Here is a 56,204-nt window from a genome sequence, read left to right on the forward strand (position 1 = left end):
GTTTCTTCATCATGTTGAGGCCTCTTTGTGATTGAGTTTCCTCTTATTTCACTGTCCTGGCAAATTAGACCACTACACCCTTTTTAGCGAAGCAAAAAGGGATGTAGCCGCCGGTCTACCACCGGCCTGCAATCGTAAAATTACATGTGCCAGTTTTAAAGAAGCCAGATTGGCTAAGAATCTGAAATTAATGAACTTCGCAACATGCTACGAACGTCTCTAGATTCCTGCCAAAAACACGCAGGAATGACGTAACTACGGTTGCTGTATTGTTGACGCGAAGGAATTCTGCAAGAGTCCGTACTATTTCCTCAACTTCAACACCCACCTCGGTAAAAGATTGAGCAGCGCAATCAGCCACTTCATCTGCCACGGAAACACCAGCCTGTCACGCCGCGCAGAAATAGCATCCGCAATCAAAGCTACCGCGCTCTGCTCAGGCATGATAAAAGGCTTATGACTGGCATCACCCTCATTCAAAGCGCGCAGCTTCGCGGTATCAATATAGCCCGGCACTATCGCAGTCACGGCAATGGAAAAAGGCTTGAGCGCAATACGGTAGGTATCAGACAAACTCAATACACTGCGCTTGGTCGCGCTATAGACAGAGGCACCAGGATAATCATGCAGCAAACCAGCGACGGATGAGATGGCAACCAGTTGCCCCGATTTTTGCAGCAGCATTTTTTCAGCTGCCAATTCAAACGCGTGGCTCAGGCCGCTGACATTGGTCCGCAGCATGTGCAGAGTAGCCGCTTCATCCAGCAAGTGGCTGCGGGTATTGAAATAAATGCCAGCTGTGACGATCAGCATGTCCAGGCCTTGTGCAGCAAAATCATCGAAGGCTTGCGACAAGGCGGCACGGTCTGCGATATCAAACTGGTAGCTGACTAAACTGGCAAGGCTATCCAAGTCAGCAGGCAGGCGCTGCAAGTCACGGCCACAGACTGCTACTCTGTCACCGCGCTGCAAATAGTGACGGGCAAGCGCCAGGCCTATGCCACTGGTGCCGCCTATCACCATGATGTTCATCATGCTCAGGCCACGCCCCTGCTGTATTTGTCGCTGCTGCGTATCATGATGGCTTCATCATAGGCGGCCTGTCTGGTAAAGGCTTCCATGCCACGCGCATAACCATACTGCCATTGCGCTTCCATATAGGCGACATAAGTGGCGTGGGTTTCTGGCATGCTCAGGCGTATGCGGTTATTGCGCCAGTCCAGTTTCTTTTGTACCGACTCCTTGGCCAATACCGTCGCCACGTCAGAAGTATCGATACGCACATCGACTGACTGACCATTTGCATAACGCAGGCGAGCATTGCCGTCCAGGCCCAATACGGTACGCCAGGCCGGGATGGAAAAAGCCTGGTCAAAGCTTTGCTTGAATTCCATCATGACTTCATCGGCCAGGCGTTTTGCTATTTCAATTGGGAACAAGTCCAGTACGCCACCAAAATAATTGCCATCGGTGTGGGTATGGCAGCGGAAATAAAACATGTCTGTGATAGAAATACGTGCTGCCAGACTGGTTGGCGTTTGTACGTCACACAATAGCTGCTCTGAAATGGCATGCTCACCCCAACGCGGGTCTGCTAATGGCGAAGACATACCGTCCAGCAGCGCTGCTGCTCTTGGATCACAAAACACGGTTTCTGCAAATAATTTGCGCTGGCCGCGCAGTTGCCCGACTTCACTTTCATTAAACAGCAGTTTGCCACCTATGATGGCGGTGGCGACAGACTGTGCACTTGCTGCGACAGGTGGTAAAGGCAGTTCAGCCGGGATTTCAAACAGATATTCATTGAACAAGTCAGGTATGGTGTTGGCAGAGTCACGCCCAAAACCGCGCTTGGCAGCCAACGCCAAAGCGCGGACTATGCCCGCCCTCGAGGACGATTTCAAACCACTCCAGTAGTGATACATCTCTTCAGAACTGAGCCATGCCTTGCGCTGTGCATCATCTGGAAACGCGGCGATAATACTTGCCGCAATGGCACCACCACAGCTTGCCAGCAGAATATCAGGCGCACGGCCAGCCTCGCAGGCAGCTGCGTACATTCCCAGATAAATACCAAAACGAAACCCACCGCCTGCCAATACCATGCAGCGTTTATATTTTTTAACTTGATTCATACTGCTAAAATATCACACTGTTAAGGCTAAACATACACCAAATGCCGTCCACTCCTGCAACTGTGCAACACCGCTTGCGTCACTGGTTGCTGAATGCCTTGACGTTTGCCCTGTGCTATCTGACCGCGAATATGCTGGCACAACAGCAAGGGATAGCACGGCACGCTGCTTTTTCATTTGAGGCTGGTATCCCGTTTTTACAATGGATGATCGTTCCCTATCTCAGCTCTGGCCTGTTTTTTTGTCTGGCTTTCATCATGATGAGCAACCGGGATCAATTGCGCGTACTCAGCCAGCGTCTCTTGCTGGCAACCGTAGTCGCATCCTTCATTTTTGTACTATACCCCTTGCAATTCAGTTGGCCCAGACCAGCCATCTCTTCTGCATGGTGCGCATATCTTTATGATTATCTGGCATTAATAGACAAACCATATAATCAATTACCATCACTACATGTCGCTTATTGCGTTTTATTTTGGTTTGGTTTGCGTGAACACGTCAGGTCTGCTCTGCTACGCATGGCTTTGGCAATGTGGTTGATACTGACGGCTGTCTCGACCCTGTTCACTTATCAGCATCACGTGCTGGATGTCATAAGCGGCGCATTGCTGGCCTGGCTCTGCATGATCTTTGTCAAACCGAAAAAGACTGAGCCACAGGTGGCATTTTATTATTTGATCTTTGCCAGCCTGTTTCTCATCATAGGAGTGATCGCCCTCCACAGCCTGTTGGCCTTGTATATCGCGTGCAGTCTTTTGCTGGTCAGCCTGGCATATTATCGCCGTGATCGTCATTTCTTGCATAAGAAAAAAGGAGGCTATCCTTGGTGGATATGGCTCTTGTATGCGCCCTATCTGCTTGGTTACCACTTGACCTGGCATGCTGTGGCCTGGCGTGAACGGCACAAACCTCTCATTATCAAACTGACAGAACAACTCTGGGTAGGACGCCGCCTCAGCAATGCAGAAGCAGCACAATTGCCAACCGCTTGCAGCATCATTGATCTGGCAAATGAGCTCAGCGAAAGTCCCGTCTTGCGCACACCAGCCAACCGGCACGTCCCTCTGCTGGATTTGTTGACACCGCCACCAGAAGCAGTCAGCGAAATACTGCAATATCTGCATGAAGAAATAGTTGCTGGCAAAACTGTTTACCTGCATTGCGCCATGGGTTATAGCCGATGTATATTGCTGGCCAAACTGTATATGTCACAAGGGGCACAAAGCAAGTCATGAGTTTTTCTATCTACCAACTGAAGCCACGCTTTCAGCAACTGCTGCAACCGCTACTGGCTGGTCTGGCAAAACGGCATATCACACCAAATCAGGTGACCTTGCTGGCAATGTGTTTGTCCATCATCTATGGCATCGCACTGGCTTGTTATCCGCAAAATAAAAGCCTGTGGCTGGGCCTGCCTGTCTTCATGTTTGGGCGCATGGCATTAAATGCGATTGATGGCATGCTGGCGAATTTTACCGGGCAAAAAACAGCTTTTGGTGCCATCTTCAATGAAATTGGCGATCAGGTTTCAGATGCGGCCCTGGTTTTGCCTTTTGCTTTGGTAGTGGGCATACAACTGCCCTTGCTGATTGCAGTGGCCATGCTGGGCTTGCTGACAGAATTTGCTGGCGTGGCAGCCTTGCTGGCAGGTTCAAAACGCCGCTTTGATGGCCCCATGGGCAAAAGCGACCGCGCTTTTGCCTTTGGTTTGCTGGCTTTGCTGGTAGCGTTTCAGTTACCAGCTATCTGGCTGAACGCCGTACTGATCATCGTCCTGCTACTCTTGCTCTGGACTTTGTTCAATCGGATAAAACGGGCGTTGCCGCATCACGCTGTGCCACCGACACCGTAAATATCCCGGCTATGCCAAGCTGGGTCGCAATCTTTTTGCAACCTATGCTGGCGACCAGGGCATCCATTTCTGCCTGTGGTCGCGGGCGCATTTGCCATGACTGACCCCGATGACTATTCAGTGTTTTGGCGATCATCAATAATTGTGGATGCCATGGCTGACCGGTGTAGACCAGGTGCCCGCCAATTTTCAATTGCTGCTGTATGCCGCGCAGGGATGCCAGTACCAGCACATTGTCGCTGAATAATTCATACAAGCCCGAGACGATGACGATGTCATAGGCATCTTCCTCGGCGGGGTAACTGGTTGCAGCAAAGGCATCGCGGCATTGATAGCTGATCTTGTTTTTCAACTGCAAACGTTCAGCCAGCAACCTAGCCTGATCCAGATTAGCCTGGTCAAAGTCACGCAGGCTGATTTCTATATTGCGGTTCTGGAAGCGCTTGATGGTTTCCAGCACATAGCGGCCACCACCAGCAGCAATATCGAGTATGCGTACTGTCTGGTCTGCCGGGCATCGCTGTATCAGATCAGACAAGGTCTGCTGCATCTGCGCCTTGCGCTGGCGTATGCCGCGCCAGCCTATGGCATCCAGATAACCACGGTCTATCATGCCACCGATGAGCAAACGACCACCCGCCTGATTGCGATAAACATAATCGAGTGAAGCACCGGAATCAAAGCCATGTTGCAGGCCAATAGTCATGCCATTGCTGAGTCTACCCAAATATCTCAACATAAACTTTTGCATGCCGTAAAAAGCGTTTTCCAGCGCACCACCCAACTTACCCTGTTGCAGTGCCTGGTATTGGCGCGCACTCTGGCTTAAGGTATCTGCCTTGAAATAATGCGGCAAAGGCAATAAGTCTTTACCATAACATTCGATGATGAAATCCTTCGCTGCCTGTATGGCTTGCTGCACCTGGTTTTCACTTTCATAAAAAATCGCGTGATGGCAGTTTTCTATGAGGACATAGCGTTTCAACGTAGATGAGATACTTTCAAAAAATTGCTTTTGCGGTGCCTGCTTGACGACATAATCCTTGTCGGCAACCAGCATCAGCACTGGTGCATCTATCGCCTGGGCGTCCTGCACTACCCGCCTGGCTGTATCAGCCAGGTCCAGCAACACCTTGGCAGAAATATTCTTGGTAATCAGCGGGTCTGCATCATAAGCCTTGGCCTGCTCGGCAGAATGCGTGAGCATCGCTGAGCGTATATAGCTGGTAACAAACAAGTCAGGCTTGAAGCAAGTGGCAAAACGCAACGCCGGCTTAGCCAGCGGCACATACAGATTGATATCAAATGCGGCAGCAGCCATCACTACACCACGCACCCGCGGCGCATAATCGTGCAGCCAGGTAGCTGCAATCACAGCACCCACACTGTTTGCCACGATAAGCATGTTTTCTTTGGCGATGCCGTAGCTTTGCTGGATATGATTGATGAAGCTGTCAAAATCATGCACCATGGTTTGGAAATCAGGCGCATCACCACGCTCACCTGGCGAATTACCGTGGCCGCGCGCATCCCAGGCAAAGGCCCAGTCCTGGGTAAAACCAAATTGTTCTACCAATGGGCCTATGCGGCCAGAGTGTTCATGACCACGGTGTAAGAATATCAGGGCTTTTTGTGGCTGATATGCTGGAATAGCCAGCGGTTGCCAGACGCGATAAAACAAACGGGTACTGTCATGGCTGTCAAAGCCGGATTCACTGCATAGCCATTTCGTTTGCAATTCTGTTGTCATGCATAGTCCTTATTAAATTCTTTTCTTCAAAATAACAATCCCAGATACAGTAGGGGTGCGGTCAGGACCAGGCTATCTACCCTGTCCAGTATGCCGCCATGCCCAGGTATCAGTTCAGAGAAATCTTTGATCTTCAAATAGCGTTTGGCTGCAGAAAAAATCAGGTCACCGGCAAAACCACCGAACGACAGCAAGACGCCCATCAACAGCAAGTAAGCAGGGCTGGCCAGATGCAGGTAGGTACCCAGGCCAAGTGATACGAGCATGGAAATCACCACGCCTCCCATCAGGCCCTGCACGGTTTTATTCGGGCTGATAGTGGGGGCGATAGTTTGCCTGCCAAAAATTTTTCCACTGACGAACTGGGCTATATCGTTGAGGGCAGTAACGACAAACAGATAAAAAAACCAGGCCAGCCTGACTTCGTTTGAAAACGGCAGCGTCAATAAATCCAGCATGAAACTCAAGCCATAACAGAGCAGTACAAACAGCATGAGGAGTAATTGATTGCGCTGGCGCCAGATGAAAAACTGCAGCGCTTGCAGACACAGTATGGCGGGTAAAATCAGGCTGGGATCAAAACTGTCCACATATTGCAAGCTTATCTGCAGCGCCACCAATATGAAGCACGGCAACAAAAAACGCCAACGCGGACCAGTATAGTGCAGGGACAATTCACGCACTGCCAGTAGCACGATGAGCAAAGCCATCAGGAGTGGCCCCAGAGGATACAAAAACAGGCTCAGGCTGACGATGGGAAAAATAAACCACCAGGCATTCACCTGTTTGCGCAACTGGCTTTCGGGCGAGCTATGCCTGCCTACTCCAACACTCGCAAAAGCCAGAAGCAGGTAAAGCATCAACATGGCAGCCAGAGTTGAATTGCCGAGAAGAAATTTTGAAAACACTAAGCAACCTGAACAGCAATAAAGATACTCCAGTGTACACTGAACTTTGTCTGCACTTGCTTTTTCAATATGTAAGCATAAGAAACAATGCCTCTATCAAAGTTGAGCCGCAAACAAAACAGGCCGCCATGGGCTCGGCCCCCTATGGCAGCCTGTGTTTTACTTGCTGCTCAGTAGATTAGAGCAGGTCAGGCCAGGCTGATACGGTTGCGCCCTTCCTGCTTCGACACATACATGGCAGCATCGGCAATATCGAATAAATCATCAGCATCCAGCGTAGATTCAAGATCGGCCACACCTCCAGAAAAACTGACGGAGAAATGCCCGCCTTCGCAATGCTGCTGTATCTTGGTGAATGCCAGCCTGACCTGATCCAGTACCCGGCGTGCCGTGGTGGCCGAGGTATCCGGGAAAATCACAGCAAACTCTTCGCCACCATAACGTCCAACGATATCACTGCGGCGCAGTCGTTGCCTTAAGAGCCTGGCCAGCGTACGCAAGACCTGGTCACCAGCGGGATGTCCGTAGGTGTCGTTGACATACTTAAAGTTATCAAGATCTATCATCGCCAGTGCCAAAGGCGAACCGGTACGGCCAGCTTGCGAAATCTCGGATGCGAGTTGCTCCTTGATGGCAGTGTGATTAAACAAACCGGTCAAACCATCGCGCATGATCAGGGCGCGCAAAGAGCGGTAGCGCTCAGCCCTTGAGGCGATGGAAGATTTCAGATATTCCGGCGCCACCGGCTTGGTGATGAAATCATCCGCCCCTGCCCTGACGGCATCGAGCTGCTTGCTGAGGTCTGCCTCACTGGACAGGAATACGATAGGCACATCAACATAGGAATTATCTTGCCTGATCAGACGCGATAGTTCGACACCACTGCAGACTGGCATGTAAATGTCCATGAGCAGCAGTTCTGGGCGAAAATCTGTCATCACCGTCAATATCTGCGTTGGGTCATTGAGCAGGTAGACATTCATGCCTGCATCACGCAGGATTGCGCCGTAAAACTTGGAAGTCACGGCATCATCATCAATGATGAGCACGCGATAACTCTTGTTTTCACCAAGTTGCAGCAGGGATTCTATGCGCTCAGTCAGGGCGACAACATCGACAGGCTTGGTGAAATAGCCGTCACCGCTGGCGCGTACTGCCAATAAACGTGAATCAAAGCTGCTGGAGCGCGATACAAATACCGTAGGGATACGGAAGCGTTCTATCTGTTTGATGCGTGAGATTTCTTCAGCCCCTGCGACTTTGCCTTCCGGGAAGCTCAGCTCTATGACGATCACATGCGGTCTGCGAGTAGCCACTGCTTTTGCCAAGGCACCGAGATGGTTCATGCGCACCACCTCATAACCGAAATGCTCAAGCTGTGTGGTGATTTCCTGATTTTGCGCTTCGTCCTCGTCCACCAGATAAATCAGATGGGGGTCACTTGATTCACGCTCTTCTTCCTGCACGCTCTCGGCCACACCATTAACAGGCTTATTGTCATGCTTTAAGGCGTATTCAAAATAGCGATTAACTTCATCTGAGTAAGCCTTTAGCTCAACCGGGTCCCAGGCTTTCCCCTCAAGATGAGGTTTTAGTGTGGATTCAAATACCCTGGCCTGCGTACCTATGTCAGCGAAGCCAAAAGTACCGGCTGAACCTGCCATGGTATGCAAGTGCCGGTGCAGGACAACCATGGAGTCTTTGTCGTCTGGACGTTCAACTACCTTTTGCAAGGTACTGGTAATCTCTTCGAACTTGGACGGCAGCTTCTGCATAAAAATTGCTTCGAGAGCAAGCAATTTTTCTTGCAGGCTATCATTTTTATCAGACATTTAAGCCTTCTCCTGCCATAAACCTCGCACCTGAGTTGACAGTTCCATAGGATCAAAAGGTTTTGCAATAACGCCTATGGCGCCCAGCGACTTATAAAAATCCATTTCTGAAGACTGCACCTTGGCAGTCATGAAGATGACTGGCGTAGACTCGGTACCAGGCAGTTTGCGCAACTCGGCCAGAGTGGTCGGGCCATCCATATTCGGCATCATGACGTCAAGCAGCAGCAAGTCAGGAACAAAGCCAGCATTGACTTCTGCAATGGCCTGCGCCCCGGAACTACAAGTTTTCAAACTAAAACCACCGACAACTTCCAAAGCAATTTGAGCCACGGTTTGTATATCAGCATCGTCTTCAACATACAAAATGCTGGCGAGCGTTGCAGAAGTCATTGCTACTCCTTATTGCGATAGATAAAACAGATGGCCTCAGGATAAATCAAGATTACTCGTAAAACAACAATAAATCCTGTTCATTATCAGAATAATCATCATTCGCAGAGCCCTCGACAACAAAGTCAGGACCTAAATCCCCTTTTTGTTCCCACTAAAAATGTATTTTTGAAATAATTATTCACTTATCCGTCAGACAATCAAGATTACTCTTACTATAAGGCAAATAATTAAGGGAAAACACCGCCGTTTCCAAGTATGTTGACCTGACATAGTTCATCAATATGGTAGCGTCCCTGTGAGACCTACATATCTTGTACTGCAACGATAATGGCTATTATCCTGCTTCTGTGAACCGTTGATATCTATTGGCAAATAAAAAACACCGACTTTGTAATATGATCTGGCGGCAAATCAAATCAATTTATAGGAATACTGATGCGCCTCGTGTTAACCGTCATATCCAGCATAGTTTTAAATTTTGCGCTGTCCCATCATGCTACACAGGCGCAGCAAGTGCAAGAAGCTCCCTTGCGTGCGCATCTGGCATTTTTATCTGACGACTTGTTGGAAGGACGTGGTACCGGACAACGCGGCGGCGATCTTGCAGTGCGCTACCTGGAAACGCAAGCGGCAGCAATGGGTTTGGTGCAGCTACCGGGCGCAAATGGCTACAGGCAAACTGTGACACTGGTTGGTAGTCAAACGCTCAGCAGTAGCCAACTGCGTTTTGAAACTAACAAAGCTACCCTCTCGCCAGCCCTGGGGACTGAGATTGTGTATGGTTCTTCCAACGGCAAAGCTGATAATGATTTCAATGCTCCGCTGGTATTTGTCGGTTACGGTGTACGCGCACCAGAAGAGCGTTGGGATGATTTCAAAGGCGTCGATCTCAAAGGCAAATTGCTGATCATGATGGTTAATGATCCTCAGCCAACCCTGGCGGAACCAAATCGTTTTGCGGGAAAAGCGCTCACCTATCATGGCCGCTGGACATACAAGTTTGAAGAAGCAGCACGGCAAGGTGCCGCGGGTGTGCTATTGATACACACTTTACCCTCAGCCAGTTACGCCTGGAACGTGCCACAAACATCTTTTAGCCATGAACGCTTTAGTCTTGGCAGCGACGGCAATAACGGCAATGCACTGGAAGGCTGGCTACAGGAAGATATTGCCAAGGCGCTGTTCGCTGCAGCAGGGCAAGACCTGGATGCGCTGCGTGCACTCGCCGAAACCCGTGAATTCAGGCCGGTCGCAATCGATGCAAGGGTTCATGTGACATTACGCAGTAGCGTGCGTAAAGTGGAGCAGCAAAACATCATTGGCATGGTCCCTGGCAAGGATGCAAAACTTAAACATGAGGCAGTACTGTATTCCGCGCACTGGGATCATCTGGGCATAGTACAAGAACCCGGCAAACCTGCACAAATCTGGAATGGCGCCGTGGACAATGCTTCCGGTGCGGCCGCATTGCTGGTCATGGCGCAAGCTGCAGTGGCACATCCGACGAAACGCACACAAATTTTCTTATGGCCTGCGGCGGAAGAACAAGGCCTGCTTGGCAGTGCATTTTACGTTCAACACCCATTATGGCCACTGGCAAAAACTGCAGCTGATCTCAACTTGGACAGCATGAATTTTGTCGGCAAAACCCAGGACATCGGCGTAGCAGGCAGTGAGCACAGCAGCCTGTTTAACAGCGCCACGTCCGTTGCCAAAAAAATGGGCTTGCGCATTGCACCACCCGTTCCCGATTTAGGAGGTGCCTTCTTTCGCGCCGATCATTTCAATTTTGTGCGGGCGGGTGTTCCGGCGTTTAATGTCGGTTCCGCTGTGTTTTCTGGTGATGGATCATTTGCCTTTGATCACGATGCAGAGCAAGAAGCAGCACAAATGAAAGCGTTTAAAAAAGACTACCATACCCCGCGCGATCGTTATAACCCGGCATGGGATTTAAGCGGCATGCTACAGCAGGCGCAATTTACTTTAAATCTGGGTTATGCACTTGGCAACGACACCGCGATGCCTGTCTGGAAAAAAGATGCGAGGTACAGGCGTGTAGCGCAGTAATAGGATTGTGGCAGGGACAACGAATACTCCAGTACAGATCCCTGCTTACCGTGCTGCTTCATTGCAAGACTAAATCGCTTCCGCCTTGTTCAGCCTATTTCAGCAAGAAATCCACCCGGTTCGGACTGCCCTTATCCTTGATGCCATCGGCACTGAGTCTGGGGGCAATCAGGAATAAGCGCTCACGTTCAACACCAGAAACATCTTCCAGATAATCACGCACGGCGTCAGCGCGTTTTTGTGCCAGAGAGCGCAAGGCTTCGGGGGTAACCTGGGTATTGGCGAGTATCATTTTTTCGGCCTCTGCCGTTGGCAGAGTCTTGGCGAGGCCAATGGCATTGCGTGGCTTGGTGAATTTTTCTGCCTGATAGACTTCTTCCACATACTTGGCTTTTTCAGCATCCGTAATGACGATGTCTTCTTTTTTGATCGTACGGTCTTTTTGATGCACGTCTTTCCATTTCAGTTCACGCATTTTTTGCAGCAGCAATATCTGGCGTATGCCGTCAGCATCACTCGCTGGCTCTACCCGACCTATGATGTCCAGTTTCAGGGCACTACGATTTTTAAGCGCCTTGGCGAGACTATCAAGCTTGGCAGCCGCAGCAGGCGTCAGACTGGTCTGGCCTGGCAAAAATTCGATATAAGCCAGCTCTTCCCCACCACCAAACATAGAACCTAACAGAGCGAATGGTGAAGTCACAGCCTTGGTAATCACGTTCATGAAGACTTTGAAGATAATGCCACCCACTGAAAATTGCGGATCAGACAGGGAACCGGTAATAGGCAAGTTAATGGCAATACGGCCCTGGTTATCTCGTAACAAGGCAACTGCCAGCATCACGGGCAATTTGGTTGCCGTCGGGCTGTCCACTCTTTCACCGAAAGTCAGTTGATCAAGGCGCACATCATTTTCTGCCTGTAATTGCTGATTCTCTATGCGGTAAGATACTTGCATGGACAGCTTGCCTTTTTCTATGACGTAACCAGCGTACTTGGCTGCATAGGGCGTCAGCCGTGTCAATTCCAGGCCATTGGCGCTGGCCTTGACATCCATGAACATGGGGCTGGCCAGAGGGTTCAGGCTGCCCGAGATCACCAGAGGCGCATCATCATCAACCTTGCCAGTCAGTTCTATGGTCGCTGGTTGCGGATTGTCGGACGCGATCGCACCTATGGTGCCTGTTACACCCGTCAGGTTGGCTGTGTAATTTGGCTTGACGAAATTGTCGGTAAAATTGATATTGCCACCCTTCAATGTGGTCTGGGCTATGCGTATCACGACCGGATTGGTTTTTTCTGGCTTGGCTGGCAAGGGCACGGTAACGATATTCGTCGTCGCCGTTTTGCTGGTGACGGCTTTTACCGCAGCATCGTCTGTCTGCGCTACTGGCGATGCTGCAGTTGCGGTTGCTTCTGCTTCTTCCGCATCAGCTTTCTTGGTACTGAGGATAGTCTGTATATTCAGCTTACCCTTGGCAGACAAAATGGCGCGCGCATAAAAATCATTGAGTGCCAGTTTTTTGAGGGTAACCAACTGCTTGTCGCCACCGATCTGTGCACTGATGCCATCCATGGCGATGTTTTTCCATTCCAGGAAATCTTCTTCAGCACCATTTTCCAGCAGGTGGAAGTCATTCAGTGCCAGCATGCCTTCGTAATTAATTTGCCTGTTACTGTCGAGTACATTGTTCAGGTTTAATTTGCCTTTGATATCTGCCCTGCCACGTGTCAATGCGGCATTCACATAAGGCGACACATACGGAAATAATGCCGACACAGGCAAACCCTGCCCATCCAGATTCATGCTGATGCTTTTTAGCTGGCTGGATGCTGTTGCGTCTAAAGCCAGTTTGGATTTTTTTCCTATATTGGTCTGCAAAGTCATTTTCACTGGCTGTGACATATCGCTGCTGAGTTTTTCCACATGCAAATTGAAGGCATCCAGCTTCAGCTTCACTTCTGGCGACATGGATTTATCATTGAAGCTGACAGCACTGTCCTTGAAATCCAGACTGGCAAGATTGACTTTCCATGTTGCCGTAGCGGCAGCGCCAGGCGTGCTAGTGGCGGCACTATTTACTGCGGCAGGCGCAGCCGGGCTGGTGCCTGCATTGGCACTTGAGCTGGATTTCAGCCATTTCTTCAGGTTTAATACCGCTTGTTCATCGCGCCGCACATCCGTCACCAGGCCATCAAACAGCACGCTACCTATATTGACTTGCCTGCTCTCCATGTTCAGGGTCAGCTTATCTACCGTCAATGCTTTCAGGTTGAAACTGCCATCATCAGCAGACTTGGGCTTGATGGCGAACTGACTGAGTTTCATGCCCAGATCATCAACTTGCACCAGACCTTTTTGCACTTGCAATTGCGCATTCACATCAAACTTACCACTGACACTGGCGAGCAGATAATTACTCAGCAAAGGCTGGTAAGTAGCCAGAGACCAGGAGCTTAAAGCCAGTTGCGCCTTGGCCGTACCATTCAGTGGCTGCATCTCGCCTTCCAGTTTCAAGCTCTCATCGTTTTCACCACTGAGTGCAAACTTGAACGCAGCCGCTTTGGCATCTGCTGCAGAAGACAAGCCACGCGCGGTCAGACTGATATCTTTGAGGTTGACGGTTTGTGCAGGGTTAGCGTGCTTGGCATCACGGAAATGCAAAACCCCTTTTGACAGCTGCAATTCTGCCAATTGCTGCAAGGCAGCGACCGGTTTTGCCACGCTCACTGCCACGGATGATGCGGCAGAAGCGGTGCTAGCCGTTACAGGCACTACCGTATTCTTAGTGTTCGTTTTGCTATCTTTGGACGGAGTAGCGGGCGCAGGTGGAGTGGCCAGGCTAGCCCAGTTCAATTGCCCCTGCTGATTGATATCCAGCCAGATTTCTGGTGAAGACAATTCCAGCTTGCTGATGCTGGCTGCGGCTGTCATGACATTCACTTGCTTGATTTGTGCATGCAAACTGCCCAGCTTCAACAAGGGTGTACCCGCCTTATCGTTGACATGCACGTCATCCAGATTGACATCACCCGCCAGCAACAATTCGGCATGGGCATTCTTGCGGCTGAAAATCAAATCCAGTTTGGTCGACAATTTTGCGTTCTGGATTTTCACAGGCAAGGCTACGGGCACATAGGGCAGATATTGTGTCAGGTCCAGTTTGTCAAGATCAATTGCGAGAGAAGTGTCCAGGCTATTCGTGAATGGCTTCGCCCTACCCTTGAGCACAAAGTTTGAACCATTGACCTTGGCCGACAGCATGGGTTCGACAAAACTCTCTACCTGATTAGGGAAGTTGGACACAAAGGGCACGCCGATTTGCAGTGCTTCTATCTTGAATTGCTCATTGACGACCTTGTCATCTATCTCTATGCGTCCACCTGCGAGCTGCAGGTTTGCCAGCGAAAAGCGTGCCGTCGATTCGCTCTTGGGCATGGCTGCAATTTTCTCCAGTATATCGCTGAAGTTGTAGCGACCGTAGCCCTCACCCGGAGTACGGACAATATGTACATAAGGTTCGGTGAGCCTGACTTCATCGACGATCAGGGCCTGACGAAACAGCGATGCCAGCGACAGATTCAGTACCAGCTCCCTGACCTTGACTGCCGGTGTACGCTGGTCAGCCTCATACAAATTCAAACCTTCTATCGTCAGCGCCAGTTTGAAGGGTGAAAAGCGGATATCCGTCATATCCAGCTTGCGGCCTATCTGTTGCTGCACTTGCTCAGCTGCGACACGCTTGACTATACCCGGCAGAAAAGCCCAACTCAGCGCTGCCAGCAAAAATACCAAGCCAACCAGGCCTGCGGCCCAGCGCCCCAAGTGCCAGCGTTGGTTTGCATTGGTGATTTTCTGTTTTATTGTCGTCATGTCAAGGCCTGATGGTTCTGTTGCGTTTGTTTATAGCTAAGCAAGATTATAGTCGTCAACGACAGCGATCAAAAGAAAACCCCGTCTAAGCGGGGTTAAAGAATGTCAATCAGCAAAGATTCCGAACTCTCTAGGCCAGCAACTTCCCAGCAAACACCTTGGCCTGCGAAGGATTACCTGCAATGTGATAAGCCAGGTCTGCCGGTCTGGCGATGTCCCACAGCGCAAAATCAGCAGTCTTGCCAACTTCCAGACTGCCAGTTTCGACACTCAGGCCCAAAGCTTGCGCCGCATGGCAAGTCGCGCCCTGCAATGCTTCCAATGGCGTCATGCGGAACAGGGTGCATGCCATGTTCATGGTCAATAACAGCGAAGTCATGGGTGAAGTACCCGGATTGCAATCCGTTGCCAGAGCAATCGGCACACCAGCCGCACGCATGGCTGTCAATGGCGGGTATTTGGTTTCTCGTAAAAAATAGAATGCACCTGGCAAGAGCACTGCCACCGTGCCGCTGGCCGCCATGGCTGCTATGCCTTCATCCGACAAATATTCCAGATGATCTGCAGACAGGCCTTTATATTGTGCCGTCAATGCTGCGCCGCCCTGATCAGATAATTGTTCAGCATGCAGTTTCACTGGCAAGCCATGCGCTTGTGCAGCCTGGAATACCAGTTCAGTTTGCGCTGGAGTAAAGCCTATTTTTTCACAGAATACATCGACGGCATCAACCAAACCTTCAGCCACCAAAGCTGGCAGCATCTGTTCGCAAACCAGTTTGATGTAATCGTCTGCCCGCCCTGCATATTCTGGCGGCAAGGCATGTGCACCTAAAAACGTCGTTTTGACGCGCACGGGAAATTCACGTCCTATGCGTCTGGCCACGCGCAGTATGCGCGCCTCGGTTTCCAGGTCCAGGCCATAGCCGGACTTGATTTCCAATGTGGTTACACCTTCCGCGAGCATGGCGTGCAAGCGCGGCAGCGTTGCAGCCAGCAATTCATCTTCACTCGCTGCGCGGGTGGCACGCACAGTGGCATTGATGCCGCCACCCTGCCTGGCAATTTCTTCATAAGCGACGCCATTCAAACGCGCTTCAAATTCGTTGCTGCGGTTACCTGCATACACCAGGTGGGTGTGGCAATCGATGAAGCCGGGTGTCAGCCAGCAGCCCTTGCCATCATGTGTTTTGGCAGCGACATACTCTGCTGGCAATTCGCCTTGCTTGCCCAGCCAGGCGATCTTGCCATCTTTGACGGCGATGGCAGCATCTTTGATTTCGCCATAACCGTCCGTCATGCGAGCCAGGTGGACATTGATCCACAGGCTGTCCCAGTTTAAAGCTGTTGAAGTCATCAGCTGTCACCCATGCTTAAAAACTGTATGCGTATCAGATACAGTACCGCGTCTTCATCAGCGTGCAGGTTCAGTCGTATGCCCTGATGCTCATGTTCCTCTTCAAACAGGCAGCAATCATAGTCTTGCAAAGTCTCACCTGTGGCCAGACGGGCACTGCCTTTGGCGCAGAACAACAAAAGCTGCTGGGCATCATTGGCTTCGATGAAATGCTTGCCTGCTTCCAGCCTTTGCATGTGATGGGTGCAGACATCGCGCCGCGTCATCATGTTCAGGTCCAGCACTGTGCCATGCAAGAGTTCGGCATTGATAGGCGTTTCACCTTTGAACTGATGCGGCAAGCTATCCTGTTTGAGGAAAACACTCTGACCATGAACCTGCTCGCTATCGCTATGCAGTATCAAGCCTTCGCCCGATAAAATCGCCAGCGTCCTGTCTATCTGGGCAAAATGCGAAAACGGGCCATTGCTGCTGACTTCAGCTGTACTCAAACGCCAGACGAAATGATCGAGGCTGGCATCTGTAGGAAATATCGCCAGCTCAGTCGTGCTGCCGCCGCCATTTTTCCATGGCATGGTTTGATAGTCTAGTCTTGTCCACTTACGCATGGTAATCAAAAGCTTTCAACAAAATACAAAAATGGCCCTCCCAGATGAGAGAGCCATTATCTTAATACAAACTGCTTAATTCAAACTGCTAAGGTTCAAGCAGAATCAAGCCAAATACAGATTTTGATACAACTGCTGGCATTGTGCGCTCAAATGGCCTTCGACGACCAGCGCTTTTGCTGCTTCTATATCAGGGGCGAAGAACCTGTCTTTGTCATAGAAAGCCACTTTTTCGCGCAAAAGCGTGTGGACTTGCTTCAACATCGCTGATGTTTGCAAAGGCGCATGGAAATCCACACCCTGTGCCGCCGCCAGCAATTCTATGCCAACGATGGTCGCTGTATTGTGGGCCATTTCATGCAAACGGCGTGCGCCATAGGTCGCCATGCTAACATGGTCTTCCTGGTTGGCAGAAGTCGGAATGCTATCGACACTGGATGGATGGGCATGTGATTTGTTTTCAGAAGCCAGCGCCGCGGCCGTCACATGGGCGATCATGAAACCAGAATTCAAACCGGATGAAGGCACAAGGAAAGGTGGCAGGCCAGAAATCGATGAATCGATCAACAAGGCGATGCGACGCTCAGAGATGGAGCCTATCTCGGCAATTGCCAGTGCCAGGGTATCTGCCGCAAAAGCCACAGGCTCTGCATGGAAGTTACCGCCAGAGATAACTTCACCGGTTTCCACGAACACCAGTGGGTTATCCGTCACTGCATTTGCTTCGATCAACAAGGTACGTGCCGCATTATTGATAATGTCGAGGCAAGCACCCATGACCTGTGGCTGGCAGCGCAGGCAATATGGATCTTGTACGCGCTCATCGTTGACGAGATGAGACTGGCGAATTTCACTACCAGCCAGCAGGTTGCGATAAATCTGTGCTGTCGCGATCTGACCAGGTTGGCCACGGCTGCTATGGATACGCGCATCAAACGGGGCATCGCTGCCCTTGGCGGCATCGACTGACAAGGAACCGGTAATGGTCGCGGCTTCCAGCAGACGCTCTGCCAGGAACAGACCATTCAAAGCAAGTGCCGCGGATACCTGTGTACCATTGATGAGAGCCAGGCCTTCCTTGGCAGCCAATACGACAGGCTTGATACCGGCAGCAGCCAGTGCTTCTTTGGCAGGCACAAGCTTGCCATTAACACGCGCATCACCCTCGCCCAGCATAGCCAGCGTCATATGCGACAACGGAGCCAGATCACCGGATGCACCCACCGAACCCTTGACCGGGATAGTCGGCATGATGTCTGCGTTATACATGGCGATCATGCTATCGATCACAGAAGCACGGATACCGGAAAAACCACGCGCCAGGCTGGCGATCTTCATCGCCAGGATCAGGCGTACGACTTCATCCGAAATCAATTCACCAGAACCGACGGAATGCGAAAGGATGAGATTACGCTGCAAGAGTTCCAACTGGTCATCAGGGATACGGGTCTTCGCCAGTTTGCCGAAACCGGTATTGATGCCGTAAGCCGCATCACCTTTTGCCACGATTTTATCTATCGTGGCGGAAGCGGCATTGATGGCGGCATAGGCGGACTCTGCCAGCTTCAACGGCTGGGATTTGGTCCAGATAGCACGCAGGTCGCTCAGCGTGAATTGACCGGGTTGAATTTCAAAATGATTACTCATGTTTTTTCCTGAATACTTTAAATATCGTTTTAATTCCCTCCTCTTCAAGGGGAGGGAGTAAAGCGGTGCTTGATTACTTTGCTTTGGCAATCATAGGTAAATTCAAGCCCTCACGTTCTGCACATGCAACGGCCTGCTCATATCCCGCATCCGCATGACGCATGACGCCAGAACCACAGTCATTGACCAGTACACGCGCCAGACGTTTAGCGGCAGCTTCGGTACCATCAGCAACAATGACCATGCCAGAATGCTGAGAATAACCCATGCCCACACCACCACCATGATGCAGTGATACCCAGCTGGCGCCGCCAGCAGTATTGAGCAAAGCGTTAAGCAATGGCCAATCGGACACTGCATCCGTACCATCGCGCATGCCTTCGGTTTCACGGTTGGGGCTGGCGACTGAGCCTGTGTCCAGATGGTCACGGCCAATGACGATCGGTGCTTTCAATTCGCCATTTTTGACCATTTCATTGAAGGCCAAACCTGCGATATGACGCTCCCCCAGGCCCAGCCAGCAAATACGTGCAGGCAAACCCTGGAAGGCAATACGTTCACCGGCCATTTCCAGCCATTTGTGCACACCTTTATTTTCAGGGAACAGTTCCTTGATCTTGGCATCGGTCTTGCGGATATCTTCCGGGTCACCCGACAGAGCTACCCAGCGGAATGGGCCTTTGCCATCACAGAACAGCGGGCGGATATATGCAGGTACAAAGCCAGGGAAGTCAAAGGCATTCTTGACACCGGTGTCAAAAGCCACCTGACGGATGTTATTGCCGTAATCAACTGTCGGTATACCCATGGCGTGGAAATCCAGCATGGCTTGCACATGTACGGCGCAGGCCTGTGAGGCATCAGCAGTCAGTTTGGCATGCTGGGCAGCGTCTTGTTGCGCAGCCTTCCATTCAGCCACTGTCCAGCCTATAGGCAGGTAACCATTAATGAGGTCATGGGCAGAAGTTTGATCTGTTACCAGATCAGGTTTCATGCCGCCCGCTTTTGCGCGCTTGACCAGTTCTGGCAAGATTTCTGCGGCATTGCCGAGCAAGGCAATCGACACCGCTTCTTTACGGTCGCAATGATGCTTGATGAGTGCCAGCGCATCGTCAAGATCTTTGGCCTGCTTGTCGACATAACGGGTGCGCAGGCGGAAGTCTATGCTTGATTGCTGACATTCGATGTTAAGAGATACGGCACCGGCAAAGCTGGCAGCCAAAGGTTGTGCGCCACCCATGCCACCGAGACCAGCTGTCAATATCCAGCGGCCACCCCAATCACCATTGAAATGCTGGCGACCTGCTTCTGCAAATGTTTCATACGTACCCTGGACAATGCCTTGTGTGCCTATATATATCCAGCTACCGGCAGTCATCTGGCCATACATGAACAGGCCCTTGCGGTCGAGTTCATTGAAATGTTCCCAGTTGGCCCATTTGGGTACCAGATTGGAATTGGCGATCAGCACGCGGGGTGCGTCTTCATGCGTCTTGAATACGCCTACCGGTTTGCCGGACTGTATCAGCAAGGTTTCATCTTCATTGAGTTCTTTGAGCGATGCCAGGATCTGGTCATAGCATTCCCAGTTACGGGCTGCGCGACCTATGCCACCATAAACGACCAGATGCTTGGGGTTTTCTGCCACCGCCGGGTCAAGATTATTCTGGATCATGCGATAGGCCGCCTCGGCCACCCAGGTCTTGCAGGTTTTTTCAGCACCGCGTGGTGCGTGGATTACGCGAGTGGCATCCCAGCGTGGATCGTTGTTCATAGTCTCTCTCCATCAGTTAAATACAGGATAGCGGCAAAATCACAGATATACCGCCCAAATTTAAGAATCCGGTCAAGCAAACAAAAAGCAATAAAACCGGACAAAGCTGAATCATTGAGAGAAAGTTTAAGTTGTATATACAACTTTTGCAAGCGAATACTTGAGGGATTTTGTAAAAATTTTGCCCGCTTGAGATTTTGGCGCGATATTACCGGATCATGCCGTTAACGCCACTATTCGATTTAGATGAAGAAGCCGACAATAGCTACATATTCAACCCACTCATGAAAGGCAAAAACCATGTCCGTCGTCACTGAAGTCGCCGCAGCCAGCAGCCAGGAAGCCATTGCCCATTTTGCAGACAGCCTGCGTTTTGAGACAGATTGCTGGGATACTCACCACGCCTTGTTTGAAGGCAAGGCTGATTTTGTCTTGCTGGACGTTCGTAGCCCAGAATCTTATGCCAAAGGTCACGTGCCCGGCGCTATCAACCTGTTGAGAGGCAAGATCATCACCTCCAAACTGGCCAGCTATCCGGCAGATACCCTGTTTGTGACTTACTGCGCAGGCCCGCATTGCAATGGTGCGACCAAGGCGGCGATCAGACTGGCGCAGCTTGGCCGCCCTGTAAAAATCATGATAGGCGGCATCACTGGCTGGGTTGATGAAGGTTTTAGCCTGACAACAGAAGTCACTGAACTCGCATGAGCCCGGGGGTAAAAACAACGGCATTCAGCGTACGTCCTGCCCTGGCCAGCGACGTGGCGGGCTTGCTGCAATTGATGCGTGAACTGGCCGCCTTTGAAGGCTACCTGACTGAATTTCGCGTCACCATCGAGGATTTGCTGGCACGTGGACTGGATACGGAACGGCCACAATTCAAGGCTTATGTGGCGGCGACACCAGCAGGCGTTTTGCTAGGTTATGCAGTCCTGGTCGAAATCGCTTTTACCTACGACCTGCGTCCGGATTGGCGACTCAAAGAATTATACGTTACCACACCAGCACGCCAGCTTGGCATCGGCAAGGCATTGATGGAAACCGTGATAGCCGATGCCAGGCAGCATGGTTGCGGCAGATTAAAATGGGATGTACTGCCAGACAATAGCAATGCAAAACAGTTTTACAGACAGCTTGGCGGTGAACCGGTAATGGACTGGGAAGCGTGGGTGCTACAGCTCACCTCCTGAATTTTTCAATCAAACTTAACATCCTCCCACTTGAATTACGGGCTGAGCCCACTCAAATTCAGGAATATTTTTTCAGATCATCCCGCGTGGATGATCTGTTTCCCCCAGCCTAGTGTCACTTGCCCATTTCAGCCATCAACATTCAAGGCTGCATTCATATATGGATAGCTTAGCTCATGCTTGAATAATGAAGCTGTCTGTCCCTGATGCAAAAACTGGTGCACCCCCTCCCTGCCATGATGATAAGCAAGCTGGAAAGGCACAGGCCCCAATGAGAAACGACGGCAACCGGCAGCAAATAATTGGCTGATGTCCGGCATGCCAGACACAGCCATGATGTTGACCGGAATATCGAGTGCCTGTGCAATAGTAGAAATTGCTGCAGCATCGCACAGCCCTGGCAAAAAGGCTGCGCTGGCTCCGGCAGTCTGGTAGGCCTGGGTACGGCTAATCGCCATTTGTACAGCAGCATCGCCACTCGCCAGTCCACGCAGATACACGTCCGTCCTGGCGTTGATGAAGAATCCGGCACCATTAAGCTTGTTGCGAATGGCCTTGATTTTTGCTATCAGCAATTCTGGCGCACCGCCACCATCTTCAAGATTGATACCAGCCACACCATACTGCTGCAGGTCTGCTACCAGGTTAGCGACGCTATCAGCATCGTCGCTATAGCCATCTTCAACATCCACCGACAAAGGCACTTTGATGACGCGCATGATGCGTCGCACGGCTGCCAGCAACTCGTCACGTGGCAAGGTGCCACCGTCAGCATAGCCTAGTGCCCAGGCCAGCGAGGCACTGGAGGTGGCAATCGCTGTGGCACCATCACGCTCAAACAGGACTGCACTGGCGGCATCCCAGGCATTGGGTAACAACAAGGGTGTACTGCCCTCGTGCAATTCTTTGAATGCACTGAAGCTTGTGGCTGTCATGAAAACTCCAAATGTTAATCAGGTGGGAAACATCGAAATCTTACGCAATGCGACAGGACATATCCCGCCGGATTCGGCCACTATTGTCACACAAAAAAAGCCGGGCTGCGCTGCACAAACCTGCAGACAATCCGGCTCTTTGATTCATGCATTTTTTATCTGCACACGTCAAGCATATCAGGCATCAAAGCCACCATCTGCCTTGAGATTGGCACCGGTAATGAATGCTGCATCCTCACTCGCCAGGTAAGCAACCAGGCTCGCGATCTGTGCGCCTGTACCGTATTTACCTGTCGCCATATAGCTGCGCATGGTGTCGGCAAAAGCACCGTTGGCTGGATTCATTTCTGTATCAACCGGGCCGGGCTGTACATTATTGACGGTGATGCCACGTGCGCCCAGGTCACGTGCCAGGCCACGGGTGAAAGAAGCTACCGCGCCTTTGGTCAGCGCATACAGTGACAGGCCAGGTACTGGCACATAATCACTGTTGACACTGCCTATGTTGATGATACGGCCACCCTGTTTCATATGACGCTGCGCTTCTTGCGAGGTAACAAACACACCGGTCACGTTGACAGCAATCAGGCGTTGATAATCGTCCATGCTGATATCCGCAATACCGCTAGCAACCAGTGCACCCGCATTGTTGACGAGGATATCGAGACCGCCAAATTCTGCGACCGTTTTTGCAACTGCCTGCCTGACTGCATCTGCATCTTGCGCATCAGCGCGAATAGCCAGTGCCTTGCCACCAGTTGAGCGTATATCAGCCACCAGTTGCTCTGCCTGCTGCGCACTGCTGGAATAAGTGATGGCAACTGCAGCGCCGTCTGTTGCCAGTTTGCGTGCAATGGCTGCACCTATACCGCGTGAACCGCCGGTGACCAGGGCTGTTTTACCAGCCAGGTTTGCTTTGGATGTGTTTGCTTGAGTGTTGAATGTTTGTGTCATGTCGTTCTCCTGTTTAGTTCAGTTTGGTTCGGTTGAATTTCGCTAATCCGGGATTGGATGTAGCTATTTTGTGCTTTTTAAATGATTACAAATAGTCCATAATCGATTACATTACCTTCAACTAAAGGTTGAAAATAGAAAGCTCATCATGGAAACCCTTTCCAGCATCGAATCCTTTGTGCGCAGCGCAGAAGCAGGCAGTTTTTCCCAGGCGGCGCGCAATCTGGGGCTGACACCAGCGGCGGTCAGCAAAAATGTCGCAAAACTGGAGTCGCGTCTGGGTATACGTTTATTCCAGCGCAGCACGCGCAGCCTGATGCTGACTGAAGCAGGAGAAGTATTTCTGGCACAGGTCAGTGGCGGGCTGGACAGCATACAGGCGGCGTTGGCGAATGTAGAAAACGTTGCAGGCAAACCTGCTGGTATATTAAAAATCAGCCTGGCACTGGCCTTTGGGCGAGATTATGTTTTGCCTGTAGTGAATGATTTTATTAACACCTACCCCGACGTGATACCTGACCTGCACTTTGATAACCGCAGCGTAGACCTGATCGCTGAAGGATTTGATGTTGCCATTGGTGGCGGTATAGAGCTGGTGCCGGGTGTTATCGCGCGTGAAATCGGGCGCGCGCATGTGATACCGGTTGCCTCGCCTGCCTATATCGCCAGGCACAAGACGCCATTGAAGCCCGCCGACCTCGCAGAACTGGATGGCATTATGCGGCGCTCACCGCAAAGTGGCAGGCTGCGCTCATGGACGCTGCGAACCACTCCGGGAGAAGAGGCACATATGGAACTCAAGCCACGTATCATCATGGATGACCCCGAAGCCATGTGCCGCGCAGCATTGCTGGATCTGGGCGTGGCCATGGTACCGCGGCTGCATGCACTGCCCTATCTGGAAAGTGGTGCATTGCTGCGTCTGTTGCCTAGCTGGTATGCAGATATCGGCCCCATTGCCTTGTACTATGCCAGCAGCAAACTCATGCCTGCCAAGACCAGGCTGTTTGTCGATTTCATCCTCATGCGTTTTCGTGAGCTGGATATCGCTGGTAAATTTTCTGCGTTGCCGCGCAAAAAGTGACAGTAAATGACAATGTCGGCCAATATATTCGCTATCACTGCTGTGCTATGAGAAAATGCAGACACCCATCACTCTAAGCCATCTATCCTGTGAAACCCAGCAAGCCAGACATTCCAGCCTTTCAAGTCATCAAAGATACCCTGCTCCAGGAAATCCAGTCAGGCAAATGGAAAGAAGGTGATGCCATCCCTGCTGAAACTGCGCTAGCCAGCCAGTTTGGCGTGTCACGTATGACGGTCAACCGTGCCGTGCGTGAACTTACCAGCGAACAAATCCTGACGCGCATCCAGGGTTCTGGCACTTATGTGGCGCAACAAAAATACCAGGCAACTCTGGTCGCAATCAAAAGCATCGCTGAAGAAATCCGTTCACGCGGCCATGCCCACCGTAGTGAATTGCATGAACTGAAGGCAGAAGTCGCGACTGAACAACGGGCCGCAGAATTCCAGGTCAAAGCTGGGCATCCGCTATTTCACTCTGTGATTGTCCACTTCGAAAACGAAGTGGCAATACAGGTGGAAGACCGCTGGGTCAACTCCAGTGTGACACCAGAATACCTGCAACAAGACTTCAGCGTCATGACCCCGAATGAATATCTGGTGGCAGTCGCCCCTTTGCAGGGTGTCGACTACAGCATAGAAGCCGTGCTGCCACCAAAACAGATAGCCGAGATGCTGCATATCTCAGCCAAGGAAGCCTGCCTGGTCTTGCACAGAACCACCCGCTCACGCGACATGATCGCCACCAGCGTAACCATGTGGCACCCGGGTAAGCGATATCAGTTTGCGGGGAGTTTTTAGTTTTAGATCCTTCCTCTTTGGTGAGCTCTTTGGCTTTAAAATTTTCTACTGCATCTGTCACCCAAATCATCCCCCACCGCGTTATACCTTAATAATCTGGCATGTGTAGCTTGGTATTTAATGTAGCTGTAACACCTCCAGGGTGCTGGCAAGTTAAAATACGGGCTACGCTCAAATAAGCAGGAAAGAAACATCATGGCAAAAAAGAATGAACTAGACCCGGAAACCGAGGCACTGATTGCCTGGTGTACGGAAGTAGAAGCTTTCCTGGTCGCTGGCGGTGCTACCGTCAACCAGGCGCAAGACCACATAGAAGAGCAGATAGAGTGGTTCACCGATCTGTTTTTTGACGGATTAACACCGGAAGAGGCAGCCAAAGAAGCGCTGGCCTGAGTGCCCGCGCAAGCGCACCTCTAAAGCATATTGAAATAAAGATGATTCACCGAAAATTTTTAGTACCATTCACTCTCTCCCTTGGCTTATTAAGCGCCTGCACGACCACCAAACATGCCGGCATGCAGCATGAAGAATTTGGTGCTACCGGGGTATTTACACGAGGCTTTCCTGGCACTGAAAAAAGTGCTTGCGAAGCAGCCCGTCGCGCACTGCTGAGCCAGGGTTATGTCATCAGCGACTGGAAACCTTCTGTCCTCAAAGGCCGCAGGAAATACCAGCCGGAAGCAGATGTCCATGCCGAGATTGAATTCAATGTTGTCTGCGTGGCAGACAGCAAGGGTAGCAATAGCACGACCGTTTTTGCGAATGCTGTGCGGGACCGCTATTCCTTAAAGAAAAGCAACACTTCAGCCAGCATCGGTGTCAGTGCCCTGGGTTCAGTCTCCCTGCCTTTTGGTTCTACAGATGATGCGCTGGTCAAAGTTGCCAGTGAAACCATTCCTACCGGTCAGTTCTACGAGCAATTCTTTGAATTGGTAGATCGCTACCTGGATAGCGTACCTTATGTACAGGAAGCTGAAGAAGAAAAGAAAACAGTAGCGGCCACGCCAGCCCCAGCGGTCACAACGGCAACACCGGCGAGTCAGCCTGCGGCAGGCACACCGCCGCCAGTAGAATCCGGCAAAAAATCTGAGGACTAGACTCATGCAAGCCGACGATTTGCAAAGACTGCTGAGTTTCAAGATGCCTTATGGCAAATACAAGGATACCGCCATCGCTGACTTGCCCGGGCATTACCTGGGTTGGTTTGCACGTGAAGGTTTCCCCAAGGGCGAAATTGGCCGCCTGCTGGAATTAATGTATGAGATTGATCACAATGATCTGGGTGAGTTGCTCGCTCCACTCAGAAAGAAGTCCTGAGAAAGCAGATTTTCAGGACTGGATAAAGCATGCGCACCGGCAAATACGCCGGTAAGCACACCATCAACAGGTTCAAAACGATAAAAGGCAGACATGGTCAACATGCCTGCCTTTTTTTGCCAGTCCAGACTAATTAATTAGTTTTGACTTCTTTGTTTTGACGCTTGCCTGCAGCAGTTGCTGGCAGGAATTTCATAGGGTCATTCACGCCTGCTGCATAGGCAGTTACCAGACTGCGCTGTCTCATGCAGGAAGCGCTGAGTACGGTAGCATCAGGTGCTGCAGAATTCACGCAAACTTGCAAATCCTTGACTGTATCCAGGGGAATGCCAGCTGCCGCTGCGACGGAAACGATGGATTGTGGATTGGCACCGCTGGCAACCAGATTATCCACAGTTGCCTGCAAATTGCTTGTCGTTGTCAGTGCATTGAAGATGCCATCAACAGAAGTGTCTACGCCTTCAGCACAGGCTACCGACAAACCACCAGCAAGAGCCAGTCCCAACAATGCATTTTTGATCATTTTTTTCATCAGTATCCCCCAACTTGTTGACAAACCATTTTGTCTCACGCGACCAATTCTAATTAAGTGTAAATCAAATTGAAAGCAGATATTTGTAACCTGAGAAGTTGAATCATGATGTTGATTAAATTAACATTTAGCCACTTTTAAGGGATTTTGCCACTGGTATGCAGTCAATAACAAGTTTGTGCTTATCAGCTTCATCCACAATAATGCCAGGCAACAACGAAACCCTTGCTACTGCTCTCTTTCAGGCGGCCTGCTGAACTTGCCCTCTTTGCGCGGCAATGGCATTGAGCTGGTCAATAATTGACTGGTCTCTTTCCAATGCTTTTGCAGGTGGTATCACCAGCGTGGTAATTTGTTTCAACAGCATCTGCGGCAAATCTCCAAGACGAATCTTGTCCATGCGTGTTTTTTCAAGAGGATCAGTCGCAGCCTCATACAAAATCACTTCATGATCCAGCGGATAGCTGCGTGCGAGTTTATTGACAAGCACTTGCAGATACTCTTCATTGGTCTCCAGTTTCTTCAACGCAAGTTCACCCGCGATACCAGGCTGCCACAGTATCAACAATGCTGTTGGATCAATCAAGCGATGGTAGATCATGAACTGGGTCGCTTCCATGGATTGCATACCCCGGCTACCGGGGTCTATGCCCAGATCAGCAACCAGGCAATCGAGGGCCGAAATACCGGGCTCCATATGCGCCTGATAACCCTCTGCTCTGGCGTCTGCAATTGCCATGTGAGAGATGCAGGCAAAAATTCCCGGATGTCCGTAAAAGGTAGCGCATACCCGTTTGCCAGCGCGCATTTCTGTCAGAATGGTGTCGGCCATGCGCCTGTAGGTGTCGCGCCTGTCTTTGCCGTCAATTTTCATGTCTTCATAATAGGAATTCAGGCAAATATATTCCTTGGCGACATCCATGAGCCATTTACGGGTGAATATATGCGGAATCGCAGCCACTACCACATCAAAAGACTCAATGTAACTTTGCGCAATCGGCGTCATTTGTCCTGCCATGCGCATGCCAGTACCCACACATACCAGCGATCCTTGTTTGCTATTAGTCATAGATAATTATTTTTCACCAGGGTGTAGGGGCAAATGGAAATGTATTTCTTAATCGTATTGCATGAGTTGTGAATGCGATGAACCTCTTCGTCCTTATCTGAACACATTCACACAATTTCGCCCTTCGGCCTTGGAGCTGTATAAAGCTTTATCAGCGGCCTCCAGAGTGGCATCAAAGGTGTTCAAGCCGTTACTATCCACCGTGGCCACGCCAAAACTGGCCGAAAGAGAAAAGATATGTCCGCTTGGTTCGGTATCGATCATCGCAATCGCCATGCGGCAACGCTCTGCTAGTTGCAGTGCAGACGCCTGACTGGAATCAGGCATGCAGATACCAAATTCTTCGCCGCCAAGACGGCCAAACAAATCAACTTTACGCAAATGAGTTTTAATGGTTTCACATACGTTTTTTAGTACCCAGTCGCCAGTCGCATGACCATAGGAGTCGTTGATATTTTTAAACAAATCCATATCAAATAAAATGATGCTCATACTGCCGGTGCGCATCTTGAACGCTTCGTTTGCACAGGTCATGAAATGCATGCGATTGGCTGCCTGAGTCAAGCCATCGGTCTGTGAAAATTGGCGGAACTGATTTTTTTGCTGTAGTGTTTTGATCAGCCAGAGTGACAGCAGAACCAGAATCACTGCGACCAAAACAATAACCAATATCAAATTCTGATTATTCTTTTTTTCCAGTTCACGTTCTACCGCAAGAATTTTATTCTTTTGTTCCAGCAAGCTTAATTGTATGGCTTTGTCTTGCGTGTCAAATTTCACGCGCTGATAAGCGAGATTTTTGTGCAACTGATCATCCAGCACTCTATTCTTCAATACCAGAGCTGCTTCATAATATTCCAGAGCACCTGCATACTGACCTTGAGCGCGCTTGATGCTTGCCATGGTCTCGGCGGTCTTTTCCATGAGCTGGACCGCACTACCTGACTTCGCATGCAGGTATGCCTGCAAACCAAAACGTTCTGCCTGCTCAAGGTTTCCCGCATTCATGTATGCGCGTGACAATGCATCTTCAAGTTGAGTCAGGTAATCAGAGCTTTGATTGGTTTTGGCAAATTCTGCCAGCAAAGGCAGACCTGCTCCCCGGCCTTGCAAATAATTACCTGAATCGATCAAATCCACACTGGCCAAGGAACGCAATATCAGGACGATAAAACTCCTGTCGTGCTCTTCGCAAGTTTGTATAGCCTCAGGCAATATGGATCTGGCGCGTTGTCTTTCGCCACGCATGAGATTAATTTCAACAAGATTTGCCAGGCCTATGCATTTGGAACCACTCTCTTTGATTTTGGCATCAAACGAAAGCATCCTGTCGTTATAACTCAAGGCCTCATCATAAGCATGCAAAGAATTAAGCAGCGTGATTGCTGATTGAAGTGCATCCAACTTGGCATTCTGATTAACTAGCTGAGGTAATAAAACAATGCTCTTGTTCATTGCCATCAGGGCTTTTTCGTATTCACCCAGGCTGGTATATCCAGAAGTCAATTGATATAACAGACGTGCCTGAAAATCAGGGTCTTTGACCTTGTCGATATTTGACTCTACCAGCTCAACACGCTCTTTATGCCGCCCTTTAAAACCAAGTGCAGAAGCACTCAATAAATAAAAGCGGCTGCGCTGAGTCGCGTTAAAACTGGATTCAAGTCCTTGCAGTTTTGCAAGTGTACTACTTGCTCTTTCCGGTGCAGTACGTATATCCTGCGCAACTGTCGAGAGCAGATCATCAATATCTTTTTCCTTGCTTTCCTGAGCGTAAGCAAGGGAATTTCCGGCGACAAGCAGCAATACAATGAAAGATCGAAAGACTCTAAAAGAAATCATCACTTGTGCCGGAGAATTAAATTCAATCTTAATACGCAGTTTCCGTTGCATCAATTGCCGGAACTACCTGGGCAGAAACACCCAGCAACTGCGCCACAACATCTTTATTACCAGTCAATACTGCAGCCTGTTCAGCCTCAGTCAATCCAAAACTTGTCATGGCAGATTTGGCGCCACTTTTATGTGCTTCGAGTGCGACCGCATCTTTATCCAGAGTGTTCAAATAATCAAGCAATTTAGACATAATTTTTTACCTTTCAGTCAACTTCCACGGTTATAAAACAGGAGTAATACCGTAGAAGATTCTATTATGTTTCTGTAAAAACTTGTAACAAATTTCAAAAAATCAATGCATTATGCGCAACACTGGGTAGCGAAGCCATTCAGGCTCCTTAAATCGCGCGCATCGACTGAAAATAAAGTCCAGCACTGCCTGCTGATCACTGAGCAAACCGGGGTTTTCCTGCTTCCATTGCTCAAAAGCTTGCCTGACTTCTGGTTCAGTGTTCAGGATATCTGTCGCTGTGTCTTCAAACACATAATCTGAATAAGCTTCTTTCTTTTCCAGCACACTATTAAAGAACCCCCAACGGAAGAAACTGTCATGCGCCTGCGGCTCCAGAGTTTCGACAATGTAACGCGCTCGCGGCTGATCCAGCGAAACCAGATAATCACCAGCATGAACTGTGACGCGATCATTTATCTGCAGCAATTGCACATCGTCATGAAACATGTGTCCTTCATACGCATGCGGACGCGATCTCACTGACTGTATGCGATACAACTGCGCCTGCACGGCTGTATCACTTTCCAGCCTTTGCATATGTACGCCGTTCCATTGCAGACGCTCTATCACCGCGCGCCAGGCTTGCGGTATCAGATAAGCTTTAGGCTGGGTAATATTGATGTCAGCTACAAAATGGTCGTAATAAGCAATTGCTTTTTCCCACGACTGGCTGCGGTCGTATGACAGACGTGTGTAATTACCCAGTACACTGGGGCTGTAAACCGCCTGATAACCCTTGAACATAAAGCTGGAAGGCTGGCTATGATCTGCTGCCCAATGAACAGCAACTTGCTGTTGCTGGCTGGCAGACTGACGCGCTTGCGCACGCAATGCCTGTATCTCGGCACCGCGGGCAACTGTAAAGGACAATACTGTTTCCACCAGCGCACGCATGGAAGCATAGCGGTCAGCAAAGGGTTTCAGCATATGGGTTTCTGGCATGAAACCTATGGTGTGATGCAGGGCCGCGTAGCCGGTAGAAAAACGTGGTGTTTCCAGAAAGTCTTCTATGCCGTGATCAGGGCTATCCTTGACTGGATTTACGTAAGGGCAAGTCGGCCAGCCACGCTCCTGCATTTCTGCGTAAATTGCCGGCAGCATGGTGTCACGCAAAAATGGTCCCAGACCGTAGCCCAGTTTGTCGGCCTGGGTTTGTATCAGGGTCATCGTGTAGTGATAGTCTGCACCGTTTGATGTATGAGTATCGACCATGACATCCGGGCTCCAATCGCTGAAAAAGCGGTTGAAGACCTGGGCATTTTCACTATCACATTTGATGAAATCCCGGTTCAGATCCAGGTGCAGACTATTACCACGGAAGCCGAACAGCTCAGGACCATCCTGATTCACCCGTGAAGTATCCTGACGGTTAAGGCAACCATCAACGTTATAGACAGGAATGAACAGAAACACTGTTTTACCCAGTGCAGCAAGTCTCTCAGGCTGGGTACAGAAATCACGCACCAGCGCCATGCAGGCATCAATACCTTCAGGCTCACCTGGATGGATGCCATTATTATTGAAGAAAATGGGACGTTGCTCTTGCCTGATGCGCTCGCGCTCAAATACGCCATCAGCCGTCACAATACCGGCATGAATGGGCTTGCCATTGTCGGAAACACCGATCTGGCCGAATTGCAAAATGCCAGGAAATTGCGTTGCAAGATTTTGATAAAACTGTATGCAGGCTTCCCAGGTGGTAGTCTGGTTTTGGTTACCAGCTTCATAGGGTGTGATGAAGCTGGTGGTATGGTCTGTATGTGATGACATGCGGTACACCAGTTGAAAGTAAATGTATCCCACGATTTTAGCGTACAAGTCATCAAACTGGCATGGCATACTGATGCTTGATTGAAACAAATCAGATATTGATTTCTATTGCCAAAACTCATTTCATCAAAAATGATGCGTTCTAATACATTGCGGGAGATTTTCGTGACTGATGCCGAGATAAGCGCCCTGCGCCAGAACTGCCATACGACCTTGCCTGGCCATCGTGCCATCACGCCCGCAGAAACCTTCAGGCGCATGGCTGCCTGGTCAGAAGACAATCAGGTGCAACATGACACTTATGGCGAAGGTGAACTGATACAGTCATTCGAGAACAAAGTCGCTGCTTTACTGGGAATGGAAGCAGGCCTGTTTTGCATCACTGGCACGTTGACGCAGGTCACGGCCTTGCGCCTGGCATGCGAAGAACGGGGCAGTCAGCTGGTTGCACTGCACGCCAGTTCCCACATCCTTGTTCACGAAAGAAGCAATTATCAATTGCTCGATCATTTCAAAGCCTTGCAAATAGGTAATCCACACCGCCCATGGACACTCAAGGACTTGCAAGCCCAACCAGAAAAAATCGCTGCTGCACTCTATGAATTACCCATGCGTGAAATAGGCGGACAATTGCCGGCATGGGAGGAACTCGATGCCATCAAGGCCTATTGCCGCCAGCACGATATACACCTGCACATGGATGGTGCCCGTCTGTGGGAAGCTGCGGCTGGTTACGGCCGTAGCCTTGCCGAGGTTGCCGCAGGTTTTGACACGGCTTATGTATCGTTTTACAAAGGCATAGGTGGCCTGGGTGGAGCCATGCTATTGGGTAACACTGAATTCATCGCCAAAGCGCGAGTCTGGATGCACAGGCAAGGCGGCAGTGTCTTTCGCCGCAGCCCCTATGTGGTGGCTGCCGCCATGCAGTTTGATGAAAGGCTGGCAGCCTTGCCCGACTGCCTTGCGCGTACACAATGGCTATTTGAAGAATTGCGCGCCTATCCCGAGTTCAAGACTAGTCCGGCTGCTCCGCATTGCAACATGTTGCACCTGTACCTGCCCACAGATAGAGATACGGCCATCACCATCCGCAACTGCATTGCGCAAGAACATGGCATATGGTTATTCAATAATGCTGTGCACACTGCCCTGCCTGGACTATGCATGTTTGAATGGTATGTCGGTGATAATTTGTTGAACATGGCAGACGATAAGCTCAGGCAGGCATTGGGTTTGCTGGCAAATGCTGTCAACAAAAAAGATCATTAATCCTGCTTTCCGGTTCGCTATGTTAGTTATCGCACATACAAGATTTTTTATCTTTATTAAGCTACCTGACATCGTTTCATCATTTCACGAAACGCAAAGGAGAAATAATGATAAGCCTGCTCAATCTGCAGTCAGATAAAGTCAAGTATGACCCTAACCATCTGTTTGATACACTGATCAAGCGCCTGCATTTAAAAAACGACGCGGCACTGGCTAAAATGCTGGATGTTGCACCGCCTGTTATCAGTAAAATCCGCCACCTGCGCCTGCCGATAGGGGCATCACTGATGATCACCATGCATGAAATCAGTGGTCTTACTATTAAAGAACTGCGCGCCCTGATGGGTGACAAAAGAGAGACTTTCAGGATTACTGATTCGCAGTTAAAACCTGTCCTGGCCAAGTCACGCCCCAAAAGCAAAGAACGAACTATGAGTCAGCAGTATTAAGGTTTTCGATTGCGATTATCGTCTGGGGAAAACCAAACTCAGACGTGCGCCGGGAAATTCGCTGCGTCCCCCGCCATTAGCTATCTCGTAATGGCCGCCATGCAGTTCGACTATGGCCTTGATAATGACAGATCCCAGGCCCAGTGAAATTCCCGCCTGCCTGCTCGGCAGACCCGAAAACAACAGGCGTGTGTCACGTCTTTGCCCAAAGCGGAACATCGCATCTGCAGACAAACCAGGGCCGTCATCCTCGACGATCATTTCCAGCGTATCAGCAACGGCTGATAGTCGTACGCGTACCCTGCTTTGTGCATATCTGGCTGCATTGTCGAACACATTACGCAAGAGTCTGGATATAAGATAAGTGTCACCTGTGATATTCCCACCCAGTTCGCCCCCCTGATCACATGCAGCATCAATCTCTAGCACAAATTCTATGGGCTGATCCGCTTGCTGTTGCAGATGTACTGCATGACCGGTCTCAGTTTTCAGCAAGTCACACAAATCCACACTGGTAACCTGATTGCGGTAACGCGGCTCATCAATATTGGCGATAAAAAACAAGTCATCAATCAGCCTGGTAAAATAATCCAGCTCGCTGCTAACGACGGTAAAAAACTCTTCGCGTTCTTGCTGCTCCATGGCTTCGCCATGGACAGATAAAGTATCAATCGCGGTACGCAAGCTGGTCAAAGGTGTACGCAAATCATGCCCCAGCTCCTGCAAAAGCTCGCGCCGCGTCTTTTCTATGGCTTGCAACTGCATGACCAGCCGCTGTATTTCATCGGCCATGGCATTGAAATGTTGCATCAACCCGCCTATGGCATCCAGCCTGCCTGAGGTAAAACGTGCGCCCAGGTCTCCGGCTTCCATATTTTGAATGACACGCCGGGCTTCGGTAGAACGCCCACGCAAATAAAGGGTCAGCAATAACAAACCCAGCAAAATTGCGGTCACCAGCGTCACCACAAACAGTGCGGCCATGGTTAAAAACGCGCCACGGGCTGGCGTGCCTGGATTGTGTATCAGTAAATAGCGTGGTTCATCAGCCTGCAGACGCACAATCGCAGAAGCTGCCCCCCCTGAAAAAAAGCGCCCGCGCGCCACCACCTCATGAACTACTACAGGCTTGGCGCGCTGCAAGAACGCTGCTGACGGGATTGCTTCCGCTGGATTACTGGCCAGGATTTTATTGTCTGCACCAACTATCCACATTTCCAGCGGGATTGCCGGTGATTCACTGCGATAAGCCTGCACACGGCGCAGACCTTCAGCATAATCATGCTCTTCAACAATGCGGGCGATAAACAAGTACATACTGCGCTGCACTTCGTCGCCGGGGCGCGTAGTTACCTCTCTGATCATCCAGAGATAAAACAGGCTCAGCAGCAAAGCAAAAAATATGCTGATCGCAAAAAAACGCAACCACAACGAACGACTCATGCATGCTCCAGTTTATAACCGATACCATAAATGGCGACGATACGTTCCGTCGCACCAGCATCCTTTAACTTGCGACGCAGATGGCTCAAGTGTGAGTCTATCGTCCGGTCGTAGATAAGATTAGTATCCTCAAACTGATTCAGTATCTGCTCACGGGTAATGGCACCCCCATTTGCTTTTACCAGCAACATCAGCACTTCATATTCCTTCTTGCCTAATTGCAGAGCAGTTCCGGCAATACTGGCATTACGACGCTGAACATCCATTTGAATATCACCAAAACTGATCAAAGTCAGATTCTGATAATCTGCCTGTACCCGTCCCAATAGACGACGCATGCGCGCACTAAGTTCCCGCAAGCCACAGGGCTTGCGTATGTAATCGTCGGCACCGCCCTCTATACTGGCGACTACCGCTGTTTCATCTGTCCTGGCTGATAGCATCAAAATTGGTGTTACCGGATGGAGCGCACGTAATTGTCTGCACAGACTAATGCCATCTCCATCAGGCAAGCCAACGTCAAGCAGTATCAATTCAAATGTCTGCAGCGACAGCACTTGCATTGCGGCTGCGACACTGCCCGCATGACTGAGCACAAAACCTTCATAGCGCAAACCCATGTTTAAAGTGCGGGCGATCATGGGATCGTCTTCAACTAAGAGAACTGAAATTGCAGAGCTCATGGGTCTTGAAACAAGTAGTAACAAAGAAGATCCCTTCATTTTGCCATACTGTCGATAAAGAAGACTTCTTCCATCAAAATTACAGAATTCATGTTTACAGTTTCTGACAGCTGGCTTGTTACTTTAAAGCTTCTATCACAAGTCTATACATCATCTGTCCCTATACTGGAGATCACATGTCTTACCTCTCATCCATACTGGCTATTGCTGCCATTGCAGCTACCAGCAGCATACTCAGCGCCTGCGGCGGTGGCAGTTCCGGCAACACATCTGACGCCGCACCACCCGTTACCGGCAATAGCAGCACGACTACCACTGGCAACACAAACACTGGGGCCAGCAACAACCGCATTGCGGCAGCTATTACAGCGGCAAAAAATACGGCAAATACAGATCCCATGTGCACGACCGACAAGCTGGGTGACTTTTACTGGGAAATTGGTAATGCCAGTGATAACGCACCGATAGTGTCCGGCTCGCAAGGTTCTGGCAGCGTCAATTCCACGAGCTATTTCAATATTGCTTCTGCCTCGAAATGGATATTTGGTGCCTATGTGCTGGAAAAGAAAGGCATAGATCAGGTGCGCAACAACAGTTCTTTAAAAGATGGTCTGCGTTTCATGTCAGGTTATACCGGTTTCAACGAGGATGCCTGTGCAGGAAAGCTGAACATCACTGCCTGTTACATCGCCGGCATGAATGGCAGTACAGGCCTGCCTAATCCAGATACTGTGAATAAATTCGACTACGACAGCGGGCATGATCAAAAACTGGCCAGCGTGGATTTGGGTCTGGGCAACTTCACTGCCGCTCAGCTTGATACCGAATATCAAAATACGATAGGCTTAAGCAAAGGTTTTCACATGGCCGCGCTAGACCCATTGATGGCGGGCGGCATGATGGGCACAGCGACTGACTACGCGCTGTTCCTGAAAAAAATCATGAAACAGGAATTGGAAATTGGTCACTACCTGGGTGACCAGGCCATCTGCGCCCTGCCTTCTGCCTGTCCGGGTAAAGTCATGTATTCACCGATAGTGTTACTCAACGAACCATGGACTTATTCTTATAATCATTGGGTAGAATCTGAAAAAGGGAATGGCAGCATAGACGCTTATTCCAGTCCCGGCAAATGGGGCTTTTATCCCTGGGTTTCTGCTGACAAAAAATACTATGGCATTTTGTCGCGCCATGACAAGGATGCAGGGGCTTATGGTGCATCAGTCAAATGCGGCCGTCAGATACGCAAAGCTTTTATGAATGCGCTGTAGGCTAACATTTGACGCGCATCAAGGCATGGCAGCAAATTGCCGCTCTGCATAAGCTGTCAGGGCGACGATACGCTTTTCTGTCTCACGTTTGAATTTCAGGCACAAGATAGGCGTCAACAGCCATGACAGCCAGCGTGGTTTGGCCGTGATGTTATAGGAAAAACGTACACGGGTCAGCCCTTCAGATAATGCCTTGAAATGCCAGCCGCCGGCAAACTGGTCAAAGATATACGGGCCGCAGATCATTTTGACGGCGGCCACTTCATTTGGTTTATACGAGACATATTCGATATCCATCGCCAGGCCATTGCCGTCTATGCAGCGCGCCTGGGCACCTACCGCGGCGTGCTTTGCGTTCAGCAAATAGGATTCTGTAGTCAAGGTATCCCACTCTTGCCTGAGAGTGTAATCCTGGGTCAGGTCAAACAGATACTTGGCACTGGCCTTTACCTCAAATTCATGTTTGATCAACATATTAATTGCTCCGTGATTTTGACATAAGGGATACTACTTTTTGTTTGCCGAAAACTGACTTGGCGGCGCACCAAAGTGCCGCTTGAACATGGCGATGAAAGCACTGAGACTATCGTAACCCAGTTCAAGTGCGATGCTGGTCACTGCTATACCAGCGGCCAGCAATTCCAGCGCCCGCATTAGTCTGGCACGTTGCCGCCAGTCAGAAAAACTCATTCCTGTCTCTTCAGCAAAATGGCGTGTCATAGTTCGCGGTGCAATGCCTGCCCATGTCGCCCATTCCTGCATGGAGCGTGCATCGCCAGGCGTTTCCGCCAGGGCTTTGGCAATTTTCAATAGCCGGCGATCAACTGGCATGATCAACACAAAATCCTGTGATGGCGAATTTGTAATCTCATCGACTATGACAGCAAGCACACGCTCTCGGGCAGCATTTAAATGCTCACTGACACTCCAACTCGCTGCACGCAAAACCGCTTCCTGTAATAAGCCAGATACTTGCAGTATTTGTGTTTGGGTTGGCAGGTTTTCAGATGGCGAGATGTAAGCACTCCATCCCGTAAAGACCTGGCTGGTATGCAAGGCGTGAAGTTGTAAAGGTGGCAGCCAGATTGCATGGCCACAGGGCACGACAAGTTGTTGTCGCTCAGTGGCGATCATGATCACACCGGTCGTTGCCGCCAGGATCTGACCACGCATATGCCTGTGCTCAGGCGTTCTGCGTACGTGGGCTTTGCTGGTAACGGCATAGACCAGTGCTCCGCCTTCCTGGCTGGCGCGGGCAGGATCAATCAAAGGTGACGGTTTGGCCTCAGTACTACACATACAGGAATTATATCCCAGGCAGTTTCAATCCGTGATCCACTACATGTCAATCCGCTGTTTTGTCTGAAGGAAAACGAATAGAGTCACGCAATAGAAAGCCCATGGGCATAGCCAGGTTCATTTGTTTATTACCTATAGGCTTGGTAAACCAATCCTTGTAGAGCTTTTCAAACTCACCGTCAGCAATCATCCTCATCATCTCGCGATCTACCAGATTTTTAAAGACTGTATCCTCTTTACGCAGCATGAGCGAATAAGGTTCGACAGACAAAGGGTCGCCGACGATGATAAATTCGTCCGGATTTTTTGCTTTTGCCCTCAGGCTGTACAGTAAGACATCGTCCATGGCAAACGCGTCAGCCTGTTCTTGCTCAACCATACTAAATGATATTTCGTGGTCTTGGCCCTCCAATACTTTGATGTTGAGTGCCCTGACATTACTGCGAGCATTCACCAAGTCCAGTGTTGTCGCATTCCTGGTGGTGACAATAGTCTTGCCTTTCAGGTCCTGCCAGTTTCTGATACCTTTGTTTTTCTTGACTATCATGCGCACGCTGGAAAAGAAATGCGGGATAGTAAAGCTGACGCGATTGCGCCGCTCTGCAGTATTGGTGGTTGCGCCACATTCAATATCTGCCTTTCCTTCCATGATGCTGGAGAAGCGGGAAACGGAATCTACCGGAAGATATTGGATTTTTAAATTGGGCAGTTTAAGTTCTTTTTTAACTGCACTGGCTATCTTGAGGCACAGATCAATCGCATAGCCATTGACCCGGTTATCTTCAGTGGAATAAGAAAAAGGGGTTGCCTGTAAGTAGGCGAATGTGATCGTCTGACTTTCTCGTATTTTTTTCAACGTATCTGCAGCATTGCTCATGCCAGGTATCATTACCACTAGCATCGTACATGTCAGCAACAAACCCCGGCAAATCAAAAAAGTGCTTTTCATTACAGCAACTCCATAGTTCAATATCTCTCAAATATTTGTCATGGCGCAGCGATGAATACATGCTGCGCATCAAACTCAACTACCGCCGACAACGGGCAAGGCAGCACCATGAATTGCACGTGCCTCATCAGATGCGAGAAAAGCGATCACATCAGCAAGTGCGTCTGGAGAAACCCATTTACCAGGGTCAGCATCCGGCATGGCGAGCCGGTTTTGTGGAGTATCAAGAATGCTGGGGAGAACGCAATTGACATTGATATTATGTTGACGCAGCTCTGCTGACATACTTTCTGTCAGGCGAATAAGCACATCCTTGGCGGCACAATATGCCCCCATTTTGGCCACTCCTCTCAGTGCCGCATACGCACTGACATTGACAATTTTCCCGCCTGACCTGTCTATCATGCCGGGAACAACTGCACGCACCAGTTGCAACATGCTGCGGACATTGATATCGAATAAAAAATCCCAATCTTCATCCACAGTGTCATGCACTGAATATCCCATGCTAAAGCCACCCGCAGCATTGCAAAGTATGTCGATAGCCGGATATTTTTTCAGGCTGAGGTCCAGCAATGTAGTGACTTGATCTCTATTGCACAAATCCGCAGCCAGGAGCAGGCATTGCCCGCTAGCAGGACCAAACGCACTTTCAAGATCATAAAGATGACGGTCAACGAGTATCAGGTTTTTCCCATTTTGAGAAAATTTCCTGGCGAGTGCGCGTCCCAGATTACCGCACGCACCAGTAATCATGACTGTTTCAATTTTCGTACTCATGATGTTTTCCCCTTGAATGTTGGATGTTGAAATTTGTAGTGTTTTTTCTTGAAGAAGTAAGGCGCTACCACACTATTTCGCGGCAGCAGTTGCCATTGTTACCTGGCAGGAAAATCCCATGCTGAAAATACCCGGTCGGCATAGAGGGCAAGTTCAATATCCTTATCCGTGACGCCACCGGCGTCGTGTGTCGTCAGTGTCATGACGACCTTGTTATAGACATTAAACCACTCTGGATGATGGTCTTTTTTCTCGGCAAACAAAGCGATATGCGTCATAAATGAAAATGACTGCATAAAATCTGTAAAAATATACTCGCGCGTTATCGCCTCACACTGGCGATCAAGTTTCCACATGGGCCGGGATTGCAGGAATTGCGAAATGCTGTCTGGATTCATCATTCTTTCTCTATTCAATCAATTATTTTCGGTTTTCCTTGATCTTCATCAAGCATTGAATCGAAAATAGTTTAGTGCGGATCATTTGCAAAATGTGCGCAAATTAGTCATTATTAAAGTGTTTTCATGCATATTTTTTGCATTAAATATCAATCAAAGGAAAAATATGAGCACCGTCACAGTTGATAGTTACGACATCAATTTACTGACTGCCCTCCAGCGTGATGGAAAAGCAACGAATAGCGCTCTTGGGGAGAAAGTACATTTATCGACATCGCAAGTCAGTCGCCGTGTACAGCGCCTGGAAGAAACAAAGGTGATTTCTCACTATGTTGCGGTGCTTAATCCTGAAGTGATCGGATTGGGTGTCTCAGCTTTCACTCACATTACTTTAAGCAGGCAGGGCGAACACGCAGCCTTGTTCGAGAAAGCCATGATGGACTTGCCTGAGGTACTTGAATGTCATTCAGTCACTGGCGAAGCTGACTATGTACTTCGGATTACGGCACCAGATCTGACATCGTTCTCTGACTTCATGGAGAAAAAATTACTACGTCTCCCTAGCGTTGCCAGTGTCAAATCCATCGTGACACTGAAAACGATCAAGCAAACTTCCAGCCTCCCGCTGGAGCATATTGCCCAGCCAAGACCCATCAAAACCCAGATAGTCTTTACATGATCCCTGAGATGGGAATGGTGAATATGGTCATGGCCTTGGCGCGACATATGTCGGCGCCAAGTCGCAAGTAGCTTACTGGCATCCGGCGCATGATAGAGCCTTCATCAACCCACAAGGAAACAACATGAAAGCAGAAGACATACTCCCCGACCACATCAACACCACCACCATCAATGGCCTGACCATCAGAAAAGGCACGGTTGCAGCCTTCGTGGCAAGTGCAAAAACCTATTTACAGCCAGACAGCTTACCAAGCGAACGCACCGAGGCAAAAACAGCCGTATTGGAAGCCCTGCCCGCCCTGCAGGCTCTGGGGATTTTTGATGTGTTCGTCATTGCAGATCCGGGCCTGCGCGAACTGGTCGCTACACATCAGCGGTAATCAGGCAGTAAGCATGTATTCGTCGATGAGGCAGCCCATTGTCTGGACTGATCTGGGCTGCTCATTGAGGGCGTAATTTTGCCAGCACAGTCTTGTCCAGTTTTGCTGCCACACCTACGCTGCGCCCCGCCAGATTGGGGATACTGAAATGAATTGCGCTACCCAAAATCTGGGCGCATTCCGACAGGCTGAGCCCATAATCCTGTTGCAGCCACTGCACCATGCCGCTGGTTGCTGCCCGCAAGGCGTCATCCAGCGAGCCTGCCTGTCCCAGCACCATGATCTGCGTTGGTGATTCTACTCTTGGTGCATTGACCGATTTTCCTTTAATGACATCCACGGTAAATTCCACGTCCATGGATGTTTCCAATCCATATTGTGAAGTTTCGCCATCTCCCTGCAAGGCGTGTGCATCACCGAGATAGAGCAAGGCGCCGGGTTGCTGCACAGTCAGATAGACGGTGTTGCCTTCAACGACCTCATTAAAATCCATATTGCCGCCAAAACGCCCAGTGTCACCTGTAGATATAGGTGGGGAGCCATTGCCAGGTGCAACCGCCAGCCCACCCAACATGGGGCGCACTGGCAGACTCAAATTACGCAAGCCTTCTGTGGGCTTCTCTGGACTTGCCAGACCACGTTCCCTATCCAGCTTCCAGCGTATGGGCTTGCCAAGATTTGTTGCCTTGGCGGCCAGTGAAGTACCCATTGCCCTGCCAACGATACTGTCGAGGCTGTCGGCATAATCGCGGTTCAGACGCAATCGCTTAAGATGTACTACTAAGGTATCACCCGGTTCGGCAGTGCCAACAAAAAACGGCCCAGTCTGCGGATTGCCATACAAAGCCTTGGTGATGCCATTTTCATCGACACCACCAGAGTCTATCGTCTTGGTATGTACCGTATCACCCGGCCAGACCGTCAGCACGGGCAAGCGATGCGGACTGAATTCATTGGAGTAATCCGTGGGTTGAAAATCGTATTTTCTTGCGGCTCCAGCAGGGCGATCAGGTATCCTGCGCGCGCTGAATGCGTGCGAGGCTCTGGCCTGCGGGTTATTTGTATCGGGGAAGTCTGCCGTGCCCTGCATGGCATCCTTGCTGACTGTGCCGACATAGGAATACTTGGCCTTGTCAGCATCCGTTACCGTGAACGCTATGCCTTTGGCGGTGCGCGTACCAGCAAGCTGGTCACCATCAAGCTTGCCACTGATGCTGCTACCGTCCACTGTAATACTCAAGGTCTGATAAGAGCGATTACCCCATCTGTCTACTTGCAATAGCCAATGCTCTTCATCTGTGGCATTTGCCAAACAAGGGAGAAGGAAGGCCAATAGCATTGCGTATCGCAGCATGTTTTTTCCAGTGATGAAATTAAATGTATCTGCAATACTAAATTATTCTGACATCACTCTACATAAAATGCGATGAACTGCCAATTGTCATGCACAGACTGCAAACGCATTCACATAGTTTGCTCTGTCGATATTTTATGGGGATGATGGCTTTACTTTGTTTTGACGAATTTCCAGCGCCTTGGCCAGCAATTCATCCGCACTCCAGTGACGCGTCAGCCACACGGTAAGTGCCTCGCCAGAGATGTGCCAATTCACCATACGGCGGTCTTGCAGATGATCGTGATTATAGTTTCTGGAGACATACCAGGCCAAGCGTAAGCCAGCAGGGTCAGACTTATCCAGCAACAGAGAATAAATTTCATAGGGCGTTAAGACCTCCACTTGTATAGCTCCCTGCTCTTTCAATTCTTTCCAGATCAGCGCTTTGTTTTCAGGGCTGAGCACTGCGATTTTGGCGTGTTCAGGCCTGCCTGTTATGTTTGATAAACCGTATGCATACAATAGCCAGGGGGCGCTCAGCAATATCAATAGTATTAGACCCAGCGCTGCCACTAGGCTCTTTCTGAACAATTTATACAGGCGAGGCATGACAATCTCTCATTTCGCAGAGTTTCCACATTGCGCACATAATTTGGCTTTGGAAGTCCTCAGCAAAAAACCGCAATGTTTGCAAACTGATCCCCAGTCACTCCGCCTATGATGATATATGGTTTCAAAGTGAATACCCGGCTTGCCAGTTATCTGCGCAAATCTGATACTAGCCTGAGTTTTAACTTCAACTCTGGCTATGCCCAATGAGCAGCGATGCAGTGTTCGATAATCTCTTAATTCATCAATGGAGATTCGCAGCAATGGTGATACTTGCTGCCACTCCTGCTCGTCAAGAAACGGCATTTCTCTTTGGCATTTCCAGCAAAAATGCGTTTCCATTATTGCGCTGCCTGCCCCATGGAGGCAGTCAGCATGGCTTGCACCCTTGAGCGCACGAAATGGATATGGCTGCGCAAACCGTATAACTCTTCAGCATAAGACAAGGGTATCGTAATGCGGTTGACTTTTTCTTCTATCTCATCGAGGTGGCGCAATTGTTTTTCTGCGACGCTCTGTTTGTCGGCAGCAGCGACTTCTTCTATCGCCTGCTCCACCAGCCGCAACTGCCCGTACCAGCGGTAAATGCGTGAGCGTATGCGCCAGACATACAAGGGCGGAATAATCTTCGACAGCGGCAAGAACAATGCGCCGAGGGCGACGATGACGACCCACATGCGTTCTATGAAATTGGCAATCCAGAAGCTCAGGTAACGTTGCAACATGGGCGGGCCGTTTTTATAGAACTTCTCAGCCTCATGCGCTACCGGTATTTCGGTATATTTATCGGATGGGAATTCACCCTGGCGGCTGAACCAGTCGGCACCGCTATGTATCCTGTGCGCTGCCTGCAACAGCAAACCCATCAGGGCCGGGTGCAGGCTTTCATGGGCAACCAGGGTTGCTGTTGGTGCAATCAAATGATAATCATGGGCAGGGATATCCTTGCCTATGTCCACAATGCCACGCGGCAGCACGACATGTGACAAGAACGGAAAGCGCCTGGTGTAAGCTTCTGCCTGTACAAAATCAAACAGGCGTATGCCTGGCGTCTGCAATAACATTTGTACGAGTGGCGAATCACTGGCGGAACTGAAGATCAGTACATCGACCTTGTTATCCAGCAAGGCGACGGTGCCTGGCGTATCAGCCAGTTTTTGTATCGTCACGTCTTCTTCTGACATGCTGTTGACACTCAAAATCTGGCTGAACAGTTTGGCGACACCATTGCCATCAGGGCCGACATTGACTATCTTGCCCTTGAACTGGCTGATCGTGGTGAACTCTTTGGGACTGCGGTAAAACACCCAGATAGGTTCGTAAAACAGGCTGCCCAGTGAAATCAGGCCGCGCTCATGGGCTTGCGCTTCATCGGTAGAACCGCTGCGCACAAAACCCACTTCGATTTCAGAATCGGGGTCACTGATACGGCTCAGGTTTTCTTCTGATCCCTGTGAAGATTGCTGGCGCAAGGTGATTTGATTTTTTTGCAGCTCTTGCGCATAGCGTTTGGCAAAGCGCTCATAAGAGCCATTTTCCTGTCCGCTGGAAATATCAATCACACGCGGCGGAGCCGGGTCTACCAGCCAGTACCCAACACCACAGACTATCACCACCATCAGCGTGATCGGGCCAAATGCGACCAGCAGATCACGCAGATTGAAGAGAGTGAATTTGATTTTTTGCATTTTCATGCGGTTTTAGCAGGGGTAGGAATGTATTCCGCTTTCAACTGCTGCAAACCTTCCAGCATTTTCTCATAGGCAACAGGCACCTGCTGCTCATCACCTTTGACCCCTAGTTCTATGTGCCTGCGTTCAGTTGCACTGCCGACACTGGGCAGGCTGAAGACCTTGATCAGTGGAAAATCTGCCTCCAGTTGTTCCATCAAAGGCGTTACGATGGATTCAGCAATTTCATACACCAGCACTGATTGCTCAAACTGGGCATGCTGATTGAACAAATGAGAAAAGTGGGTATCCAGCACCCACTCCAGCATGGGCCAGGCCATGACCGGGAAGCCGGGGACAAAAAAGTGATTGCGTATGGAAAAACCGGCGATCTTGTTGAAGGGATTGGGGATAATGTCCGCCCCCAGCGGGAACTCACCCATTTTCAAGCGATGCTGATGGTCAGGTGTCGTCAGGTCAGCGACTTCCCCTTTTTCTTTGGCGATATCCATGATGCGCTCTTGTATCAGGAGTTTGGCTTCAGGATGCAGGACTATCGGTAAATCCAGCGCGGCTGCCGCGCATTGGCGTGTATGGTCATCTGGCGTTGCGCCTATGCCACCAGTAGAAAACACAATATCACCGCTGGCAAAACTGCGCTTCAAGGTCGTGGTGATGCGTTCACGGTTGTCACCTATGTATTCCACCCAGTCCAGCTGCATGCCACGCGCCTTTAACAAGGCGATGACTTTGGACATGTGCTTGTCTTCGCGTTTACCAGATAAAATCTCATCACCAACGATAATCAGACCGATTGCCACAATTTCTCCTCTTTATATTACAGACTGGGCAGCGCTTGCTGAACTGATTGAGGCTGCCCGCTGCGATGACGCTGCAAGGCCTCCAGGCAATAATGCTGGAACCACAAGCCAGTGAACACAAACACCAGTACATAAATCCAGATCGCCACACCCGCTAATACAGGCAAGAACAGGGTGGACATGACCCCGCCCAGCCATAATATGCCAGGCGCTGCGCCAAACAGGCCAGCAATAATGCCTATGGCCAGCAATGACCAGCGATGCTCCTGCACCAGGCTGGCACGCTCGTCAGCATCTGCATGCAAGGCCAGTGCATCGTACACCATGACCCGGTAAGTCAACCAGCCCCATAAAAGGGGCTGTAGCACCAGGCCGACGAAGGGGATCAGGTTCAGGGGTAGTGTCACAAACCAGATGAGCGCAAAAATGCCAAAAGACGACAAGGAATGTCCCATGCTCCCAAGGAAGCTGCCGCCATTCTTTTGCTCCAGCTCAGGGTAATCACGCATGCCCACGTGTTTGCTGATGGCAGGCATGGCAAACATCGCTATGCACATCAATGAGGTAAATATCATCAATGGCAAAAGTACCCACATAGCCACCAACGGCACGACCACCATCTTCAGTGCGATCAAGCCGACCATGGACAGCACACTGCTGACTCGCGCAAAACCATCATGTTCGCCCAACCAGGCCTGGATAAAATCCATCATTGCTTGCAAGCCCCACCACATGGCAATGCCCCATAAAATGAGGGCGACCATAAAAGGCAAAAAAGTCAGCAGCAGCATACGGTAATGCAATTGTGCCGTCACTGCCCTGCCCCATGCCCGCATCACAGATGCGATATTCATGATTGTTTTTCCTTGTCAAATCCAAACATGCGCTTCAAACCCAGCCATTGCTGTGACCAGAATCCTTCGCCATAGTTGCGTGCGCTGCCTTCAGGTACGGCTAACTGGTCGCGGATACCGGTCAAAGCAAATTCTTTAGCGAACAGGGCGGTACCAAACAGGACATCCCAGATGGGAAACAAAACTGCAAAATTATGGCCACCCAAAGTCCCCTTGCCATGGGTTTCATGGCCTATGCCTATGGCATGATGGGTACGGTGATAACGCGGCGACACCAGCAGGTATTCACCGATACGACCAAAATGTATGCGTACATTTGCATGTTGCAGGCTTTGCAGCATTTGCGATGCCATTACCAGCATCACATATTGCCCAGGTTCGACACCAATGACGATGGCAATCAGCCCCATGTAGATATCGCGTAAAAAATCATCGAGCAGATGATTACGGTTATCGCTCCACAAATTCATGTCACGCTGGCTATGGTGCAGGCTATGCAAGGCCCACCACCAGTTGAACTGATGTTCGGCACGGTGATACCAGTAATCAAAAAAATCCAGCACAAACAAATATACGAAGAACAGCAGGACTGGATACTGCAGCATGTCTGGCCAGATGTTTTCCAGATTGAAGGGATTAACACCCTGAAGATGCAGGATGGCAGTCAACTGATCCAGCAAGGGATCAAGTACAAAAAACACCAGGATGGAAAATGCCCCCAGCCTGTGCAAGGCGGTGTAGATGAAATCGTTCCAGCGCGCATAGCGGTTCTTGATTTCATGTACGGGGATCCATGACTCCAATGGACGCAGGATGATGAACAGCACGATCAATTGCAAGATGCCAAGGATAAACCATTCGACGCCTTCAAAGGAGTCTTCCACAAATTCGCCCAACCCGAGATTGAACATCGCGGGCTGTACTATCGTTTCAAAAATCCAGGCTTGCAGATTTGTGAACAGATCTGAAATAGTCATTATTTTTTCTGCTGATTTAAATTTTGATAAGCGGGGTGTTCGCGTAGAGTAGCAAAACAAAAGGATTTTTGCTCAAGACCACGAATCAGCGGCTCCAGGTTTTCTGGTGCCCAGGCCTGCTTGCGTGACCATATACCCAGATGTGCCATGAAAATATCTCCATCCCTGAGTTTGTCGAGAGCACGCCTCAACAGCATGGGGTTACTGAATTTTTCGCTGGACAATTCGTCGCCAGAAAACCCGGCAGGTGACCAGCCCACATGCATGTAGCCACATGCCTGCCCGGCTTTCAGCAAGTTGGTGGTCAGCTTGCCGCCTGGTGCGCGCCATAAAGGATCAAGCTTTTTACCCGTCAGGGCAAAAAACCGCTGATCGACACGGCGCAATTCCTGGCAATACTCCTGTGCTGTCCATTGCAGGGTCTGCCCAGCTTGCGTGCCAAATTGCGGTTTTACCGAAATACGTCCATTTGGCAAATCACCAAGCACATATACGTGGTCAAAGCTATGGGTACCAAAAGCATGACCTTCTTCTGCCAGTTTTTTCCAATAAGGTGACCAGCTCATGTCCAGCGAATAATCACCTTGCACGGTCTTTTCATTCGCCAAAAAAAATGTCGCCTTGATCTGATGGCGGCGCAGAGTCGCAGCGATCAGCTCTGCCTGCGACTGGCTGCCAGTATCAAAAGTCAGGTAGATAGTTCCCTTGCAATTGCCTGCTGCGGTCGCAGCAGTTGCTACAGGCAAAGCCAGCATGACAAGCAAGACCGCAGCAGCCACATGTGCAGGCCGCGGCAATTTACATATTGCCGGCACGATTGGCAAAGTACACGCCATGCGGAGAGCGGCCTACCGGGATCATCTTGATGACCTTACGGCTGGCAATATCAATGACGGCCACTTTCTTGATCCAGCGCAGCGTTGCCCACAGGGTTTTGCCATCGTCGCTGACTTCCATGCAGTCCGGGCCGCCTGGGACCGGGATAGTGCCCACTATTTCCAGGGTCTGTTGGTCAAGAATATTAATTTCATTGGAAGTGCGGTTGGAGACAAAGGTATGGCGCTTGTCACCCAGGGCGCGGAAATTATGCGTACCCTCACCCGCCTTGATTTTTTTAACGGTTTTTTGTGTGCGCCAGTCGATGACTTCAATATAATTACTGCCCATGATGCCTACCAGCAAGTATTTATCATCGGGGGTCATGGATATACCTGCGGGCAACTTGCCTACCGGGATGGTCCATTTCAGTTTCTGGGTCGCCAGGTCGATCGCAGAAATCTGGTCACTGCCCTGCTGGGTAATAAAAACCGTGGTACTGGCTGCATCGAAAGCCATGTGACTAGGCAACTTAGCCAGCGGTACACGCTGTATCAGTTTCATTTCCTGACCATCAAACTTGTAAAAATCAACACGGTCGAGGCGCAGGGAATTTGAGATAAACCACTTTTGGTCTGGTGAAAACCCGATTTGATAAGGATCAGCGATATCCTTCATGCGACGCTGTATCTGGCCAGTCTTGGGATCAAGAAATACCAGTTCATTACCGACCGCATTTGCCACGATCAGGGATTTGTTGTCTGGGGTGGCCATCAAATGATGGGGTTCCTTGCCTACGGGAAAGGTGCTAATTTCTTTATAAGTGGCCTGATCAAGCAGGCTCACTGTGGCATCGCGCGAATTAAGCACCACGACCACATTGGCGTGCGCAGAAAATGCAGAGAATGCGGAAACTAAAGAAAATGCCAAAGACGACAACAAGATACGACTACGCATGAAAAAGACCGCAAAAAAATAAATCGAACTGGCATTTTACAGCGCATGACAATAAGGAAAGAGCTTTCCTTCAATTGTTTTTCAGATTTTTCACTTAATTTGTCCAAAATCAAGCATGCATCTATTGCTGTCAGAGCAAGAAAGCAGGTGTAAGTGACCAAAATCTTTTCTTTTGCTCTACAATTGCGCCAGCTTTTTTAAGATCAGCGACGACGATTCCAGCGATTTATTATTGGCTTCTTTGAAAACCACCGAAGAAAATTACCCAAGAGCAATGCGGGATAGCATGGCGAAAAATCAAAGAAGTACAAAATATCGTGCTCAGGCGCAGGCTTGAAATGCAAACTGAAATCCAGGTTTGAAATACAGCCCTGAAATGTTTACTTGAAAACTGCATATCTGGAACTAAATAACAGCAACAAATTAAAAGCGTTACAGAACGCGAAATAAAGGAAAAATAATGAGTACTATTACAACAGTAAGCGGTTTGCAATACGAAGATAAAGTCATCGGTGAAGGCGCAGAAGCAGAAGCAGGTAACCACGTGGATGTTCACTACACAGGCTGGTTGCAAAACCCGGACGGCAGCGCAGGCAAGAAGTTTGACTCCAGCAAAGACCGTGGTCAGCCGTTTTCTTTCCCATTAGGCGCTGGTCATGTGATCAAGGGCTGGGATGAAGGCGTACAGGGCATGAAAGTTGGCGGCACCCGCCTTTTGACCATCCCTTCCAGCCTGGGTTACGGCCCACGCGGCGCAGGTGGTGTTATCCCTGGCAATGCAACCTTGATATTTGAAGTGGAATTGCTGGGCGTTTAATCTCCGCCTGCAAAATCCCTTAAAGATCAGCATGCCTGATTTGAACAAGTCCGCGGCAACTGTCACGGACTTGAATCATATTACGCTCTCGGTCACTGACCTGGGGCGCTCTTTCCATTTTTATGTGGATGTGCTGGGGCTGAAACCGGTCGCTCGCTGGAAAAGTGGTGCCTATCTGGAGGCAGGCAATGACTGGATTTGCCTCTCGCTGGACCAGGATTGTCGTACCGGCATTCCCCCTGAATATACCCACACTGCATTTTCTGTGAGCCTGGCGTCCTTTGCCATTTTTACGCAAATGGCAGATGCAGGCGAATTTACGCTGTGGAAAATCAATAAAAGCGAAGGTGATTCGCTTTATCTGCTTGACCCTGACGGACACAAGCTGGAATTGCATGTTGGTGATTTGCAATCAAGACTCGATAGTTTGAAAATCAAACCCTATGAAGAGCTGGTGCTGTTCTGAGGCCGCTCAAATAAGCAAAAATAAAGCAAAAGCCAGGTCTCAGCCTGGCTTTTGCTTATTTGCTACAAGCTTGGTGAATACAGCTTATTCTTTAATGAAATGCTGGCGATAGTATTTCAACTCTTCAATGGATTCCAGAATATCCGCCAGTGCCGTGTGCTTTTGATGCTTCTTGAAGCCGGATGCCAGTTCCGGCTTCCAACGGCGGCACAACTCTTTTAATGTCGATACATCCAGATTACGGTAGTGGAAGAAAGCTTCCAGCTTGGGCATGCCGCGCGCCATGAAGCGACGGTCCTGGCAAATGGTATTGCCGCACATTGGTGATTTACCTGCCGGCACAAAGGCTTTCAGGAAGGCGATCAGGGCAACTTCGGCATCAGCTTCCGTCACGGTAGAGGCTTTTACGCGCTCAATCAGGCCGGAACGGCCATGTGTACCCTTATTCCAGTTGTCCATCTTGTCCAGGGTTTCATCAGATTGATGAATTGCAAATACGGGGCCTTCTGCCAGTACATTCAATTGTGAATCCGTTACCACTACGGCCACCTCAATGATACGATCGGTATCTGGGTCCAGGCCTGTCATTTCCATATCCAGCCAGATCAGGTTCAACTCATTTGGTCGGGCAGGCGTGGCAGGATTTGCAGTGTTTGTTTGAATGTCGGTCGCTTGTGACATAATTCTTCCTTGGCTATTACTTATCGAATGTCACATTTTCCCATGATTTCATCCGTTTTTTCGGTTTTATTCGTTTCCTTCCTACTGTTGACGCTGATTGTTCAGTTCTGGCTGGCCTCACGCCATATCCGGCACATCCTGCGTAACCGTGCGGCTGTACCTGCACAATTCGCAGAAAAGATAAGTCTGGCCTCCCATCAAAAGGCGGCAGACTACACCATTGCCAAGACCAAACTGGGCATGGTCATGCTGCTGTTGAATGCAGCCGTGCTGATAGGCTTCACCCTGTTTGGCGGCTTGCAATGGCTGTCCGTGCATCTGGTGAAGCTCACTGGCCCCGGCATGTGGTATCAGATCAGCCTGTTGGTGGCATTTACCATCATCAGCAGCGTGATCGAATTCCCTTTCAGCTATTATTCGCAATTCGTGCTGGAAGAAAAATTTGGCTTCAACAAAATGACGCTGGGCCTGTTTTTCACTGACATGGTCAAGAATGCTCTGATAGGTGCAGTGCTGGGTCTGCCACTGATCTGGGTAATCCTGACTCTGATGGGAAAAGCAGGCAGCCTGTGGTGGCTGTATGCCTGGGCATTCTTCATAGGTTTCCAGATGTTGATCATGCTGATTTTCCCGGTCGTGATTGCCCCCTTGTTCAACAAGTTCTGGCCATTGGACAATGAAGAAGTGCGCGAACGCATAGAAAACCTCAGTAAACGCGTCAGCTTTGCGCTAAAAGGTATCTTTGTCATGGATGGATCAAAACGCTCTGGTCATGGCAACGCCTATTTCTCAGGCTTTGGTGGCGCCAAGCGCATCGTGTTTTATGACACCCTGCTGGAACGCCTCGCCCCAAATGAAATTGAAGCGGTGCTGGCACATGAATTAGGTCATTTCAAACTCAAGCATATCATCAAGCGCGTGGCCGTCATGTTTGCTTTGTCGCTGGTTTTCATGGCGATGCTGGGTTTTTTTAAAGAACAAATCTGGTTCTACACTGGCCTGGGCGTTGACCCTATGCTACTGGCACAAAATGATGCGATGGCCATTATCTTGTTCATGCTGGTCTTGCCTGTGTTTACCTTCATGTTTTCACCGCTGAGCGCAATCACCTCGCGCAAACATGAATTTGAAGCCGATGCTTTTGCCGCCAAACACACGAATGCCAATGACCTGGTCACTGCGCTGGTCAAAATGTATGACGACAATTCCTCTACCCTGACGCCTGACCCTTTGCACTCAGCGTTTTATGACTCACACCCATCAGCATCGGTGCGTATCAACCACCTGCTGGCAGCACAATAACGGAGACATCATGATCAAATTTACAGACTTGCTGGCGAAAAAATCCCAGCACACAGAAACCGGCCTGGATGACGCCAGTCTGCCAGCCTATTTTGCTGCTACTCCTGAGTGGACCCAGGATGGCCCGCGCATTGTCAGAACTTTCCAGTTCAAGAATTACTATGAAACCCTGTCCTTCATCAATGCAATTGCCTATGTGATACACGCAGAAGATCACCATCCTGAATTGGTCGTCACTTATAACCGCTGCGTCATCAAGTTTGATACGCATACCGTCAATGATGGCAAGGGCGGCATTTCAGAGAATGATTTCATCTGCGCCGCCAAGATAGACGCTATTTTTCAACAGAGTTTTTCCTGATGGCGCGTTCACAGGCTTTAGTCATTGCCGCCCATGGCCGCCATTACCTGGTACAGGCAGAAATTGACGGTGAGCAGATCAAACTCCATTGCGTCACCCGTGGCAAGAAAAGCGATGTCTCGGTTGGCGACATTGTTGAATATGCACTGACATCCAAAAACCAGGGCGTGATAGAAGCTATCACCACGCGCAAGACTTTGCTGTATCGCTCTGACCAGTACAAATCCAAGATGCTGGCAGCGAACCTGACGCAATTGCTGATTGTCGTTGCTACTGAACCCAGCTTTACCGATGACCTGGTATCACGCGCCCTGGTGGCGGCGGAATCGTCCGGCATCAAACCGCACCTGATCCTGAACAAGGTCGATGTCACTGCTTCCCTGCCCAAGGCAAGAGAGCGCGTTGGCCTGTATGCAAAGCTGGGCTACCCGGTACATGAAGTATCTGTCAGGACCGACCCGGAAGGTACCCGCCAGCTCATGCACAATCTGATGCAGTGCCAAAGCACTATCCTCATCGGCCAGTCTGGTATGGGCAAGTCTTCACTGATCAATTTGCTGATTCCCGATGCAGAAATCGCGACGCGCGAAATCTCGGCGGCGCTGGACACCGGAAAACACACGACCACCTTCACCCGCTTGTATCACATGGATGAGAACTCCTATGTGATCGACTCACCAGGTTTCCAGGAATTTGGTTTGCATCACCTCAGCGAAGGTATGCTGGAACGCGCCTTTCCTGAATTTTTGCCACATCTGGGCAAATGTAAATTCTATAATTGCCACCATCATACTGAGCCTGGTTGTGCAATTCTGGCAGCCGTTAAGGACGGGGAGATTTCTACCATGCGGCATGATATGTTTGAACAACTGGTGCATGAATCGAAGCAGACGATAGGGTATTGATATCTGGATTTAGCAAAAATACTATGCAAGACGAAATGAGCTCCGACCACTGGCCACCACCAGGCTGCCCACGTCTGAGCTGGCCAACATTAACCAACCCTATTGAACGCGCAGAATGGTATCGCGCCGTCATTACCGCCTACGCGGCACTGTGGGAAGGGCATGTCAGCCAGGCAGTTTTTGCCCCGGTCAGCGAGACAGAGGTGCTTGAACTGGAACAGCGTTTATCCTGTCAATTGCCAGCCGCATTGAAAGCTTACCACCTTGAATTTGGCGCTCTATCACTGGCAGAAAAATTATGCAGCGTCAGCCCTGACCGCGATACTCCTATTCAGCCTTTGCTGGAAGCATACCCAGGCATAGCTGACATGCTGGAACACGAAGATGAGCAAGTGCTGGAGCTGTTTGAAGACATGATAGTCTTTGGTGACTACCTGGGTAACGGCAATATGTTTTGCTTTCTTCGTGACAGCGGTGAAGTCTTTTATTTTGACCATGATGATGGCAGCATGCTCAACCCCTTCTTCACTTCAGTGGAAGAATACCTGGATGCGCTGATGATACGCTGCCTTGCAGAAATACATGAGGATGAAGAAGCAGGTCTTGACCTTCTTGCCCAGCGCCATGGGCATGAGCTGGTGAAGAAGTGGCTGTATTAAAGTGCCTGCTCCTGGCACGCATCTAAACTCCTCCCTTCAATGCATAAGTCTCCAGAACTCTCCAGGGATGATTGCCATTTTGCGCTATCAGACAAATGCTGGGAAAAACGAACTGCAATGGTGTGGACAGGCTGGCTGTAACTTCCAGGGAATTGCCTGAAGCCTTTGGGTTTCTGGGGTGGGCCAGAGTCAGGTGCGGGCGCTGTGACTTGATGTTTTTTGAGTCCAGCACAAGTTCACGCAGATGAAGAAATGCGTCCTCTCCGGCTATGCAATGCATGATCAGGCCGTGTTCATAGAATACTTCTGCAGGAGCAAAACTCAGGGATATGGCAGGCAGGTGTATGTTTTGCAGCCTGCTCCTGATCGCAGGTAAATCCCTCAGTTCTTCTTCGCGGCATAAAGTTATGTGTGCCGGGATAAGACTGCTCTGCAAAGGATCGACTAGCCGCCGCACTTGTTCCAACTCTATAGCGGCTTGCACAGGTATAAACATGCTCAACTGCTGACGTGAATTTAGCATGGCCGAAATCACAGGCAAATCGGGATTATGACTTAAAAGTCTCCAGCCATTTTTTTTCTGATGCCGTCAACGTTTTTTGCAGCATGCGTTCTGGCACTTCCCAAACCACGACTTTAGGTGGTTGGGTTTTGAATTCTTTACTGTTCAGATAAGCGTAAGCTGCACCATCAAAATCACCACCATCCTTGGCCAGATTAGCGACCGGAGCACCGAGATGCTGGCTCAGGAAAGGAACGAAATTCGCTGCGCGGCTGAACGATGTGCCAACCAATGCCACGGTTGGCAAGCCTGCATCACCAAACAAATCATCACTGGCGACTGCTACGGGGGCAACCTTGCTGACCTGGGTGACTTCTGTGGCAGGGCGCATCCATGCAGGCAAGCCTTCAAGATTGGAGACACGCATCAAGTCACCAGAACGCTCGGTCGTATTGCTTTGTATGGCTCTGGGGTCAGGTGCTACTGCCGGTCTCTCGACCAACTTCAAAGATTGCAGGCGATCTGCCAGGGTCGTCGCTGCGACGTTGGCACCGCGCTCGTTCCAGTGAGAATCACTGCGATAATAACGCTCGCCCGTCAAGGCTGACAGCGCCGGTGCAAAGTTCAGCACTTCGACTTTATTATTTGCCAGTGTGCTGACCCAGTCATTCAAACGATCGGCAAATCCTGCAGGGCGATGCAAGCCGCATAAATGGTTTTCTTCTATGCGGGTTTTATCAGGTACTACGGCAACCACCAGTTTGATACCGCGCATTTGCAGGTCTGCGGCAGTCTGGGTGATAATCCTGGCCCTGGCGGCTGCATTCTCCGCAGCATGTGCATAAGGTGTCAGTTCATCTGACAGGAACAACCAACCGTCGCAGCCACGACGT

57 protein-coding genes (1 of these 57 running past the window's edge) are annotated in these 56,204 nt (G+C 50.0%); 21 read left to right on the plus strand and 36 right to left on the minus strand.

Annotation, left to right across the window (positions count from 1 at the left end; translation table 11 throughout):
• Positions 1–303: 303 nt before the first annotated feature.
• Both AC3WQT_RS24640 and AC3WQT_RS24645 read right to left on the minus strand, forming a co-directional pair.
• Positions 304–1,035 carry an SDR family NAD(P)-dependent oxidoreductase gene (locus tag AC3WQT_RS24640; RefSeq protein ID WP_492708008.1) on the minus strand — a complete coding sequence of 244 codons (732 nt, stop codon included), beginning with the start codon at positions 1,033–1,035 and terminating at the stop codon, positions 304–306.
• A 2-nt stretch (positions 1,036–1,037) separates the two neighbouring features.
• Entirely contained in the window at positions 1,038–2,135 is a 1,098-nt protein-coding gene (locus tag AC3WQT_RS24645) for a patatin-like phospholipase family protein (protein ID WP_492708010.1), read from the minus strand.
• A gap of 41 nt (positions 2,136–2,176) precedes the next feature.
• Between AC3WQT_RS24645 and AC3WQT_RS24650 the strand changes: the two genes are divergently transcribed.
• Together AC3WQT_RS24650 and AC3WQT_RS24655 are read left to right on the plus strand one after the other, a co-directional pair.
• Entirely contained in the window at positions 2,177–3,370 is a 1,194-nt protein-coding gene (locus AC3WQT_RS24650; protein ID WP_492708012.1) for a phosphatase PAP2 family protein, read from the plus strand.
• Entirely contained in the window at positions 3,367–3,987 is a 621-nt protein-coding gene (locus AC3WQT_RS24655) for a CDP-alcohol phosphatidyltransferase family protein (protein WP_492708014.1), read from the plus strand. The genes AC3WQT_RS24650 and AC3WQT_RS24655 overlap by 4 nt, the downstream gene beginning before the upstream one ends.
• On the opposite strand, the gene AC3WQT_RS24660 is transcribed toward AC3WQT_RS24655, so the two are convergent.
• From AC3WQT_RS24660 to AC3WQT_RS24675, 4 genes are all read right to left on the minus strand, one after another.
• Positions 3,935–5,737, minus strand: coding sequence for a bifunctional alpha/beta hydrolase/class I SAM-dependent methyltransferase (locus AC3WQT_RS24660; RefSeq protein WP_492708016.1), 1,803 nt, complete (start codon positions 5,735–5,737; stop codon positions 3,935–3,937). The genes AC3WQT_RS24655 and AC3WQT_RS24660 overlap by 53 nt on opposite strands.
• Before the next feature lie 26 nt (positions 5,738–5,763).
• Complete coding sequence (locus tag AC3WQT_RS24665; protein WP_492708018.1) at positions 5,764–6,597, minus strand: phosphatidate cytidylyltransferase; 834 nt, start codon at positions 6,595–6,597, stop codon at positions 5,764–5,766.
• 236 nt (positions 6,598–6,833) lie between these two features.
• A complete protein-coding gene (locus tag AC3WQT_RS24670) occupies positions 6,834–8,477 on the minus strand; it encodes a diguanylate cyclase (protein WP_492708020.1) in 1,644 nt (547 codons plus the stop codon).
• Entirely contained in the window at positions 8,478–8,870 is a 393-nt protein-coding gene (locus tag AC3WQT_RS24675) for a response regulator (RefSeq protein WP_492708021.1), read from the minus strand.
• 438 nt (positions 8,871–9,308) lie between these two features.
• Here AC3WQT_RS24675 and AC3WQT_RS24680 point away from each other — a divergent pair, with 438 nt between their 5' ends.
• On the plus strand, positions 9,309–10,940 hold the full coding sequence (locus AC3WQT_RS24680; protein WP_492708023.1) for a M28 family peptidase: 1,632 nt from the start codon (positions 9,309–9,311) through the stop codon (positions 10,938–10,940).
• A 94-nt stretch (positions 10,941–11,034) separates the two neighbouring features.
• Here the strand turns inward: AC3WQT_RS24680 and AC3WQT_RS24685 are convergent, their stop codons facing one another.
• The 5 genes from AC3WQT_RS24685 to hutU all read right to left on the minus strand — a co-directional run bounded on the left by AC3WQT_RS24685 (position 11,035) and on the right by hutU (position 20,197).
• The gene (locus AC3WQT_RS24685) at positions 11,035–14,814 is read right to left on the minus strand and encodes a DUF748 domain-containing protein (protein ID WP_492708025.1); all 3,780 of its coding nucleotides are present in this window, start codon (positions 14,812–14,814) and stop codon (positions 11,035–11,037) included.
• Between the two features lie 130 nt (positions 14,815–14,944).
• The gene (gene hutI / locus AC3WQT_RS24690; protein WP_492708027.1) at positions 14,945–16,168 is read right to left on the minus strand and encodes an imidazolonepropionase; all 1,224 of its coding nucleotides are present in this window, start codon (positions 16,166–16,168) and stop codon (positions 14,945–14,947) included.
• On the minus strand, positions 16,168–16,776 hold the full coding sequence (locus AC3WQT_RS24695) for a HutD/Ves family protein (protein ID WP_492708028.1): 609 nt from the start codon (positions 16,774–16,776) through the stop codon (positions 16,168–16,170). Before AC3WQT_RS24695 ends, hutI begins: the two co-directional genes overlap by 1 nt.
• Positions 16,777–16,881: 105 nt before the next feature.
• Positions 16,882–18,423 carry a histidine ammonia-lyase gene (gene hutH / locus AC3WQT_RS24700; protein WP_492708030.1) on the minus strand — a complete coding sequence of 514 codons (1,542 nt, stop codon included), beginning with the start codon at positions 18,421–18,423 and terminating at the stop codon, positions 16,882–16,884.
• A 73-nt stretch (positions 18,424–18,496) separates the two neighbouring features.
• The gene (hutU, locus tag AC3WQT_RS24705; protein WP_492708031.1) at positions 18,497–20,197 is read right to left on the minus strand and encodes a urocanate hydratase; all 1,701 of its coding nucleotides are present in this window, start codon (positions 20,195–20,197) and stop codon (positions 18,497–18,499) included.
• A gap of 300 nt (positions 20,198–20,497) precedes the next feature.
• Here hutU and AC3WQT_RS24710 point away from each other — a divergent pair, with 300 nt between their 5' ends.
• A complete protein-coding gene (locus AC3WQT_RS24710) occupies positions 20,498–20,905 on the plus strand; it encodes a rhodanese-like domain-containing protein (protein WP_492708032.1) in 408 nt (135 codons plus the stop codon).
• Positions 20,902–21,387, plus strand: a complete 486-nt coding sequence (locus AC3WQT_RS24715; protein ID WP_492708034.1) for a GNAT family N-acetyltransferase — start codon at positions 20,902–20,904, stop codon at positions 21,385–21,387. The genes AC3WQT_RS24710 and AC3WQT_RS24715 overlap by 4 nt, the downstream gene beginning before the upstream one ends.
• Positions 21,388–21,515: 128 nt before the next feature.
• On the opposite strand, the gene AC3WQT_RS24720 is transcribed toward AC3WQT_RS24715, so the two are convergent.
• Positions 21,516–22,322 (minus strand): isocitrate lyase/PEP mutase family protein, encoded by an 807-nt coding sequence (locus AC3WQT_RS24720; protein ID WP_492708036.1) that lies wholly within the window; start codon positions 22,320–22,322, stop codon positions 21,516–21,518.
• Between the two features lie 177 nt (positions 22,323–22,499).
• The gene (locus tag AC3WQT_RS24725; protein ID WP_492708038.1) at positions 22,500–23,276 is read right to left on the minus strand and encodes a 3-oxoacyl-ACP reductase family protein; all 777 of its coding nucleotides are present in this window, start codon (positions 23,274–23,276) and stop codon (positions 22,500–22,502) included.
• Between the two features lie 148 nt (positions 23,277–23,424).
• Between AC3WQT_RS24725 and AC3WQT_RS24730 the strand changes: the two genes are divergently transcribed.
• The 5 genes from AC3WQT_RS24730 to AC3WQT_RS24750 all read left to right on the plus strand — a co-directional run bounded on the left by AC3WQT_RS24730 (position 23,425) and on the right by AC3WQT_RS24750 (position 26,477).
• Complete coding sequence (locus AC3WQT_RS24730) at positions 23,425–24,360, plus strand: LysR family transcriptional regulator (protein ID WP_492708040.1); 936 nt, start codon at positions 23,425–23,427, stop codon at positions 24,358–24,360.
• An 80-nt stretch (positions 24,361–24,440) separates the two neighbouring features.
• Complete coding sequence (hutC, locus tag AC3WQT_RS24735) at positions 24,441–25,160, plus strand: histidine utilization transcriptional repressor HutC (RefSeq protein WP_492708230.1); 720 nt, start codon at positions 24,441–24,443, stop codon at positions 25,158–25,160.
• Between the two features lie 195 nt (positions 25,161–25,355).
• A complete protein-coding gene (locus AC3WQT_RS24740) occupies positions 25,356–25,553 on the plus strand; it encodes a hypothetical protein (RefSeq protein ID WP_492708042.1) in 198 nt (65 codons plus the stop codon).
• Between the two features lie 41 nt (positions 25,554–25,594).
• Positions 25,595–26,257 (plus strand): DUF2242 domain-containing protein, encoded by a 663-nt coding sequence (locus AC3WQT_RS24745; RefSeq protein ID WP_492708044.1) that lies wholly within the window; start codon positions 25,595–25,597, stop codon positions 26,255–26,257.
• A gap of 4 nt (positions 26,258–26,261) precedes the next feature.
• Positions 26,262–26,477: a DUF3820 family protein gene (locus AC3WQT_RS24750; RefSeq protein WP_492708046.1), complete on the plus strand. Its 216-nt coding sequence runs from the start codon at positions 26,262–26,264 to the stop codon at positions 26,475–26,477.
• 133 nt (positions 26,478–26,610) lie between these two features.
• On the opposite strand, the gene AC3WQT_RS24755 is transcribed toward AC3WQT_RS24750, so the two are convergent.
• From AC3WQT_RS24755 to AC3WQT_RS24775, 5 genes are all read right to left on the minus strand, one after another.
• On the minus strand, positions 26,611–27,009 hold the full coding sequence (locus AC3WQT_RS24755) for a hypothetical protein (protein WP_492708048.1): 399 nt from the start codon (positions 27,007–27,009) through the stop codon (positions 26,611–26,613).
• 241 nt (positions 27,010–27,250) lie between these two features.
• Complete coding sequence (locus tag AC3WQT_RS24760; RefSeq protein WP_492708050.1) at positions 27,251–28,078, minus strand: SAM-dependent methyltransferase; 828 nt, start codon at positions 28,076–28,078, stop codon at positions 27,251–27,253.
• Between the two features lie 93 nt (positions 28,079–28,171).
• Positions 28,172–29,920 (minus strand): sensor domain-containing diguanylate cyclase, encoded by a 1,749-nt coding sequence (locus AC3WQT_RS24765; protein WP_492708052.1) that lies wholly within the window; start codon positions 29,918–29,920, stop codon positions 28,172–28,174.
• A gap of 28 nt (positions 29,921–29,948) precedes the next feature.
• Positions 29,949–30,164 carry a hypothetical protein gene (locus AC3WQT_RS24770; protein ID WP_492708054.1) on the minus strand — a complete coding sequence of 72 codons (216 nt, stop codon included), beginning with the start codon at positions 30,162–30,164 and terminating at the stop codon, positions 29,949–29,951.
• A gap of 102 nt (positions 30,165–30,266) precedes the next feature.
• Positions 30,267–31,976: a M14 family zinc carboxypeptidase gene (locus tag AC3WQT_RS24775; RefSeq protein WP_492708056.1), complete on the minus strand. Its 1,710-nt coding sequence runs from the start codon at positions 31,974–31,976 to the stop codon at positions 30,267–30,269.
• Between the two features lie 165 nt (positions 31,977–32,141).
• On the opposite strand from AC3WQT_RS24775, the gene AC3WQT_RS24780 reads away from it, so the two are divergent.
• A complete protein-coding gene (locus tag AC3WQT_RS24780) occupies positions 32,142–33,245 on the plus strand; it encodes a threonine aldolase family protein (protein ID WP_492708058.1) in 1,104 nt (367 codons plus the stop codon).
• 107 nt (positions 33,246–33,352) lie between these two features.
• Positions 33,353–33,694: a hypothetical protein gene (locus tag AC3WQT_RS24785; protein WP_492708060.1), complete on the plus strand. Its 342-nt coding sequence runs from the start codon at positions 33,353–33,355 to the stop codon at positions 33,692–33,694.
• A 15-nt stretch (positions 33,695–33,709) separates the two neighbouring features.
• Here the strand turns inward: AC3WQT_RS24785 and AC3WQT_RS24790 are convergent, their stop codons facing one another.
• Positions 33,710–35,137: a HAMP domain-containing sensor histidine kinase gene (locus AC3WQT_RS24790; RefSeq protein ID WP_492708062.1), complete on the minus strand. Its 1,428-nt coding sequence runs from the start codon at positions 35,135–35,137 to the stop codon at positions 33,710–33,712.
• Positions 35,134–35,859 carry a response regulator transcription factor gene (locus AC3WQT_RS24795; RefSeq protein WP_492708064.1) on the minus strand — a complete coding sequence of 242 codons (726 nt, stop codon included), beginning with the start codon at positions 35,857–35,859 and terminating at the stop codon, positions 35,134–35,136. Before AC3WQT_RS24795 ends, AC3WQT_RS24790 begins: the two co-directional genes overlap by 4 nt.
• 137 nt (positions 35,860–35,996) lie before the next feature.
• Here AC3WQT_RS24795 and AC3WQT_RS24800 point away from each other — a divergent pair, with 137 nt between their 5' ends.
• On the plus strand, positions 35,997–37,091 hold the full coding sequence (locus tag AC3WQT_RS24800) for a hypothetical protein (RefSeq protein WP_492708066.1): 1,095 nt from the start codon (positions 35,997–35,999) through the stop codon (positions 37,089–37,091).
• Positions 37,092–37,109: 18 nt separating this feature from the next.
• Here the strand turns inward: AC3WQT_RS24800 and AC3WQT_RS24805 are convergent, their stop codons facing one another.
• The 5 genes from AC3WQT_RS24805 to AC3WQT_RS24825 all read right to left on the minus strand — a co-directional run bounded on the left by AC3WQT_RS24805 (position 37,110) and on the right by AC3WQT_RS24825 (position 40,520).
• Positions 37,110–37,565 carry an SRPBCC family protein gene (locus tag AC3WQT_RS24805; protein ID WP_492708068.1) on the minus strand — a complete coding sequence of 152 codons (456 nt, stop codon included), beginning with the start codon at positions 37,563–37,565 and terminating at the stop codon, positions 37,110–37,112.
• A gap of 33 nt (positions 37,566–37,598) precedes the next feature.
• Positions 37,599–38,390, minus strand: coding sequence for a helix-turn-helix domain-containing protein (locus AC3WQT_RS24810; protein WP_492708070.1), 792 nt, complete (start codon positions 38,388–38,390; stop codon positions 37,599–37,601).
• Between the two features lie 46 nt (positions 38,391–38,436).
• Complete coding sequence (locus AC3WQT_RS24815; protein ID WP_492708072.1) at positions 38,437–39,267, minus strand: amino acid ABC transporter substrate-binding protein; 831 nt, start codon at positions 39,265–39,267, stop codon at positions 38,437–38,439.
• 147 nt (positions 39,268–39,414) lie between these two features.
• The gene (locus AC3WQT_RS24820; RefSeq protein WP_492708074.1) at positions 39,415–40,119 is read right to left on the minus strand and encodes an SDR family NAD(P)-dependent oxidoreductase; all 705 of its coding nucleotides are present in this window, start codon (positions 40,117–40,119) and stop codon (positions 39,415–39,417) included.
• A 98-nt stretch (positions 40,120–40,217) separates the two neighbouring features.
• Positions 40,218–40,520, minus strand: a complete 303-nt coding sequence (locus AC3WQT_RS24825; RefSeq protein WP_492708075.1) for a 4a-hydroxytetrahydrobiopterin dehydratase — start codon at positions 40,518–40,520, stop codon at positions 40,218–40,220.
• Between the two features lie 163 nt (positions 40,521–40,683).
• Here AC3WQT_RS24825 and AC3WQT_RS24830 point away from each other — a divergent pair, with 163 nt between their 5' ends.
• Complete coding sequence (locus AC3WQT_RS24830) at positions 40,684–41,196, plus strand: Lrp/AsnC family transcriptional regulator (RefSeq protein ID WP_492708076.1); 513 nt, start codon at positions 40,684–40,686, stop codon at positions 41,194–41,196.
• 124 nt (positions 41,197–41,320) lie between these two features.
• Entirely contained in the window at positions 41,321–41,578 is a 258-nt protein-coding gene (locus AC3WQT_RS24835) for a hypothetical protein (protein ID WP_492708078.1), read from the plus strand.
• Positions 41,579–41,639: 61 nt separating this feature from the next.
• Here the strand turns inward: AC3WQT_RS24835 and AC3WQT_RS24840 are convergent, their stop codons facing one another.
• From AC3WQT_RS24840 to AC3WQT_RS24875, 8 genes are all read right to left on the minus strand, one after another.
• Positions 41,640–42,932: an acetamidase/formamidase family protein gene (locus AC3WQT_RS24840; protein WP_492708080.1), complete on the minus strand. Its 1,293-nt coding sequence runs from the start codon at positions 42,930–42,932 to the stop codon at positions 41,640–41,642.
• Positions 42,933–43,067: 135 nt separating this feature from the next.
• Entirely contained in the window at positions 43,068–43,523 is a 456-nt protein-coding gene (locus AC3WQT_RS24845) for a hypothetical protein (RefSeq protein ID WP_492708082.1), read from the minus strand.
• A 341-nt stretch (positions 43,524–43,864) separates the two neighbouring features.
• The gene (locus AC3WQT_RS24850; protein ID WP_492708084.1) at positions 43,865–45,217 is read right to left on the minus strand and encodes a TAXI family TRAP transporter solute-binding subunit; all 1,353 of its coding nucleotides are present in this window, start codon (positions 45,215–45,217) and stop codon (positions 43,865–43,867) included.
• On the minus strand, positions 45,214–46,014 hold the full coding sequence (locus AC3WQT_RS24855; protein WP_492708086.1) for a competence/damage-inducible protein A: 801 nt from the start codon (positions 46,012–46,014) through the stop codon (positions 45,214–45,216). Before AC3WQT_RS24855 ends, AC3WQT_RS24850 begins: the two co-directional genes overlap by 4 nt.
• A 17-nt stretch (positions 46,015–46,031) precedes the next feature.
• The gene (locus AC3WQT_RS24860) at positions 46,032–46,868 is read right to left on the minus strand and encodes an EI24 domain-containing protein (RefSeq protein WP_492708088.1); all 837 of its coding nucleotides are present in this window, start codon (positions 46,866–46,868) and stop codon (positions 46,032–46,034) included.
• Positions 46,865–47,845 carry a sterol desaturase family protein gene (locus AC3WQT_RS24865; RefSeq protein WP_492708089.1) on the minus strand — a complete coding sequence of 327 codons (981 nt, stop codon included), beginning with the start codon at positions 47,843–47,845 and terminating at the stop codon, positions 46,865–46,867. Before AC3WQT_RS24865 ends, AC3WQT_RS24860 begins: the two co-directional genes overlap by 4 nt.
• Positions 47,845–48,600 carry a polysaccharide deacetylase family protein gene (locus AC3WQT_RS24870; RefSeq protein ID WP_492708231.1) on the minus strand — a complete coding sequence of 252 codons (756 nt, stop codon included), beginning with the start codon at positions 48,598–48,600 and terminating at the stop codon, positions 47,845–47,847. The genes AC3WQT_RS24865 and AC3WQT_RS24870 overlap by 1 nt, the downstream gene beginning before the upstream one ends.
• Positions 48,601–48,643: 43 nt before the next feature.
• Positions 48,644–49,618 (minus strand): YVTN family beta-propeller repeat protein, encoded by a 975-nt coding sequence (locus AC3WQT_RS24875; RefSeq protein ID WP_492708091.1) that lies wholly within the window; start codon positions 49,616–49,618, stop codon positions 48,644–48,646.
• Positions 49,619–50,078: 460 nt separating this feature from the next.
• On the opposite strand from AC3WQT_RS24875, the gene AC3WQT_RS24880 reads away from it, so the two are divergent.
• Together AC3WQT_RS24880 and AC3WQT_RS24885 are read left to right on the plus strand one after the other, a co-directional pair.
• Positions 50,079–50,435 (plus strand): FKBP-type peptidyl-prolyl cis-trans isomerase, encoded by a 357-nt coding sequence (locus tag AC3WQT_RS24880; protein ID WP_422951232.1) that lies wholly within the window; start codon positions 50,079–50,081, stop codon positions 50,433–50,435.
• A 31-nt stretch (positions 50,436–50,466) separates the two neighbouring features.
• Positions 50,467–50,901, plus strand: a complete 435-nt coding sequence (locus tag AC3WQT_RS24885) for a VOC family protein (RefSeq protein WP_492708093.1) — start codon at positions 50,467–50,469, stop codon at positions 50,899–50,901.
• An 84-nt stretch (positions 50,902–50,985) separates the two neighbouring features.
• Here AC3WQT_RS24885 and orn read toward each other — a convergent pair whose 3' ends face one another.
• Positions 50,986–51,582: an oligoribonuclease gene (gene orn / locus AC3WQT_RS24890; protein WP_492708095.1), complete on the minus strand. Its 597-nt coding sequence runs from the start codon at positions 51,580–51,582 to the stop codon at positions 50,986–50,988.
• A 42-nt stretch (positions 51,583–51,624) separates the two neighbouring features.
• On the opposite strand from orn, the gene AC3WQT_RS24895 reads away from it, so the two are divergent.
• The 4 genes from AC3WQT_RS24895 to AC3WQT_RS24910 are packed head-to-tail and all read left to right on the plus strand — an operon-like array spanning position 51,625 to position 54,809.
• Positions 51,625–52,884, plus strand: coding sequence for a M48 family metallopeptidase (locus tag AC3WQT_RS24895; RefSeq protein ID WP_492708096.1), 1,260 nt, complete (start codon positions 51,625–51,627; stop codon positions 52,882–52,884).
• Positions 52,885–52,894: 10 nt separating this feature from the next.
• Positions 52,895–53,245, plus strand: coding sequence for a 4a-hydroxytetrahydrobiopterin dehydratase (locus AC3WQT_RS24900; protein ID WP_305258290.1), 351 nt, complete (start codon positions 52,895–52,897; stop codon positions 53,243–53,245).
• The gene (gene rsgA / locus AC3WQT_RS24905; RefSeq protein ID WP_492708098.1) at positions 53,245–54,150 is read left to right on the plus strand and encodes a ribosome small subunit-dependent GTPase A; all 906 of its coding nucleotides are present in this window, start codon (positions 53,245–53,247) and stop codon (positions 54,148–54,150) included. The genes AC3WQT_RS24900 and rsgA overlap by 1 nt, the downstream gene beginning before the upstream one ends.
• Positions 54,151–54,185: 35 nt before the next feature.
• Positions 54,186–54,809, plus strand: coding sequence for an SMI1/KNR4 family protein (locus AC3WQT_RS24910; RefSeq protein ID WP_492708099.1), 624 nt, complete (start codon positions 54,186–54,188; stop codon positions 54,807–54,809).
• 22 nt (positions 54,810–54,831) lie between these two features.
• Here the strand turns inward: AC3WQT_RS24910 and AC3WQT_RS24915 are convergent, their stop codons facing one another.
• Positions 54,832–55,305 (minus strand): 2'-5' RNA ligase family protein, encoded by a 474-nt coding sequence (locus tag AC3WQT_RS24915; RefSeq protein ID WP_492708101.1) that lies wholly within the window; start codon positions 55,303–55,305, stop codon positions 54,832–54,834.
• Between the two features lie 52 nt (positions 55,306–55,357).
• A protein-coding gene (locus tag AC3WQT_RS24920) for an alginate O-acetyltransferase AlgX-related protein (protein WP_492708102.1) crosses the window boundary here: on the minus strand, positions 55,358–56,204 show its 3' portion. It continues 290 nt past the right edge of the window; 847 of the gene's 1,137 nt are visible here — the last part of the coding sequence; the start codon falls outside the window, past its right edge — the gene reads right to left on this strand; the stop codon is at positions 55,358–55,360.

The organism is Undibacterium sp. FW305-107, from assembly GCF_058788535.1.

Bases quoted from the DNA above. Each gene is read 5' to 3' on its own strand.
- AC3WQT_RS24640 (WP_492708008.1), bottom strand. From the start codon at position 1,035: ATGATGAACATCATGGTGATAGGCGGCACCAGTGGCATAGGCCTGGCG.
- AC3WQT_RS24645 (WP_492708010.1), bottom strand. From the start codon at position 2,135: ATGAATCAAGTTAAAAAATATAAACGCTGCATGGTATTGGCAGGCGGT.
- AC3WQT_RS24650 (WP_492708012.1), top strand. From the start codon at position 2,177: ATGCCGTCCACTCCTGCAACTGTGCAACACCGCTTGCGTCACTGGTTG.
- AC3WQT_RS24655 (WP_492708014.1), top strand. From the start codon at position 3,367: ATGAGTTTTTCTATCTACCAACTGAAGCCACGCTTTCAGCAACTGCTG.
- AC3WQT_RS24660 (WP_492708016.1), bottom strand. From the start codon at position 5,737: ATGACAACAGAATTGCAAACGAAATGGCTATGCAGTGAATCCGGCTTT.
- AC3WQT_RS24665 (WP_492708018.1), bottom strand. From the start codon at position 6,597: ATGCTTTACCTGCTTCTGGCTTTTGCGAGTGTTGGAGTAGGCAGGCAT.
- AC3WQT_RS24670 (WP_492708020.1), bottom strand. From the start codon at position 8,477: ATGTCTGATAAAAATGATAGCCTGCAAGAAAAATTGCTTGCTCTCGAA.
- AC3WQT_RS24675 (WP_492708021.1), bottom strand. From the start codon at position 8,870: ATGACTTCTGCAACGCTCGCCAGCATTTTGTATGTTGAAGACGATGCT.
- AC3WQT_RS24680 (WP_492708023.1), top strand. From the start codon at position 9,309: ATGCGCCTCGTGTTAACCGTCATATCCAGCATAGTTTTAAATTTTGCG.
- AC3WQT_RS24685 (WP_492708025.1), bottom strand. From the start codon at position 14,814: ATGACGACAATAAAACAGAAAATCACCAATGCAAACCAACGCTGGCAC.
- hutI (WP_492708027.1), bottom strand. From the start codon at position 16,168: ATGACTTCAACAGCTTTAAACTGGGACAGCCTGTGGATCAATGTCCAC.
- AC3WQT_RS24695 (WP_492708028.1), bottom strand. From the start codon at position 16,776: ATGCGTAAGTGGACAAGACTAGACTATCAAACCATGCCATGGAAAAAT.
- hutH (WP_492708030.1), bottom strand. From the start codon at position 18,423: ATGAGTAATCATTTTGAAATTCAACCCGGTCAATTCACGCTGAGCGAC.
- hutU (WP_492708031.1), bottom strand. From the start codon at position 20,197: ATGAACAACGATCCACGCTGGGATGCCACTCGCGTAATCCACGCACCA.
- AC3WQT_RS24710 (WP_492708032.1), top strand. From the start codon at position 20,498: ATGTCCGTCGTCACTGAAGTCGCCGCAGCCAGCAGCCAGGAAGCCATT.
- AC3WQT_RS24715 (WP_492708034.1), top strand. From the start codon at position 20,902: ATGAGCCCGGGGGTAAAAACAACGGCATTCAGCGTACGTCCTGCCCTG.
- AC3WQT_RS24720 (WP_492708036.1), bottom strand. From the start codon at position 22,322: ATGACAGCCACAAGCTTCAGTGCATTCAAAGAATTGCACGAGGGCAGT.
- AC3WQT_RS24725 (WP_492708038.1), bottom strand. From the start codon at position 23,276: ATGACACAAACATTCAACACTCAAGCAAACACATCCAAAGCAAACCTG.
- AC3WQT_RS24730 (WP_492708040.1), top strand. From the start codon at position 23,425: ATGGAAACCCTTTCCAGCATCGAATCCTTTGTGCGCAGCGCAGAAGCA.
- AC3WQT_RS24740 (WP_492708042.1), top strand. From the start codon at position 25,356: ATGGCAAAAAAGAATGAACTAGACCCGGAAACCGAGGCACTGATTGCC.
- AC3WQT_RS24745 (WP_492708044.1), top strand. From the start codon at position 25,595: ATGATTCACCGAAAATTTTTAGTACCATTCACTCTCTCCCTTGGCTTA.
- AC3WQT_RS24750 (WP_492708046.1), top strand. From the start codon at position 26,262: ATGCAAGCCGACGATTTGCAAAGACTGCTGAGTTTCAAGATGCCTTAT.
- AC3WQT_RS24755 (WP_492708048.1), bottom strand. From the start codon at position 27,009: ATGAAAAAAATGATCAAAAATGCATTGTTGGGACTGGCTCTTGCTGGT.
- AC3WQT_RS24760 (WP_492708050.1), bottom strand. From the start codon at position 28,078: ATGACTAATAGCAAACAAGGATCGCTGGTATGTGTGGGTACTGGCATG.
- AC3WQT_RS24765 (WP_492708052.1), bottom strand. From the start codon at position 29,920: ATGATTTCTTTTAGAGTCTTTCGATCTTTCATTGTATTGCTGCTTGTC.
- AC3WQT_RS24770 (WP_492708054.1), bottom strand. From the start codon at position 30,164: ATGTCTAAATTGCTTGATTATTTGAACACTCTGGATAAAGATGCGGTC.
- AC3WQT_RS24775 (WP_492708056.1), bottom strand. From the start codon at position 31,976: ATGTCATCACATACAGACCATACCACCAGCTTCATCACACCCTATGAA.
- AC3WQT_RS24785 (WP_492708060.1), top strand. From the start codon at position 33,353: ATGATAAGCCTGCTCAATCTGCAGTCAGATAAAGTCAAGTATGACCCT.
- AC3WQT_RS24790 (WP_492708062.1), bottom strand. From the start codon at position 35,137: ATGAGTCGTTCGTTGTGGTTGCGTTTTTTTGCGATCAGCATATTTTTT.
- AC3WQT_RS24795 (WP_492708064.1), bottom strand. From the start codon at position 35,859: ATGAAGGGATCTTCTTTGTTACTACTTGTTTCAAGACCCATGAGCTCT.
- AC3WQT_RS24800 (WP_492708066.1), top strand. From the start codon at position 35,997: ATGTCTTACCTCTCATCCATACTGGCTATTGCTGCCATTGCAGCTACC.
- AC3WQT_RS24805 (WP_492708068.1), bottom strand. From the start codon at position 37,565: ATGTTGATCAAACATGAATTTGAGGTAAAGGCCAGTGCCAAGTATCTG.
- AC3WQT_RS24810 (WP_492708070.1), bottom strand. From the start codon at position 38,390: ATGTGTAGTACTGAGGCCAAACCGTCACCTTTGATTGATCCTGCCCGC.
- AC3WQT_RS24815 (WP_492708072.1), bottom strand. From the start codon at position 39,267: ATGAGCAATGCTGCAGATACGTTGAAAAAAATACGAGAAAGTCAGACG.
- AC3WQT_RS24820 (WP_492708074.1), bottom strand. From the start codon at position 40,119: ATGAGTACGAAAATTGAAACAGTCATGATTACTGGTGCGTGCGGTAAT.
- AC3WQT_RS24825 (WP_492708075.1), bottom strand. From the start codon at position 40,520: ATGATGAATCCAGACAGCATTTCGCAATTCCTGCAATCCCGGCCCATG.
- AC3WQT_RS24830 (WP_492708076.1), top strand. From the start codon at position 40,684: ATGAGCACCGTCACAGTTGATAGTTACGACATCAATTTACTGACTGCC.
- AC3WQT_RS24835 (WP_492708078.1), top strand. From the start codon at position 41,321: ATGAAAGCAGAAGACATACTCCCCGACCACATCAACACCACCACCATC.
- AC3WQT_RS24840 (WP_492708080.1), bottom strand. From the start codon at position 42,932: ATGCTGCGATACGCAATGCTATTGGCCTTCCTTCTCCCTTGTTTGGCA.
- AC3WQT_RS24845 (WP_492708082.1), bottom strand. From the start codon at position 43,523: ATGCCTCGCCTGTATAAATTGTTCAGAAAGAGCCTAGTGGCAGCGCTG.
- AC3WQT_RS24850 (WP_492708084.1), bottom strand. From the start codon at position 45,217: ATGAAAATGCAAAAAATCAAATTCACTCTCTTCAATCTGCGTGATCTG.
- AC3WQT_RS24860 (WP_492708088.1), bottom strand. From the start codon at position 46,868: ATGAATATCGCATCTGTGATGCGGGCATGGGGCAGGGCAGTGACGGCA.
- AC3WQT_RS24865 (WP_492708089.1), bottom strand. From the start codon at position 47,845: ATGACTATTTCAGATCTGTTCACAAATCTGCAAGCCTGGATTTTTGAA.
- AC3WQT_RS24870 (WP_492708231.1), bottom strand. From the start codon at position 48,600: ATGCTGGCTTTGCCTGTAGCAACTGCTGCGACCGCAGCAGGCAATTGC.
- AC3WQT_RS24875 (WP_492708091.1), bottom strand. From the start codon at position 49,618: ATGCGTAGTCGTATCTTGTTGTCGTCTTTGGCATTTTCTTTAGTTTCC.
- AC3WQT_RS24880 (WP_422951232.1), top strand. From the start codon at position 50,079: ATGAGTACTATTACAACAGTAAGCGGTTTGCAATACGAAGATAAAGTC.
- AC3WQT_RS24885 (WP_492708093.1), top strand. From the start codon at position 50,467: ATGCCTGATTTGAACAAGTCCGCGGCAACTGTCACGGACTTGAATCAT.
- orn (WP_492708095.1), bottom strand. From the start codon at position 51,582: ATGTCACAAGCGACCGACATTCAAACAAACACTGCAAATCCTGCCACG.
- AC3WQT_RS24895 (WP_492708096.1), top strand. From the start codon at position 51,625: ATGATTTCATCCGTTTTTTCGGTTTTATTCGTTTCCTTCCTACTGTTG.
- AC3WQT_RS24900 (WP_305258290.1), top strand. From the start codon at position 52,895: ATGATCAAATTTACAGACTTGCTGGCGAAAAAATCCCAGCACACAGAA.
- rsgA (WP_492708098.1), top strand. From the start codon at position 53,245: ATGGCGCGTTCACAGGCTTTAGTCATTGCCGCCCATGGCCGCCATTAC.
- AC3WQT_RS24910 (WP_492708099.1), top strand. From the start codon at position 54,186: ATGAGCTCCGACCACTGGCCACCACCAGGCTGCCCACGTCTGAGCTGG.
- AC3WQT_RS24915 (WP_492708101.1), bottom strand. From the start codon at position 55,305: ATGTTTATACCTGTGCAAGCCGCTATAGAGTTGGAACAAGTGCGGCGG.